This window comes from Shinella sp. Sh6 (assembly GCF_055392685.1).
The window spans coordinates 57672-114977 of sequence record NZ_AP044007.1 but is presented as its reverse complement, the minus strand read 5'-3'; the positions used below and the strand labels follow the sequence as shown (position 1 = coordinate 114977).

Annotated in this window: 49 protein-coding genes and 1 pseudogene (2 of these 50 running past the window's edge); 32 read left to right on the top strand and 18 right to left on the bottom strand. The window is 66.7% G+C overall.

Annotation, left to right across the window (positions count from 1 at the left end):
• Together ACZ5TO_RS22660 and ACZ5TO_RS22655 are read right to left on the bottom strand one after the other, a co-directional pair.
• Positions 1-578, bottom strand: the 5' portion of a protein-coding gene (locus ACZ5TO_RS22660) for an ABC transporter ATP-binding protein (protein WP_464801229.1). It extends 457 nt beyond the left edge of the window; the window shows 578 of its 1035 coding nt (coding positions 1-578); its start codon is at positions 576-578; its stop codon lies off the left edge, out of view.
• Positions 575-2071, bottom strand: coding sequence for an ABC transporter permease (locus ACZ5TO_RS22655; protein WP_464801295.1), 1497 nt, complete (start codon positions 2069-2071; stop codon positions 575-577). The genes ACZ5TO_RS22660 and ACZ5TO_RS22655 overlap by 4 nt, the downstream gene beginning before the upstream one ends.
• A 347-nt stretch (positions 2072-2418) precedes the next feature.
• On the opposite strand from ACZ5TO_RS22655, the gene ACZ5TO_RS22650 reads away from it, so the two are divergent.
• Positions 2419-3420, top strand: coding sequence for an iron ABC transporter substrate-binding protein (locus ACZ5TO_RS22650; RefSeq protein WP_464801228.1), 1002 nt, complete (start codon positions 2419-2421; stop codon positions 3418-3420).
• Positions 3421-3546: 126 nt separating this feature from the next.
• Here ACZ5TO_RS22650 and ACZ5TO_RS22645 read toward each other — a convergent pair whose 3' ends face one another.
• Positions 3547-4413 (bottom strand): LysR family transcriptional regulator, encoded by an 867-nt coding sequence (locus tag ACZ5TO_RS22645; protein ID WP_464801227.1) that lies wholly within the window; start codon positions 4411-4413, stop codon positions 3547-3549.
• Between the two features lie 88 nt (positions 4414-4501).
• On the opposite strand from ACZ5TO_RS22645, the gene ACZ5TO_RS22640 reads away from it, so the two are divergent.
• Positions 4502-5491: a bile acid:sodium symporter family protein gene (locus tag ACZ5TO_RS22640; protein ID WP_464801226.1), complete on the top strand. Its 990-nt coding sequence runs from the start codon at positions 4502-4504 to the stop codon at positions 5489-5491.
• Positions 5492-5621: 130 nt separating this feature from the next.
• Positions 5622-6860 carry a DUF2325 domain-containing protein gene (locus ACZ5TO_RS22635; RefSeq protein ID WP_464801225.1) on the top strand — a complete coding sequence of 413 codons (1239 nt, stop codon included), beginning with the start codon at positions 5622-5624 and terminating at the stop codon, positions 6858-6860.
• A 15-nt stretch (positions 6861-6875) separates the two neighbouring features.
• On the opposite strand, the gene ACZ5TO_RS22630 is transcribed toward ACZ5TO_RS22635, so the two are convergent.
• Positions 6876-7490 (bottom strand): hypothetical protein, encoded by a 615-nt coding sequence (locus ACZ5TO_RS22630; RefSeq protein WP_464801224.1) that lies wholly within the window; start codon positions 7488-7490, stop codon positions 6876-6878.
• A gap of 402 nt (positions 7491-7892) precedes the next feature.
• Between ACZ5TO_RS22630 and repA the strand changes: the two genes are divergently transcribed.
• The 3 genes from repA to repC all read left to right on the top strand — a co-directional run bounded on the left by repA (position 7893) and on the right by repC (position 11524).
• Entirely contained in the window at positions 7893-9101 is a 1209-nt protein-coding gene (gene repA / locus ACZ5TO_RS22625) for a plasmid partitioning protein RepA (protein WP_184143231.1), read from the top strand.
• A gap of 71 nt (positions 9102-9172) precedes the next feature.
• A complete protein-coding gene (gene repB / locus ACZ5TO_RS22620) occupies positions 9173-10147 on the top strand; it encodes a plasmid partitioning protein RepB (RefSeq protein WP_464801223.1) in 975 nt (324 codons plus the stop codon).
• Positions 10148-10303: 156 nt separating this feature from the next.
• Entirely contained in the window at positions 10304-11524 is a 1221-nt protein-coding gene (gene repC / locus ACZ5TO_RS22615) for a plasmid replication protein RepC (protein WP_464801222.1), read from the top strand.
• A 49-nt stretch (positions 11525-11573) separates the two neighbouring features.
• Here repC and ACZ5TO_RS22610 read toward each other — a convergent pair whose 3' ends face one another.
• Entirely contained in the window at positions 11574-12722 is a 1149-nt protein-coding gene (locus tag ACZ5TO_RS22610; protein WP_464801221.1) for a tyrosine-type recombinase/integrase, read from the bottom strand.
• Positions 12723-12847: 125 nt separating this feature from the next.
• Between ACZ5TO_RS22610 and ACZ5TO_RS22605 the strand changes: the two genes are divergently transcribed.
• From ACZ5TO_RS22605 to ACZ5TO_RS22585, 5 genes are all read left to right on the top strand, one after another.
• Positions 12848-13801, top strand: a complete 954-nt coding sequence (locus tag ACZ5TO_RS22605; protein ID WP_464801220.1) for a DUF1403 family protein — start codon at positions 12848-12850, stop codon at positions 13799-13801.
• Between the two features lie 2 nt (positions 13802-13803).
• Positions 13804-14490, top strand: coding sequence for an SMC-Scp complex subunit ScpB (gene scpB / locus ACZ5TO_RS22600; protein ID WP_464801219.1), 687 nt, complete (start codon positions 13804-13806; stop codon positions 14488-14490).
• Between the two features lie 139 nt (positions 14491-14629).
• Entirely contained in the window at positions 14630-16579 is a 1950-nt protein-coding gene (locus tag ACZ5TO_RS22595) for a PrkA family serine protein kinase (protein WP_464801218.1), read from the top strand.
• Between the two features lie 24 nt (positions 16580-16603).
• Entirely contained in the window at positions 16604-17926 is a 1323-nt protein-coding gene (locus ACZ5TO_RS22590; RefSeq protein ID WP_464801217.1) for a YeaH/YhbH family protein, read from the top strand.
• 9 nt (positions 17927-17935) lie between these two features.
• Positions 17936-19477, top strand: coding sequence for a SpoVR family protein (locus ACZ5TO_RS22585; RefSeq protein ID WP_464801216.1), 1542 nt, complete (start codon positions 17936-17938; stop codon positions 19475-19477).
• A gap of 21 nt (positions 19478-19498) precedes the next feature.
• Here the strand turns inward: ACZ5TO_RS22585 and ACZ5TO_RS22580 are convergent, their stop codons facing one another.
• Together ACZ5TO_RS22580 and ACZ5TO_RS22575 are read right to left on the bottom strand one after the other, a co-directional pair.
• Positions 19499-20044, bottom strand: a complete 546-nt coding sequence (locus ACZ5TO_RS22580) for an NADPH-dependent FMN reductase (protein WP_464801215.1) — start codon at positions 20042-20044, stop codon at positions 19499-19501.
• Positions 20045-20142: 98 nt separating this feature from the next.
• Positions 20143-21039, bottom strand: a complete 897-nt coding sequence (locus ACZ5TO_RS22575) for a bestrophin family protein (protein ID WP_464801214.1) — start codon at positions 21037-21039, stop codon at positions 20143-20145.
• A gap of 221 nt (positions 21040-21260) precedes the next feature.
• On the opposite strand from ACZ5TO_RS22575, the gene ACZ5TO_RS22570 reads away from it, so the two are divergent.
• The 20 genes from ACZ5TO_RS22570 (at position 21261) to ACZ5TO_RS22475 (ending at position 44750) form a co-directional block, all read left to right on the top strand.
• A complete protein-coding gene (locus tag ACZ5TO_RS22570; RefSeq protein WP_464801213.1) occupies positions 21261-23528 on the top strand; it encodes an FdhF/YdeP family oxidoreductase in 2268 nt (755 codons plus the stop codon).
• A 27-nt stretch (positions 23529-23555) separates the two neighbouring features.
• The gene (locus ACZ5TO_RS22565) at positions 23556-24968 is read left to right on the top strand and encodes a cytochrome ubiquinol oxidase subunit I (RefSeq protein WP_464801212.1); all 1413 of its coding nucleotides are present in this window, start codon (positions 23556-23558) and stop codon (positions 24966-24968) included.
• Positions 24969-24972: 4 nt separating this feature from the next.
• A complete protein-coding gene (gene cydB / locus ACZ5TO_RS22560; protein ID WP_464801211.1) occupies positions 24973-25977 on the top strand; it encodes a cytochrome d ubiquinol oxidase subunit II in 1005 nt (334 codons plus the stop codon).
• A complete protein-coding gene (locus ACZ5TO_RS22555) occupies positions 25977-26093 on the top strand; it encodes a DUF2474 family protein (protein ID WP_464801210.1) in 117 nt (38 codons plus the stop codon). The genes cydB and ACZ5TO_RS22555 overlap by 1 nt, the downstream gene beginning before the upstream one ends.
• Before the next feature lie 164 nt (positions 26094-26257).
• Positions 26258-28135: a molecular chaperone DnaK gene (gene dnaK / locus ACZ5TO_RS22550; RefSeq protein WP_464801209.1), complete on the top strand. Its 1878-nt coding sequence runs from the start codon at positions 26258-26260 to the stop codon at positions 28133-28135.
• Between the two features lie 109 nt (positions 28136-28244).
• Complete coding sequence (locus ACZ5TO_RS22545) at positions 28245-29150, top strand: DnaJ C-terminal domain-containing protein (RefSeq protein WP_464801208.1); 906 nt, start codon at positions 28245-28247, stop codon at positions 29148-29150.
• A 2-nt stretch (positions 29151-29152) separates the two neighbouring features.
• On the top strand, positions 29153-29434 hold the full coding sequence (locus ACZ5TO_RS22540) for a chaperone modulator CbpM (protein ID WP_464801207.1): 282 nt from the start codon (positions 29153-29155) through the stop codon (positions 29432-29434).
• Positions 29435-29463: 29 nt separating this feature from the next.
• Positions 29464-30849 carry a sigma-54-dependent transcriptional regulator gene (locus tag ACZ5TO_RS22535; protein WP_464801206.1) on the top strand — a complete coding sequence of 462 codons (1386 nt, stop codon included), beginning with the start codon at positions 29464-29466 and terminating at the stop codon, positions 30847-30849.
• Positions 30842-32863 (top strand): sensor histidine kinase, encoded by a 2022-nt coding sequence (locus ACZ5TO_RS22530; protein WP_464801205.1) that lies wholly within the window; start codon positions 30842-30844, stop codon positions 32861-32863. Before ACZ5TO_RS22535 ends, ACZ5TO_RS22530 begins: the two co-directional genes overlap by 8 nt.
• Before the next feature lie 150 nt (positions 32864-33013).
• The gene (clpB, locus tag ACZ5TO_RS22525; RefSeq protein WP_464801204.1) at positions 33014-35623 is read left to right on the top strand and encodes an ATP-dependent chaperone ClpB; all 2610 of its coding nucleotides are present in this window, start codon (positions 33014-33016) and stop codon (positions 35621-35623) included.
• A gap of 29 nt (positions 35624-35652) precedes the next feature.
• Positions 35653-35907: a DUF2171 domain-containing protein gene (locus ACZ5TO_RS22520; protein ID WP_184143115.1), complete on the top strand. Its 255-nt coding sequence runs from the start codon at positions 35653-35655 to the stop codon at positions 35905-35907.
• Positions 35908-35964: 57 nt separating this feature from the next.
• Positions 35965-36159 carry a hypothetical protein gene (locus ACZ5TO_RS22515; protein ID WP_464801203.1) on the top strand — a complete coding sequence of 65 codons (195 nt, stop codon included), beginning with the start codon at positions 35965-35967 and terminating at the stop codon, positions 36157-36159.
• Positions 36160-36210: 51 nt separating this feature from the next.
• Positions 36211-37275 carry a Dyp-type peroxidase gene (locus tag ACZ5TO_RS22510; protein ID WP_464801202.1) on the top strand — a complete coding sequence of 355 codons (1065 nt, stop codon included), beginning with the start codon at positions 36211-36213 and terminating at the stop codon, positions 37273-37275.
• The gene (locus ACZ5TO_RS22505) at positions 37268-38068 is read left to right on the top strand and encodes a family 1 encapsulin nanocompartment shell protein (protein WP_464801201.1); all 801 of its coding nucleotides are present in this window, start codon (positions 37268-37270) and stop codon (positions 38066-38068) included. Before ACZ5TO_RS22510 ends, ACZ5TO_RS22505 begins: the two co-directional genes overlap by 8 nt.
• Before the next feature lie 21 nt (positions 38069-38089).
• On the top strand, positions 38090-39373 hold the full coding sequence (locus tag ACZ5TO_RS22500; protein ID WP_464801200.1) for an NAD(P)/FAD-dependent oxidoreductase: 1284 nt from the start codon (positions 38090-38092) through the stop codon (positions 39371-39373).
• Positions 39370-39594, top strand: a complete 225-nt coding sequence (locus ACZ5TO_RS22495) for a hypervirulence associated TUDOR domain-containing protein (RefSeq protein ID WP_184143102.1) — start codon at positions 39370-39372, stop codon at positions 39592-39594. Before ACZ5TO_RS22500 ends, ACZ5TO_RS22495 begins: the two co-directional genes overlap by 4 nt.
• Positions 39591-39983 carry a hypothetical protein gene (locus ACZ5TO_RS22490; protein ID WP_464801199.1) on the top strand — a complete coding sequence of 131 codons (393 nt, stop codon included), beginning with the start codon at positions 39591-39593 and terminating at the stop codon, positions 39981-39983. The genes ACZ5TO_RS22495 and ACZ5TO_RS22490 overlap by 4 nt, the downstream gene beginning before the upstream one ends.
• On the top strand, positions 39980-41416 hold the full coding sequence (gene cls / locus ACZ5TO_RS22485) for a cardiolipin synthase (protein WP_464801198.1): 1437 nt from the start codon (positions 39980-39982) through the stop codon (positions 41414-41416). The genes ACZ5TO_RS22490 and cls overlap by 4 nt, the downstream gene beginning before the upstream one ends.
• 89 nt (positions 41417-41505) lie before the next feature.
• Positions 41506-44346, top strand: coding sequence for a molybdopterin oxidoreductase family protein (locus ACZ5TO_RS22480; protein WP_464801197.1), 2841 nt, complete (start codon positions 41506-41508; stop codon positions 44344-44346).
• Positions 44347-44456: 110 nt separating this feature from the next.
• On the top strand, positions 44457-44750 hold the full coding sequence (locus ACZ5TO_RS22475; protein WP_464801196.1) for a hypothetical protein: 294 nt from the start codon (positions 44457-44459) through the stop codon (positions 44748-44750).
• 18 nt (positions 44751-44768) lie between these two features.
• On the opposite strand, the gene ACZ5TO_RS22470 is transcribed toward ACZ5TO_RS22475, so the two are convergent.
• The 9 genes and pseudogenes from ACZ5TO_RS22470 to ACZ5TO_RS22430 form a co-directional block, all read right to left on the bottom strand.
• The gene (locus ACZ5TO_RS22470; protein ID WP_464801195.1) at positions 44769-45155 is read right to left on the bottom strand and encodes a GFA family protein; all 387 of its coding nucleotides are present in this window, start codon (positions 45153-45155) and stop codon (positions 44769-44771) included.
• A 189-nt stretch (positions 45156-45344) separates the two neighbouring features.
• The gene (locus ACZ5TO_RS22465; RefSeq protein WP_464801194.1) at positions 45345-45569 is read right to left on the bottom strand and encodes a hypothetical protein; all 225 of its coding nucleotides are present in this window, start codon (positions 45567-45569) and stop codon (positions 45345-45347) included.
• A gap of 21 nt (positions 45570-45590) precedes the next feature.
• Positions 45591-46116, bottom strand: a pseudogene (locus tag ACZ5TO_RS22460) (DUF4142 domain-containing protein).
• Between the two features lie 121 nt (positions 46117-46237).
• Positions 46238-46540, bottom strand: a complete 303-nt coding sequence (locus ACZ5TO_RS22455; RefSeq protein WP_464801193.1) for a DUF982 domain-containing protein — start codon at positions 46538-46540, stop codon at positions 46238-46240.
• A gap of 320 nt (positions 46541-46860) precedes the next feature.
• Positions 46861-47931 carry a DUF2218 domain-containing protein gene (locus ACZ5TO_RS22450; protein WP_464801192.1) on the bottom strand — a complete coding sequence of 357 codons (1071 nt, stop codon included), beginning with the start codon at positions 47929-47931 and terminating at the stop codon, positions 46861-46863.
• Positions 47928-48761, bottom strand: a complete 834-nt coding sequence (locus tag ACZ5TO_RS22445; protein WP_464801191.1) for an ABC transporter ATP-binding protein — start codon at positions 48759-48761, stop codon at positions 47928-47930. Before ACZ5TO_RS22445 ends, ACZ5TO_RS22450 begins: the two co-directional genes overlap by 4 nt.
• Entirely contained in the window at positions 48758-49792 is a 1035-nt protein-coding gene (locus ACZ5TO_RS22440; protein ID WP_464801190.1) for a FecCD family ABC transporter permease, read from the bottom strand. Before ACZ5TO_RS22440 ends, ACZ5TO_RS22445 begins: the two co-directional genes overlap by 4 nt.
• Before the next feature lie 2 nt (positions 49793-49794).
• Positions 49795-50805 carry a FecCD family ABC transporter permease gene (locus ACZ5TO_RS22435; protein WP_464801189.1) on the bottom strand — a complete coding sequence of 337 codons (1011 nt, stop codon included), beginning with the start codon at positions 50803-50805 and terminating at the stop codon, positions 49795-49797.
• Entirely contained in the window at positions 50802-51794 is a 993-nt protein-coding gene (locus tag ACZ5TO_RS22430; protein WP_464801188.1) for an iron-siderophore ABC transporter substrate-binding protein, read from the bottom strand. Before ACZ5TO_RS22430 ends, ACZ5TO_RS22435 begins: the two co-directional genes overlap by 4 nt.
• 310 nt (positions 51795-52104) lie before the next feature.
• Between ACZ5TO_RS22430 and ACZ5TO_RS22425 the strand changes: the two genes are divergently transcribed.
• Positions 52105-54258: a TonB-dependent siderophore receptor gene (locus ACZ5TO_RS22425; protein WP_464801187.1), complete on the top strand. Its 2154-nt coding sequence runs from the start codon at positions 52105-52107 to the stop codon at positions 54256-54258.
• 45 nt (positions 54259-54303) lie between these two features.
• Here ACZ5TO_RS22425 and ACZ5TO_RS22420 read toward each other — a convergent pair whose 3' ends face one another.
• Positions 54304-55197, bottom strand: a complete 894-nt coding sequence (locus ACZ5TO_RS22420) for a helix-turn-helix domain-containing protein (RefSeq protein ID WP_343059459.1) — start codon at positions 55195-55197, stop codon at positions 54304-54306.
• Positions 55198-55326: 129 nt separating this feature from the next.
• Positions 55327-57306 carry the 3' portion of a membrane-bound PQQ-dependent dehydrogenase, glucose/quinate/shikimate family gene (locus ACZ5TO_RS22415; RefSeq protein ID WP_464801186.1) on the bottom strand. 450 nt of this gene lie beyond the right edge of the window, so only the last 1980 of its 2430 coding nucleotides appear in the window; the start codon falls outside the window, past its right edge — the gene reads right to left on this strand; the stop codon is at positions 55327-55329.

The following is a 57306-nucleotide window of genomic DNA, read 5'->3' as shown; positions in this document are numbered from 1 at the left end:
GTGACGAGGATCGCCGTGATGCCGGCCGCCTGGAGCACGCGCGAGACGGCCTTGCGCATGTTTTCCCGAAGGCCCGTGTCGAGCGCCGAGAAGGGCTCGTCGAGCAGCATCAGGCGCGGCCGGCGGCCGAGCGCGCGGGCAAGCGCCACGCGCTGTTGCTGCCCGCCGGAAAGCTGGTGCGGCCGGCGCGTCGCCATGGCGTCTTCCAGCTCCACCATTTCGAGAAGCTCGGCGACGCGTCTTGCCCGGTCCAGTGCACCGCGCTCGAAGCCGAAGGCGATGTTGTCGGCAACGCTGAGGTGGGGAAAGAGCGCGCCGTCCTGCGAGACGATGCCGATGCCGCGCCGGTGCGCGGGGACGCCCGCCGGCCCGTTTGCCAGCAGCGCGCCGTCGAAGCGCACGCGGCCGCTGTCGGGAAACTCGAAGCCGGCGATGATGCGCAGCAGCGTCGTCTTGCCCGAGCCGGAAGGGCCGACCACCGCCGCGCGGCTGCCCGCGCCGACGGCGAAGCTGACGCCGTCGAGCGCCTGCACCGTGCCGTAGCGCTTGGAGATGTCTTCGAGGTCGAGCAGCGTCATTGACCGGCCGTCCGTTTCGATTGGGCATGGAGAAGAAGGGTGAGCGGCAGCGACAGCGCCACCATCATCACCGCATAGGGCGCGGCGGCGACGTAGTCGATCTCGCTGGTCAGCGACCAGAAGCGGGTGGCGAGCGTTTCCACCCCGTTCGGCGCGAGCATCAGCGTCGCCGTCAGCTCGTTGGTGATGCCGAGCGCGACGAGCGCGACGCCGGCCGCAGCGCCCGGCGCGGCGAGCCGCAGGGTGACCTGCCGCAGGGCCTGCCCGGGCGTGCGCCCGAGCGCCATCGCCGCCCGCTCCAGCTCGACGGGCGCCTGCGCGATGCTGGCGCGAAGGCCGACCAGCGCGCGCGGCAGGAACATGAGCACATAGCCGGCAAGCAGCATGGCGAAGGTCTGGTAGAGCGGCAGCAGGAAGCGCACGGTGATCGACACCAGCGCCAGCGCCACCACGACGCCCGGCAGCGAGCCGACATAGTAGTGGCAGGCTTCGAGCAGCCGTTGCAGCCGGCCCGGCGCGCGCACCGACAGCCAGGCCATCGGCACGGCGGCAATCGTCGTCAGCACTCCGCCGGCAAGGGCGAGCACGAGGGTCTGCACCACCGCGCCCGTCACCGCGCCGTCCCAGATGGCAAGGCCCCCCAGCCAGAGCCAGCGGCCGAGCGTGATCAGCGGCACGCCGAGGGTCAGCGCTGCCATCGCCGCGGGGAGCAGCAGGGCGGGCAGGCGGAAGCGGCCGAGCTTCTGCCGGTCGGCCGGCCGCGCCGTGCCGGTGCCGACGCGCGCATAGCGCTCGTTGCCGCGCAAAAGCACTTCGAGCGCCAGCAGGAAGAGGCAGCACGCGACCAGCACGCCGCCGATCATGTTGGCGGCCGGGCTGTTGTAGGAGGACTGGAACTGGTCGACGATGGCCGTCGCCAGCGTGTCGAACCGGATCATGGCGAAGAGGCCGTATTCGGAAAGAAGATGCAGGCCGATCAGCAGCGAGCCGCCGCAAAGGGGAATGCGCAATTGCGGCAGCACCACGCGGAAGAACACGGCGGCGGGCGCAAGGCCGAGCGAGGCCGCGGCATCCTCCACCGCCGGATCGAGGCGGCGCAGCGTGGCGGCGACGGGCAGGTAGAGGAACGGATAATAGGCGAGCACCGCAACGAAGACGCCGCTTGCAAGCCCGTGCATGCTGGGGATCAGGCTGACCCAGGCATAGCTGTGCACGAAGGCGGGCACCGCGAGCGGCGTGACCGCCAGCCACGCCCACAGGCGGGCGAAGGGAATGTCCGAGCGCTCCGTCAGGAAGGCCGTGGCGACCGCGACGACGATGGACAGCGGAATGGCGATCAGTTCGAGATAGACGGTGTTGAGGACCAGTTCGCCGACGCGGGGACGGAAGACGAGGGTCTTCACCGTCTCCCAGCCGACATCGTAGGTCATCCAGCCGATGAAGCCGAGGGGAACGAGGCTGAACAGCGCCACCAGCGCTGCCAGCACCACCATGGGCGCATGCGGCACGCGGGCGTCCTGCCGTCGCTGCGCCGCGGGCCACGCCGTATCGAGTGCCTCTGCCGTATTTTCCTGCAACAGGCCCATGCCCTCATGCCTGAAAGAGAAGACCATTTGCGTCTTGTGCGACGCCAGCCCCCTGCCCTAAGGATTTCTTGACTAAAACGCAATGGTTTGTAATGCGGCAGGCCGGCGGGCGACGAGGCCTTCGCAAATTTCCCGAGCCGGCGGCCTGCCGGATCTTCTTCTCGCAATAAGTTGAATGTCATTTTCAGGTTTTTATGCCAGTATCGCGGCGCCGGTGGGAAAAGGCCGGCATCCGTCTTGAAAAGGAGAGCAGTATGAACAGATCGATCCGGACCGCGCTGACGGCGCTGTCGTTGCTGATGACGGCCGCCTCCGGCGCCGCGGCCGAGGATTCCGAGGGGATCGTCGTTTACAATGCCCAGCACGAAGGGCTCGGCAACGCGTGGATCGAGGCGTTCACCAAGGAGACGGGCATCAAGGTCACGGTGCGCAAGGGCAGCGACATGCAGATCGCCAACCTTCTCCTTCAGGAGGGCGACCTGACGCCCGCCGACGTGTTCCTCACGGAAAATTCCCCGGCCATGGTCCTGCTCGACAATGCCGGGCGCTTTGCGCCGGTCGACAAGGAAACGCTCGACCAGGTCCCGGCCGAGTACCGCCCGGCCGACGGCATGTGGACGGGCATCGCCGCCCGCTCGACGGTCTTTGCCTATGACAAGACGAAGCTGACCGAGGACAAGCTGCCGAAGTCGCTGCTCGACCTTGCCGATCCCGCCTGGAAGGGCCGCTGGGGCGCTGCGCCCGCCGGCGCGGATTTCCAGGCGATCGTCGGCGCCCTGCTGCAGCTCAAGGGCGAGGAGACGACGACGTCCTGGCTTGCGGCGCTGAAGGAAGGCGCGACGCCCTACAAGGGCAACAGCGTCGCCATGAAGGCGGTCAATGCCGGCGAGATCGAAGGCGCGGTCATCTATCACTACTACTGGTTCGGCGACCAGGCGAAGACCGGCGAGAACAGCAACAACGTCGCGCTGCACTATTTCAGGAACCAGGATCCGGGCGCCTTCGTCAGCATTTCCGGCGGCGCGGTGCTCAAGAGCACCAAGCACCCGAAGGAGGCGCAGGCCTTCCTCAAGTGGGTCACCGGCAAGGGCGGGCAGTCCATCCTCAAGGACGGCGATTCCTTCGAATATGCCGTTGCCGGCGAATCCAACCCCAAGCTGGTTCCGCTGAAGGAGCTCGACGCGCCGAAGGTCGAGGCCTCGACGCTCGACAGCAAGAAGGTCGTGGAACTGATGACGGCCGCCGGTCTGCTCTGAAGCCGTCTTCCCGGGATTGAAGCGCCGCGCGGTCGCAGGATCGCGCGGCGTTTTCTTTTTCCGGCTCAGCCGGAAAGGACGGCGCGGATTCAGCGCGCATGACGCGCCCGGCACCCTTGATGCATGTCAGGACCGCGTCACGCCGGCAAAACCCTTGCCGAAACGCTCGCGCACCTTGCGGGCGAAGGCCGAGACGGTGGCCTGGTCCGCGGAAAGCGCGGTCACGAGGACGAATTCCACATCCTCCAGCGGCGGCAGGGCCGGCGGGGGGATTTCGCGCAGGCCCGCCGGGGCGAGGCTGCGCGGCTGGACGAGGACGCCCATGCCCGCGCGCGCCGCCGCGGTGAGCCCGCTGAGGCTCTGGCAGGAGCAGACGATGCGCCAGGGCGTTCCGCTGCGCTCCAGCGCTTCCATCAAAAGGAGGCGGGTAAGGCTCGGCGGCGGAAAGACGATCAGCGGAAGCGCCGGCTTGGCGAGCATGGCGTCCGGATCGCTCGCCAGCCAGACGAGCGGCTCGCGGACGATGGCCTGGCCGCGCTGCTCGCCGATGCGACGCTTGGCCATCACGAGATCGAGTTCGCCGCGATCCTGCATCTCGGCCAGCGTCTTGGAGAGCGCCACGGAGAGCTGGAGGTCGACGGAGGGATAGTCGGCGATGAAGTCCTCCAGAAGGCCCGGCAATTGCCCGCTGACGAGGTCTTCCGAAATGCCGAGCCGGAAGGTGCCGCGCGGCCCCTCCCCGTCGAAATGGGCGACGGCCTGCCGTTCCAGCGAGAGAAGCTGGCGGGCGTGGGGCAGCAGCGCCTCGCCATCGGCCGTCAGCCGGACGGCGTGGGTATCGCGATCGATGAGCCGGCGCCGGAGGGCGCGTTCCAGCCGCTGGATGTGCTGGCTGACAGTCGACTGGCCGAGGCTGAGCCGCTCGGCCGACAGGGTGAAGCTTCTCGTCTGCGCCACCATGACGAAGCTGCGCAACTGCACGAGGTCGAGCATATCGCAATTCCCGATAAGTGTTATCGTTTGCATCGTGAAACAGGATAGCTAGATTGCAGGGCCTGTCGAGACCTGCTGATCGAGCCTCATGAAACGCCTCCTGCCCGATACCTTCACCCTCCTCCTTCTCGGGACCGTGCTGCTTGCCTCCCTTCTGCCGATTTCCGGCGGGCCGGCGGAATGGTTCGGCGTTGCCACCAATCTCGCGATCGCCCTCCTCTTCTTCCTGCACGGCGCGCGGCTCTCCACCGACGTGGTGATCGCGGGCGTGCTGCACTGGCGCCTCCAGCTCTTCATCCTCGTGGCGACGTTCGGCCTCTTTCCCCTGCTCGGCCTCGGGCTCGGCGTCTTCTCGCCCTGGCTCATCGACCAGCCGGTCTATATGGGCCTTCTCTTCCTGTGCGTCCTGCCGTCGACGGTGCAGTCGTCCATCGCCTTTACCTCCATTGCGGGCGGCAACGTGCCGGCCGCGATCTGCGCCGCCTCGACCTCCAATATCCTCGGCATCTTCCTGACGCCGGCGCTGATGGCGCTCTTCTTCTCGACGGGCGGACAGGCGGGCATCTCGTTCGACATGATCTGGAAGATCATGCTGCAACTCTTCCTGCCCTTCGTGCTCGGGCAGGCGCTCCAGCCGTTCATCGGCAACTGGGTGCGCGCCCGCAAGAAGCTGCTGATGCCCTTCGACCGCGGCTCCATCCTCATGGTCGTCTATCTCGCCTTCTCCGAGGCCGTCACGGAGGGCATCTGGCACCGGCTCGCATTGCAGGACCTTGCACTCATCGTCCTCGTCGACTGCCTGCTGCTCGCCGCGGTTCTGGTCATCACGAGCATCGGCGGACGCCTTCTCGGTTTCAGCCGGGAGGATTGCATTACCGCCGTCTTCTGCGGCTCGAAGAAGAGCCTTGCGAGCGGCGTGCCGATGGCGAGCGTCATCTTCGCCGGGCAGCCGATCGGCGTGATCGTGCTGCCGCTGATGCTCTTCCACCAGATCCAGCTCATGGTCTGCGCCTGGCTCGCCCGCATCTATGCCGACCGGCAGAAGGCGCTGGATGCCGCGGCTGCGGCCGCTTCCTGAGGCTGCGGCAAATCCGGTCCCCTCCCCTTCCCCGGATTGGAAAAGCGGTGCGTCCACGGCGCGCCGATTTTTCTTGTGGAGTCGTCATCCCATTCGTTATATTCAATTAAATATAACGAATGGGATAAGCATGCCGACCCTGCCCCCCCTCGTACCGCCCCGTTCTCCAGCCCTCGCCGTGCCCCTGCCCTTCCCGGCCCTGCCGGAAGACGGTGCGGCGAAATCCGGTGCGCAGCGGTTGCGCACCTGGGGAATCCCATCGACGTTCCATTGCTCGATCATCGGCACCTGCCTGACCACCGGCGAGTTGCGCCAATTGCTGATCCGGGCCGGGCAGGAGGACGCGCGCACGGCGACGGATCACGCCTTGCACGGCCGGGGCGTGCGCCTCGCCGGTCAGCGCGACCAGGCCGCCCGGCTTCTCAACAAGGCACTCGACAGGCGCCATGAGAACAGCATCCGGCGCCTTCCGCGGCAGGCGGGCGAGGAGGCGCTTCGCGCGATCTGGCGGGAGAGTTTCGACCGCGGCGATATCGCCGGCCCCTACTGGGCGCTGATGAGCCATCCGGCGAGCCCGCCGGCTCTCGTCCGCGAGATATTCGGCGAAGTCCACATGCTCTCGCACCTCGTCGGCAGCGCCAGCCGCCTCGACATCGCACGGCTGACCCGGCTGGAAAGGGAGTTGGAGGCGGAGAAGGACAGGAGCCGCCGGCAGCAGGCACGCCTCAAGGCCGCAGCCGCGGAGCGCACCGGGCTGCAGCAGCGCGTTGGCGAGCTCGAGGAATGGATCACGCGTGCGCGGGCAAGCGCCATCGCCGCCGGCCGCTCGACGCGGGCAGGGGAGCGCAGGCGTTACGCTGAAGAGGATGCCGGAGCCGCCCGTGCCGACGCCCTCGCCCATCGCATTGCCGAGGCGGAGGAACGCGGCCACGCCTTGCAGCGCGAACTCGAGCAGTTGCAGGATCTGTCCCATTCGATCCTGCGGGAGAACGAGGCGCTGGAGGCGGCGGTCGCCGCGCAGCTCCAGGCGGGCAGGGGCGTGGCGCCGCCCTCCCCGGCCGGCCCGGTTCTCTATGTCGGCGGGCGGCGCAATCTCTTCGATCACCTGCGCGCCTATGCCGAAAGCCGCAATGTCGAGCTCCTGCTGCATGACGGCGGCATGGAGGACAGCACGACGATGCTGCCCGCGCTCGTGGGGCAGGCGGCGACGGTCCTTTTCCCCGTCGACCATATCAGCCATACGGCGGTGGGCTTGGTGAAGCGGCTTTGCCGCCAGCAGGCAAAGCCCTATCTGCCGCTCCGCTCGGCGGGCCTTGCGAGCTTCCTCGCCGCGATCAGCGGCGCCGGCGGCGCCTACAGCCAGCCATAGGCGCTTTCCAGGCGATCACGCGGTGGACGGATGCAGGACGGGTCGATACCCCGCCTGGAGCGCGCGCAGCGTCGACGGCGGTGTGACCAGCCGCTCGGCTTTCTGAAGGCGCTGTGCCGGCGTGTATCCTTCTCGTGTCCAGCGATGGGCGAGGCCGGCCCGGAGCGTGAAGGCTTCCGCGCCGACACTGACCACCGTGCCATCCGGAAGCGCCGCAAGCGGGGCTGGAATGGGGTGCAGGCGCTTGCGGCCGCCCTCAAGGCGCTCCCGGTGGAGGACTGTATCCATCTCGCTCGCTCGCGGCGGAGCCCTGCCGCTTTCCGCCGCCCAGCAGGCACGGAACCGTTCTGCCTCCTGCCTCCGGCAGAAGAAGCAGGGGCGGTGGCCCGCGGCAAGCGCGACGGCTTCGTCGAGGAAGAACAGCTCCGTCCAGCTCCGCCCGCCCATCACGGTGCGCCGCTGCCCCTTATATTCGCAGGCGCAGACGATCCAGGCCTTGCTCGTCCACCGGCGGGCCAGAAGGGTCTTCGTCGCCGGATCGTGGATGATGCCGCGATTGCCGGTGAAGAGGCCCCGCTGCTCTATGGCAAGGATATCTCCGAAGGGTGTCACGCGGTTTTGAAGCGGCATGGCATGCGGCCCGTCGATGTGCTGTTTCTTCGCCCATCGCACACGAGCTTGCCATGTAGTGCAAGCCCCTCCCCCGATTTCCGGCGCCCGGCCTTGCTTTCGTCTCCGGCAGGAAGATCATCCGGTGGCGGGCCGCATCGATTCGCACGAAAGTCCTTGCTTTCTATCCGTTCGGGCCGTCGGAAAGACTGAAGGTGCCCCTTTTGCACCCTCCCGCTGCATCCCTCTCTTGCTGCGGAAAGGAGAGTATCGGCAAGGCATTAGCGTCCGCCGGGAGCAAGGCACGGCAAAGAGCGGTGGATGCCTCCACCTAAACCACTTGCCCCCCCTAGAGAATCGCTCATAATCACGCTTATTGGGCTCTTTACGGCCGAAAATCGTTATCTGAGAGAATGACCGTTCATGAACGCTAATCCGAGCGCTTCGCTGCATGCTCCGATGAACTTCGAAGACCAGATCCTCGAACAGGGCGATCTGATCTCGAAGAAGCTGCATCTGCTCAGCGTGCAGCGGTTCCCGCCCAATGCGAGGAAGACCCTGCGGTCGTTCTCGCTGGCGGAGGTCGCCGCCTATGTCGGGGTGTCGCAGAGCACGCTGAAGAAGCTGCATCTCGACGGCAAGGGCCCCTCCCCGCAGACCTCCTCCTCCGGCCGCCGGTCCTACACCGCCGAGCAGATGCTGGAGCTGCGCCAGTACCTCGATGCGCATGGCCGTTCGGAAAGCCGCATGTATGTGCCCCATCGGCGCAGCGGCGAGAAGCTGCAGGTCGTCGCCGTCGTCAATTTCAAGGGCGGCTCCGGCAAGACGACGACCGCGGCGCATCTGGCGCAGTACCTCGCCCTCACGGGGCATCGCGTGCTTGCGGTCGACCTCGACCCACAGGCGTCCCTCTCCTCCCTCCACGGCTTCCAGCCGGAACTGGATCAGGTCGCCTCGATCTACGATGCCATCCGCTACGACGGCGAGCGCAAGCCGCTGGCCGATATCATCCGGCCGACGAACTTCCCGGGGCTGGATATCGTTCCGGCCAATCTCGACCTACAGGAATATGAATACGACACCCCGCTCGCCATGGCCGACAAGTCGTCCAACGAGGGACGCACCTTCTTTACCCGCATCTCGCGGGCGCTGGCCGATGTGGACGACCGCTACGACGTGGTGGTGATCGACTGCCCGCCGCAGCTCGGCTACCTGACGCTGACCGCGCTGACGGCCGCGACGAGCGTTCTCATCACGATCCATCCGCAGATGCTGGACGTCATGTCGATGGGTCAGTTTCTGCTCATGCTCGGCGGCATCCTCAAGCCGATCCGCTCGGCGGGCGCAGAAGTCAATCTTTCCTGGTACCGCTACCTCATCACGCGCTACGAGCCCACGGACGTGCCGCAGGCGCAGATGGTCGGCTTCATGTCGACGATGTTCCACGAATTCATGCTGAAGAACCAGATGGTGAAGTCGACGGCCGTTTCAGATGCCGGCATCACCAAGCAGACCTTGTACGAGGTCGAGCGCGCGTCGATGAACCGCGCGACCTACGACCGGGCGCTGGAATCGCTGGACGCGGTGAACGGCGAGATCGCCGATCTCATCCACCGGGCATGGGGACGTTGATTTGTCGGCTGACAAAAATGACGTTTAATGAAGGAAAAACAATAGGCTGAAGCCTATCGGAGAATGAAGGAATGGCGCGGAAGAATCTTCTCGAGGGCTTAGCCACTCTGACGGACGACACGGCGAGCCCCTCGTCCTATCCGATGCGCGGGGCGGGCAAGTCGCTCGTCCGCTCGCTGGACGAGCTCGCCAGGCAGGCCGACCGCTTCCTAGAGGGGGAGGCGGTCGTCGAGTTCGATCCCGATCTCATCGACGATTCCTTCGTGCAGGACCGCCTGGCGCAGGACAATGACGATTTCCGCGAACTCGTCGAGGCGATCCGCAGCCGCGGCCAGGATACCCCCATTCTCGTGCGTCCCCATGCAAGCCTTGCCGGGCGCTACCAGGTAGTCTTCGGCCATCGCCGCCTTCGGGCCGCGCGCGAGCTCGGCCGCAAGGTGAAGGCCGTCGTCAAGACGATCGACGACCGTACCCACGTCATCGCCCAGGGGCAGGAGAATTCCGCCCGCGCCAACCTGACGTTTATCGAACGGGCGCTCTTTGCGCGCCGGCTCGACGATCTCGGCTACGACCGCGAGGTGATCTCGGCGGCGCTTGCCGCCAATGCGGCCGCCGTCTCGAAGATGATGTCGGTGACCGAGCGCATCCCCGCCGACGTCATCCACGCCATCGGCGAGACGCCCGGCATCGGGCGCGAGCGCTGGGTGGAGCTGTCGCTGCTGGTCGGCAAGGCTTCCGGCCTCGGCAAGGCGCGCGAGCTCGCCGGTGCGCCCGGCTTCCGCGACCTGCCTTCGGACGAGCGCTTCCTGTCGCTGTACGGCGCGCTCAATACCTCCGCGCGCACCGTGAAGAAGACGGAGCCGGCGGCGGGCAAGGCGAAATGGGAGCCGCAGGACCGCGCGGTCGTCGCGGAGATCAAGAACAGCGGGAAGGTTTTCTCGCTTTCGATGAAGGCGAAGAACGCCGTGCGTTTCGGCGATTTTCTATCACGCAATCTGGATGCGCTCTATGCGCAGTTCCTGGACGAAGAAAACAGGGGAGACTGAACAGCAAAAGAAAAAGGCCCCCAAGCGGTTGCCCACGTGGAAGCCTCTCTCAGATCTAAGCACTCCGAGAATCGCATTTCCACGAATCACAGTCAAGAGTCTTTGGCACCGAATTTGGTGAGCGGATTTCTTTTGCCTTCTGGAAGGTGAAGAAAGATGCAGAGTGGACATGTGACGACGCCCTTCGGGCGGCGGCCGATGACGCTTGCGCTGGTGAAAGGCCAGTTCGAGACGGCCAATATCAGGAGCGGGAAATCCGCGGACAAGTGGAAGATCTATCGGGACGCCTGCGACGCGCGCACGCTGCTTGGCGTGCGGGACCGTGCGCTTGCCGTTCTCAACGCGCTTCTCTCCTTCCACCCCGAGGTGGAATTGAAGGAGGGCGACAACCTCGTCGTCTTTCCATCCAACGCGCAGCTCTCGGCCCGGGCGAACGGCATTGCCGGCACGACGCTCCGTGAGAATCTGGCGCTCCTCGTCCAGGCGGGCCTCATCCATCGCCAGGACAGCCCGAACGGCAAGCGCTACGCCCGCAAGGGCAGGGACGGGGCGATCGAGACGGCCTACGGCTTCAATCTCGCGCCATTGCTTGCCCGCGCCGAGGAGCTGGCACAGATGGCACAGGAGGTCGCCGAGGAGCGACGCCGGCTGAAGATCGTCCGGGAGCGGATCACCATTACCCGCCGCAACATCCGCAAGCTCATCTCCGCCGCCATGGAAGAGGGCGCCGGGGGCGACTGGGCGTTCGTGGAGGACCAGTATCTTGCGGCCGTCGCCCGCCTTCGTACGGCAAAGACGCCGTCCGATCTCGCAGGCTGCCTCGACGAGCTTTCCCTGTTGCAGGAGGAAATCTCCAACATGCTGGAAGATTTGCTTCTTTCTCAAAAAAGCGACGCCAATGATGCCGAATGGCGTCAGCACAAACAGAATTCAAACCCCGAATCCAGCAATGAACTTGAACCTCGCTCAGAAAACGAGCAGGGCGCGAAGCCGGCGATCCAGAACGAACGTCGGCATGAGCCGCTGAAGGCGTTCCCCTTGGGCATGGTGCTGCGGGCATGCCCGGATATCGCGATGTATGGCCCGGACGGTGCCATTTCGCACTGGCGGGACCTGATGACGGCCGCGGTGGTGGTCCGCTCGATGCTGGGGGTCAGTCCCTCGGCTTATCAGGAAGCCTGCGAGGTCATGGGGCCTGAAAATGCCGCGGTCGCCATCGCCTGCATCCTCGAAAGGGCAGGGCACATCAGCTCGCCGGGCGGCTATCTGCGCGATCTGACGCGAAAAGCCGCGCGCGGCGAATTTTCCCTAGGCCCGATGCTCATGGCCCTGCTGCGGGCGAACGGCAATAGGGACAGCGTCGGGAATGCCGGATAGCGTCATGCAGGTTTTACCCCCCGTTCTCCGGCCGGCCGTTTGCGAGCCTCTACAGCCCGGCAGCCTTGGTGAGGTTGACGCGGAACCTGTCGCGGCGGCGCTGGTAGCGGCGGGTCATTTCGGCGGAGGCGTGGCCGAGCTGCTTCTGGACGTGGCGTTCGTCGACTTCGGCCGAGGAGGCAAGGCCGGCGCGCAGCGAATGGCCGGCGAATTTCTGCCCGCGCTCGGCCTCGGGAAGATCGCCGCGCACGCCAGCGGCCAGCGCCGTCTTCCTGACGAGGCGGGCCACCTCCTGGTCGTTGAGCCGGTCGGGGCCAACGTCCTTGCCTTTGCCGGTCACGCGGCGGAAGAGCGGTCCTCTGGCGATCCTGGCAAAGCGGATCCAGGTTTCGAGCGCGACGACGGGGCAGGTGGCCTCGCGGGAGCCGCGGCCGATCTCTACCTCGCGCCAGCCGGTCTTGCCGCGCAGCGTCAGGAGCAGGCCCCGATCGAAGATTTCGACCCAGCCGCGTCCATCCTCGCTCTGGTCACGCCCGAGGTCGAGGCCGGTGATTTCCGAGCGGCGCAGGCCTCCGGCAAAGCCGATCAGCAGCATGGCCCGGTCGCGCAGGCCACGCAGGCTTGCCCGGTCGAGCGTCTCCAGCATGGCGACCAAATCTTCCGGCAGGATCGCTTCCTTCTGGCGCGGCGGGGCGGCATGCCTGTTGCGGATGCCGGCAAGGACGGTGGCGATGGCGCGGTCCCTGCGGTCGAGCTTTTCTTCGCCGCGCTGGGCATAATTCCAGCAAAGCGACGACAGCCGCCGTTCGATGGTGGAAACACTCATCGGCCTGCCGGCGCCTGCAGACGTGCTTGCGGCGCTGCCGGCGGCGCAGGCGGTGATGTAGAGGCCGATTACCTGCGGGTCGGCAGGAAGAAGCGGAAGGTTCTGCCGCCGGCACCAGGCGGCAAAGTGCTTCCAGTCGGAGGCATAGGCGCGCCGGGTATTGGCGGAGGCGGAGGCCTCGACATAGGCGCGGGCGCGATCGGTGAGATCCTGCAGATGCGCGGTCGCGCCGGAACGGCCTTCCGGGGAAGGGGAGGGGAGGGCGGCCGACACCGGCGCAAGCGAAACATTAACCGCAGGCGCTGTATTATCCGCCGGCGTAGCGTGTTCCGGAGCGGGCTTTTCGCTGTTCTGCTCGACGGGAGAGGTCATTTCCGCATAAGAAGGCATAATGAACGATAATGCAAGATTATCGTTCATTATCGAGGTTCGACAGGCCGTGCGGTTTTATGGGCACTTTGTGGCATTAACCGCACGATTGCTGTAGTCTTCCCGGCATGGATTCGCGCGCCATCTCCGTTCCGGTCCCCGCATCGCCCTTGCCGCACATTCCCGGCTGGGCGCTGCCGCGCGGCCGCGAGCCGGGAGACCTCGACGCCGCCTTTGCCGCCGGCATCGCCTTGAAATCGCTGGACGATCTTGTCCGCGCCGCACCCATTTGGGCCGGTTGCTGGCGCGCGCGACAGGCGCTGAAATGCGCCGCCGCCGCGATCCGGCTGATGGGCCGCAGCGAGGATGAGGCGGCGTTGCGGGATGCGCTTTTGCTCACCGCCGCCGATGACGATCCCGGTCCGGCCGGCCGGGTGTTCCTGGCCACCAAAAGGTTTTCTGCGCGAAAACCCGGCTTTTCGACGAAAAGCGTGATGGAACTAGCCGATCTGCTGGACCTCGCCTGGGATGAGCGGCTTGCCGAAGCCGTCGACCATGGCGACAGGATGCTACAGGCCGGGCGGCCGGCCCCCTTCGCCGCGGCGGACCTGGTGTCGGCGATCTGCGCTGCGCGCCCGGATGCCGAGCCGCTGGCGTGGGCGTTGGCCGATGGGCTGATCGCCGTAATGCTGAAATGGGATTTTGCTGTGCCGCTGCTGATGGCCGAGCGCTATGGCCCGGCCTTCAAGACGCTCGGGGGCAGGGGACGCGTGCGCCCGGGCGATCCGACCTTTGCCCGGGCCGTCTGCCTTGCCCTGACCGAAGGAGCCGGCGCGGCGTTGCGTTCGGCATCGGAAATCGCCCGCCGGGCGGATGTGCTTGTCGCCGCCGCGCCGAAGGTCCGCACCAAGGGCGCCGGCGCGGTCATCGCGAAACTGCTCGATGACGATGCCGTGCCGGCTTCGGCCCCGGGCAGCGGCCTCTCGCGCTGGGCGGCGACCCGGCTGTTCGACCGGCTGGAGGGCTTTGGCGCCGTGCGGGAACTGTCCGGTCGCACCTCGTTCCGGATCTATGGGTTGTGACGATGGTTGAACCGGACGCAAGCGGCACGCGGCGAAACCGCAGATCGACATCGGAGGACGAAGTCCTCTTGGATCGGGAACTGGCCGAACTGCCGCCGGCGCTGCGCTGGCGCGAATGGATGCTGCGGGTGGAGGCGGTGATTTTTGCCGCGGCAGAGCCGGTCAGCCGGGAGGCGTTGGCGCGGGTCGTCGGCAGGGACTGCAGCATCGACCTCTTGATCGACGATCTGCGTGAGGAGCTTCGGTCCCGGCCCTACGAGATCGTCGCCGTTGCGGGCGGCTGGCAGCACCGAAGCCGTTCGGCTTACGCATCCGCGATCCGGGCGTCGCAGGCATCGACGCGGAATGCGGCGCCTGTAATGTCCGACTTCGAGGCCATGGTGCTGATGGCCATCGCCTATTTCCAGCCGATCACCCGCGGCGACCTGTCAAAAATCTTCGGCAAGGAGGTCAGCCGCGACACGATCGCCAGCCTGCGCAACGCCAATTTCCTCGCCTCCGGCCCGCGCAGCCCGACGCCGGGCGCGCCCTACACCTATGTCACGACGAAGCAGTTCCTCTCAGCCTTCGGCATGCAGACGCTGCGCGATCTGCCCGACATCGAGGCGCTGGAGGACGCTGGGCTTATCGATCGTCAAGCCGTTCGGACGGAGGCGGCTTCGGGCGGGTTGGCGGGCGAGGAGGAATAGCGCCGCCCACACGGGCATGTGCGCACATGAATTTGATTTCTTTCACGATGATGGGAACAAAATCCCTGCCTCTTTCGTAGTATACTTCATAGAGGCCGCCGACCGGCGCGGCTTGGTCCGGCGACTGTGGGAGGGTTCCATGCGAACCGACGGCAGTGACGTTTTCGACCTTTTTTCCAAAGCCTATGCCAGTGAAGCCCGCGAAACGCTGAGCCTCCAGGAGTATCTGCTCGCGTGCCGCGACAATGAGAGCCTCTATGCCAGCGCGCCCGAGCGGATGATCGCTGCCATCGGCGAGCCGAAGCTCGTCGACACGAGCATGGACGAGCGGCTGGGGCGGATCTTCGCCAACCGCACGATCAAGCTCTATCCCTCCTTCTCCGACTTCTTCGGCATGGAAGACACGATCGAGCGGATCGTCGGCTACTTCCGCTATGCCGCGCAGGGCCTCGAGGAGCGCAAGCAGATCCTCTATCTCCTCGGGCCGGTCGGCGGCGGCAAATCCTCGCTGGCCGAACGGCTGAAGAAGCTGATGGAGGAGCAGCCGATCTACACGCTCGCCATCGACGGCAAGATCAGCCCGGTCTTCGAATCCCCCCTCGGCCTTTTCAGCCGCGAACGCATGGGCGATCTGCTGGAGGAGAAATACGGTATCGCCAAACGGCGCCTCACCGGCCTCATCTCGCCATGGGCGACGAAGCGGCTCGACGAGATCGGCGGCGACATCTCGAAGTTCAGCGTCGTCAGGATGATGCCCTCGCGCCTGCGCCAGATCGCCATCGCCAAGACGGAGCCGGGCGACGAGAACAACCAGGACGTCTCGGCGCTGGTCGGCAAGGTGGATATCCGCCAGCTCGAAAACTTCAGCCAGGCCGATCCCGACGCCTATTCCTACAGCGGCGGCCTCAACCGCACGACACAGGGCCTTCTCGAATTCGTCGAGATGTTCAAGGCGCCGATCAAGGTGCTGCATCCGCTTTTGACCGCCACGCAGGAGGGCAGCTACAACGGCACGGAGAATTTCGGCGCCTTCCCCTATCAGGGCATCGTGCTGGCGCATTCCAACGAGTCGGAATGGCTGCAGTTCAAGCACAACAAGAACAACGAGGCCTTCCTCGACCGCATTCTCGTCGTCAAGGTGCCCTATTGCCTGCGCGTCACCGAGGAGCGGCTGATCTACGAGAAGCTGCTGCGCGAGAGCGAGCTGTCCGACAGTCCCTGCGCGCCCGAGGTGCTGGAGAATCTCAGCCGCTTCACCGTCGCAACGCGCCTGACGCCGCACGAGAATTCGCCGACCTATACGAAAATGCGCGTCTATGACGGCGAGAACCTGAAGGATACCGATCCCAAGGCGAAATCGCTGCAGGAATACCGCGATGCCGGCGGCGTCGACGAGGGCATGAGCGGCATCAGCACGCGCTTTGCCTTCAAGGTCCTGTCGGAGACCTTCAACTACGACACGAAGGAAGTGGCGGCCGATCCGGTCCACCTCATGTACATCCTCGAACAGGCGATCCGCCGCGAGCAGTTTGCGAAGGAGGTCGAGGCCGGCTATCTCGATTTCATCCGCTCGGAAATCGCCGCCCGCTATGCCGAATTCATCGGCCACGAGATCCAGAAGGCGTATCTGGAATCCTACAGCGAATACGGCCAGAACCTGTTCGACCGCTACATCGCCTATGCCGATGCCTGGCTGGAAGACCAGGACTTCAAGGACCCGGACACGGGCCAGATTCTCAACCGCGATATCCTCGACAGCGAGCTGTCGCAGATCGAAAAGCCGGCCGGCATCGCCAATCCGAAGGATTTCCGCAACGAGGTGGTCAAGTTCACCCTGCGCGCCCGCGCCCGCAACGGCGGGCGCAACCCCGCCTGGACGAGCTATGAGAAGCTGCGCGAGGTCATCGAGAAGCGCATGTTCGGCCAGGTCGAGGATCTTCTTCCGGTCATCAGCTTCGGCTCGAAGAAGGACAGCGCCACCGAGAAGCAGCATGCCGACTTCGTCGCGCGCATGACCGAGCGGGGCTATACCGTGCGGCAGGTGCGCCGACTGGTCGACTGGTACATGCGCGTCAACAAGGCCGGCTGACAATGCCGTCGCGGGGGCTGGCCCATGCCGAATTTCATCGATCGACGGCTCAACCCCAAGGACCGCAGCCTCGGTAACCGGCGGCGCTTCGTCAAGCGCGTGCATGACGAATTGAAACGCGCGATCAACGATCAGGTGAGATCCGACAGGATCGCCGATGTCGACGCGGCCCATGGCGTTCCCGTGCCCAGGCGCGGCGCCGACGAGCCGAGCTTCCGCAATTCCGCCTCCTCCGGCGAACGGCAATATGTCCTGCCGGGCAACGAGAGCTTTTCGGCCGGAGACCGTATCGGCAAGTCCGAAAGCGGCGGGGGCGGGGGCGCCGGCCACGGCCCGGGGCGCGGCGAAGGGGAGGACGACTTCCTCTTCGTGCTCTCGCGCGAGGAGGTGCTCGATCTCTTCTTCGAGGATCTGGAACTTCCCGACATGGTCAAGCTCAACCTCAAGGAAACGGTGGTCTACAAGCCGCATCGCGTCGGCTTCACCACCCTCGGCACGCCGAGCAACATCAATGTCGGGCGCACGATGCGCAACAGCTTCGGACGGCGCATCGCGCTACGCCGCCCGGGCGAGAAGGAATATAGGGCCCTTGCCGACGAGATCGCCGCGCTGGAGGCGAAGGGGGGCCTTTCCCAGCCGGAGCGCAGGCGGCTCGCCGCGCTGCGCGAGGAACTGGAGGCCCTCGAACGGCGACGCAAGCGCATCGCCTATGTCGACCCGGTCGACGTGCGCTTCAACCGTTTCGAGCGGCAGCCGCTTCCCAACGCCAACGCCGTGATGTTCTGCCTGATGGACGTCTCGGCCTCGATGGGCGAGCGGGAGAAGGATCTTGCCAAACGCTTCTTCGTGCTCCTCCACCTCTTCCTGAAGCGCCGCTACGAGCGCATCGACATCGTCTTCATCCGCCATACGGACGAGGCGCGGGAGGTGGACGAGGAGACCTTCTTCTTCAGCCGGCAAAGCGGCGGCACCATCGTTTCGACGGCGCTCGAGGAGATGCAGCGCATCGTCCTCGACCGCTATCCCGCCAACCTGTGGAACATCTATGCCGCGCAGGCCTCCGACGGCGACAATGCGAGCGGGGATTCGGAGAGCTGCGCGCAGCTCCTGCGCGACGAGCTGATGAAGCTCTGCCAGTACTATGCCTATGTCGAGATCATCGACGAGCGGGAAAGCGAGATTTTCGGCTCGACGGACAACGGGACCGCGCTCTGGCGCGCCTATCGCGCCATGGAGAGCGCGATACCGAATTTCCAGATGACCCGCATTGCCAGGCCCGCCGACATCTACCCGGTGTTCCGCAAGCTCTTTGCCCGGCACAAGGCTGCCGGGCGGCCCGGCCGATGAGGAGCGATCATGGCACGCGACGCCACCTTGCTGTTTGAAAGCTCCGAATGGAATTTCGCCACGCTGTCGCGCGCCTATGACGCCATCGAGGAGATCGCCGTCGGCGAAATGGGCCTCGATGTCTATCCCAACCAGATCGAGGTCATCTCCTCCGAGCAGATGCTGGATGCCTATTCCTCCATCGGCATGCCGCTGATGTACCAGCACTGGTCCTTCGGCAAGCGCTTCGCCTTCGAGAGCCATCTCTACCGCAAGGGCCGCCGGGGCCTCGCCTACGAACTCGTCATCAATTCCAATCCGTGCATCACCTATCTCATGGAAGAGAACACCATGCCGATGCAGGCGCTGGTGACGGCGCATGCCGCCTTCGGGCACAACCATTTCTTCAGGAACAACTACCTCTTCCGCCAGTGGACGGATGCCGGGGCGATCCTCGGCTATATGGACTTCGCCAAGAAATACATCGCCAGATGCGAGGAGCGGCACGGGGTTGCGGCGGTGGAGGAAATCCTCGATTCGGCCCATGCGCTGATGAACCAGGGCGTCTTCCATTATCGCCGGCCGCCGCGGCTTTCCCCCGCCAAGGTGACGGAGCGGGCACGCGAACGGCTGGAATACGAGGAGCAGGTCTATAGCGATCTCTGGCGTACCCTGCCGGCGACGGCCGGAACCGCCGATATCGAGGAAGCGGAGCAGGAGGCGCTGGAGCGCAAGAACGTCCTGCACCTTCCCGAGGAGAACCTGCTTTATTTCCTCGAAAAGCACAGCCTGATCCTGGAGCCGTGGCAGCGCGAGATCCTGAGGATCGTCCGCGTGATCGCGCAATATTTCTACCCGCAGGGCCAGACCAAGGTGATGAACGAGGGCTGCGCGACCTTCGTGCATTACACGATCATCAACCGCCTGTTCGACCTGGGCCGGATGGGGGAGGGGGCCATGCTGGAGCTGCTGGCGAGCCATGCCAACGTGGTCTTCCAGCCGGGTTTCGACGATCCGCGCTTTTCCGGCATCAATCCCTATGCGCTCGGCTTTGCGATGATGCAGGATATCGAGCGCATCGCGACGCGGCCGACGGCGGAGGATCGCGACTGGTTCCCCGATATCGCCGGCAACGGCGACGGCATGGGTACGCTGATCGACGCGTGGGAGAACCACCGCGACGAATCCTTCATCCTGCAATATCTGAGCCCGGCGCTGATCCGCAAATTCCGCCTGTTCCATCTTACGGACCGGGCCACCGACCGCTTCTGCGAGGTCGCCTCCATCCACGACGAACGGGGCTATTCCGCCGTCCGCTCGGCCCTTGCCCGCAGCTACGATCCGGGCGCCCACCAGCCGGATATCCAGGTGGTCGATGTCGACCTTCTCGGCGATCGCCGGCTCCGGCTGCAGCACAGGGTAAGGAACGGCATTCTCCTGGAGGAGGGCGAGCGCGATGCGACGCTCGGCCATATCCGCCGTCTCTGGGGGTATGGCCTGAGCCTCACGGGGGTCGATGCCGCCAGCGGCGCGGTGCTCTACGAGTGCTCGTCTACGGGAGGCGATGCATAGAAGCGCGCGCCGGAGCGAAGATCAGCGCGCGTTCCGTGCGATGTGCTTTTCGAACGCCTTGCCGAAATTGACGAGGAAATCCCGCGTCCCGTCGTTGGTGAGCTGTCCTGCATCGTCGAACAGGTTGCCGGTGCCGCCGATATAGGCTTCCGGCTGCTCCAGCACGGGCATGTTGAGGAAGCAGAGCGACTGGCGCAGGTGATGGTTGGCGCCGAAACCGCCGATCGCGCCGATCGAGGTCGAGATGATCGCCGCGGGCTTGCCCATGAGCGCGCCCTGCCCATAGGGGCGCGAGGCGACGTCGATCGCATTCTTCAGCACGCCGGGGACCGAGCGATTGTACTCGGCGGTCACGAAGAGGATCGCGTCGGCGGCGGCGATGCGCTCGCGCAGCGCGGTCCAGTCGGCCGGCGGCGCCGCTTCCAGGTCCTGGTTGAAATAGGAGACCGAGCCGATGTCGAGGAACTCGAATGTCAGGTTCGGTGTCAACGCGGCAAGGGCCTTGGCGACTTTGCGGCTGAACGATTCCTTGCGGAGGCTGCCGACGAGAACTGCGACGTTGGTCATGTTTGGCTCCAGTCTTTGTGGGAGGTTGATCCTCGCCCTTCATGCTCGAAAACTCAATATCGGCGAGGAGGCTTTGCGATGAATCTGGCTGGCGTATTTCACCTCAGCACATTGTCTTGCGGCTCGATCGGGGCGGGCAGGTCCGCCTCGCCGAGGAGGGAGAGCATGTCGCGCTCCACGGTGCGCAGCATGGCGCTGAGGGGAAGTGCGTTCGGCTCGAAGCCGAAGGGCTCCTCCAACTGGTGACCGAGCGCTTCGAGGCCGAAGAACGTATAGGCGACGAGCAGCACCGGCAGCAGCGTCCACCAGTCGAGCGAGCCGGCGAGCGCAAAGGGCAGCGTCACGCAGAAGACGAGCGCCGTGCGGTGGAGCAGCAGGGAATAGGCGAAGGGCACCGGCGTCAGCGCGATGCGCTCGCAGCCGCCCTGCACCCTGGCGAGGGCCGAAAGCTGGATCTCCAGCACCGAATAGTGGATCTCGCTGATCCGGTGCGCCCGCATCAGCGCAAGACAGTGCCCGCCGATCCTGTCCAGCACCGCATTGGTCGGGTTGGGATTGTGCGGGCCGATTCCGTCCGCGGACCAGCGGCGGATCGCCTCCAGCTCGTCCTCGCCGCGCAGCCGTGCGACAAGGCCCGCCGAGAAGGCGCAGAGATTGTGGAGGAGGAACCGGCGATCGTCCTCGTTCAGCGCCGCGGTCTGGCGGGCGAAGGAGCGGCAGGCGATGATCAGTTCGCCCCACAACACCCGTCCCTCCCACCAGCGCGTGTAGCAGGCATTGTTGCGGAAGCTCATGAAGACCGAGAGCGCGATACCCGTCAGCGTGAAGGGGATGGCGCTGATCTTGGCGAAAATCCCCGGATGCTCCCGCGCGGCGAAGATCGCGACGACGCTGAGCACCGTCATCGCCAGCAGATGCCAGGCGATCCGCGGCAGGATCGAGCCGTTGAAGGTGGAGACGATATCTTTGAAGCTCGGCTTGGAACGCAGGATCATCGGTGTGTCGGCAAATGTCGGGACGGGACGGGGTTTTTACGCACGAGGCATTGCCTTGCAGGATGCGTGCCAGCCGGGCAGGGCAGGCTTTTCAAGGCCTTGCGGGTTGCCGCATGGGGACGATGGACAATTTGTCCATCGGGACTGAGACAAATCGTCCATGGATTTCAATAGGATAAAGTGATGTAATTGAGGCCTGTCACCTTTCGGAGCGTTCGATCATGGCCGATGGCAAGCCGCAATACAAGACCTACAATCATCCCGCCGGCGGCTGGGGCGCCGCGGCCGCGACGGCGAAGGTGCTGATGGAGCAGAGCGTCATCACCAAGGGCTCGCGCGCGCTTCTGGCGATGAACCAGCCGGGCGGCTTCAAGTGCCCGAGCTGCGCCTTTCCCGATGCCGATTGCAAGAAGACGCTGGAATTCTGCGAGAACGGCGCCAAGGCGCTCGCCCATGAGGCGACGAAGTTCCGCGTCACGCCGGAGTTCTTCGCGAAATACACCGTCGCCGAGCTGATGGAGCAGTCGGACTACTGGCTGGAGATGCAGGGCCGGCTGACCGAGCCGATGCGCTACGACGCGGCGAGCGACAAGTACGTGCCATGCGGCTGGGACGAGGCCTTCGCGACGATCGGCCGGCATCTGCGGGGGCTTTCCAGCCCGCACGAGGCCGAGTTCTACACTTCCGGCCGCACGCCCAACGAGGCCGCCTTCCTCTATTCGATCTTCGTGCGCGAGTTCGGCACCAACAATTTCCCCGACTGCTCGAACATGTGCCACGAGCCGACGAGCCGCGGCCTGCCGCCGGTGATCGGCATCGGCAAGGGCACGGTGGTGCTGGAGGATTTCGAGCATGCCGAGGCGATCTTCGTCATCGGCCAGAATACCGGCACCAACTCGCCGCGCATGATGACCAATCTCGTCGAGGCGCGCAAACGCGGCGCGCCGATCGTCGCGGTCAATCCCATGCCGGAGCGGGCGCTGATCCGCTTCACCGAGCCGCAGGACGTCGTCCAGATGGCGACCTTCGGCTCCACCCGGATCGCCAGCGAGTTCGTGCATATCAAGATCGGCGGCGACCTTGCCCTCATCAAGGGCATGATGAAGGTCATGTTCGAGCGCGAGGCGGCCGGCGAAAAGGTGCTCGATGCGGATTTCATCGCCGAGCACACCGTCGGGGTGGAGGCGATCCGCGCCGACGCCCTCTCGCAGGACTGGGCCGAGATCGTGCGGGTCTCGGGGCTCGACGAGGCTCAGATCCGCCGCTGTGCGGAAATCTACATCCGCTCGCGCGCTACCATCATCTGCTACGGCATGGGACTCACCCAGCACCAGCAGGGCTCGCGCCTGTTGCAGCAGGTGGCGAACCTCCTGCTCCTGCGCGGCAATTTCGGCAAGCCGGGCGCCGGCATCGCGCCCATCCGCGGCCATTCCAACGTGCAGGGCGACCGTACCGTCGGCATCGACGAGCGGCCGGCGCAGGACTATCTCGACCGGGTGCGCGACGTCTTCGGCTTCGAGCCGCCGCGCGAATACGGCCACCACACGGTGGAATCCGTCGAGGCGATGGAGAACGGCACGGCGAAGGTCTTCATCGGCCTCGGCGGCAATTTCGTGCGCGCCATTCCCGATACCGACCGCTCCTACGAGGCGATGCGCCGGCTGGATCTGACGGTCGGCATCGCCACCAAGCTCAACCGCGGCCATCTCGTGCACGGGCGCGAGGCGCTGATCCTGCCCGTCGTCGCCCGCTCGGAATGGATTCGCACCGCGGCGGGCGAGCAGTTCGTCACCATCGAGGACGCGATGTCGAACGTCACGCCCTCGCGCGGCGTGCTGACGCCGGCAAGCCCCGATGTGAAGCCGGAGGTGGAGATCGTCTGCCGCATGGCGATGGCCGCGCTGCCCGACAGCAAGGTGGAATGGGCGCGCTACATCGAGGACTACGACCTCATCCGCGACAAGATCGCCGAGGTCTATCCGGATATCTATGCCGGCTTTTCCGAACGGGTCAAAAACCCGAAGGGCTTCCATCTCGACATCCCGCCGCGCCGGCGCGTCTGGCCGACGGCGAACGGCAAGGCGAATTTCCTTTCCATGCCGGGACTGGAGGTCAACGACGTGGTCGACGACCCGGCCATGCTGCGCCTTGCCACCGTGCGCTCGCACGACCAGTTCAACACGACGATCTACAGCAACAACGACCGCTACCGTGGCGTCTACAACGACCGTATGGTACTGTTCATGAACGCGGAGGACATCGCAGCGCGGGGGCTCGCCTCCGGCACGCGCGTCGCGCTCGAGACGATCAGCACGGACGGGCTGGCGCGGCGTGTCGACGGCCTGACGGTGCTCGATTATCCGATGCCGCGCGGGGCGGTCGCGGGATATTATCCGGAACTCAATCCCCTCCTGCCGCTTGATTACTACGACAGGCTCAGCGGCACGCCGGCAGCCAAATCCATCCCGGTGCGCGTCGTCGCCGGGTGATCCGGCCGTGAGCAAGGAGTAAGGACAGTGTTTGCAGGCCTCGATCCCGTGGTGCTGGCGCGCGCGCAGTTCGCGTTCACCATCTCCTTCCACTTCATCTTCCCGGCCTTTTCCATCGGCCTTGCCAGCTACCTGTTCGTGCTGGAGGGCCTCTGGCTGAAGACCGGGCAGGGCGTCTACGCCAATCTCTACCGCTACTGGCTGAAGATCTTCGCCGTGGTGTTCGGCATGGGTGTCGTCTCCGGTGTCGTCATGTCCTACCAGTTCGGCACCAACTGGTCGGTCTTCTCCGAGAAGGCCGGGCCGGTGGTCGGGCCGCTGATGGCCTACGAGGTGCTGACGGCCTTCTTCCTCGAGGCGGGCTTCCTCGGCGTCATGCTGTTCGGCATGAACAAGGTCGGCAAGGGGCTGCACTTCTTCGCGACCTCGATGGTAGCGCTCGGCACGCTGATCTCGGCGACCTGGATCATCGCGGTCAACAGCTGGATGCAGACGCCGGCGGGCTATGCGATCAACGCGGCCGGCCAGTTCGTGCCGGGCGGGTCCTGGGCCGACATCATCTTCACCGCGAGCTTTCCCTATCGCCTCGTCCATACGGTCATCGCCGCCTACCTGACGACCGCCTTCGCGGTCGGCGCGGTCGGCGCCTGGCATCTCCTGAAGGACCGCGCCAATCCCGGTGCGCGCAAGATGTTCTCCATGGCGATGTGGATGGCGGCGCTCGTCGCGCCGGTCCAGATCCTCGCCGGCGATGCGCACGGCCTCAACACGCTGGAGCACCAGCCGGTCAAGGTGCTCGCCATGGAGGGCGACTATCATCCGAGCCCCGACGGTGCGCCCCTCATCCTCTTCGGCCTGCCGGACAGCGAGGCCGCCGAGGTGCGCTACGAGCTGTCGCTGCCGCATCTCGGCTCGCTCATCCTCAAGCACGATCCCTTCGCGCCGCTGCCGGGCCTCACCGATTTTCCGCGGGAGGAGTGGCCGCCCGTCCATATCGTCTTCTGGTCGTTCCGCATCATGGTGGCGCTCGGCTTCGCCATGCTCGGCATCGGCCTGTGGAGCCTTTTCGCCCGCTACCGGCGGCGGCTTTACGAATGGCCGTGGCTGCACCGGGCCGCCGTCCTCATGGGCCCGTCCGGCTTCGTCGCCGTCATCGCCGGCTGGGTGACGACGGAAGTGGGGCGGCAGCCCTATACGGTCTACGGCCTGTTGCGGACGGCCGATTCCGTCTCGCCGCTCGCCGCGCCCGCCGTCGCCGCCTCGCTCCTCGCCTTCGTCGTCGTCTACTTCGTCGCATTCGGCGCCGGCACCTACTACCTCGCGCGGCTGATGGCCCGGCCGCCGGAGCGCGGCGAGAGCGAGCCGCCGAACCTGCCGCAGCGCGCGGCGGGCATCACGCCGGCCTCCGGGGTTACCGCCCCCTTTGCCACGAAGGAGTAGCGTCATGATGGGCTTCGACCTGACCCTCGTCTGGGCGGCGATCATCGGTTTCGCCGTCATGGCCTATGTGGTCATGGACGGCTTCGACCTCGGTATCGGCATCCTCTTCCCGACCTTCAAGGTCGGCGAGGAGCGCGACCAGGCGATGAACTCCATCGCCCCGGTCTGGGACGGCAACGAGACCTGGCTGGTCATGGGCGGCGGCGGGCTGCTTGCCGCCTTCCCGCTCGCCTACGCCATCATCCTGCCGGCGACCTATCCGCTGATGATCGCCATGCTGCTCGGGCTCATCTTCCGCGGCGTCGCCTTCGAGTTCCGCTGGCGCGATCCGGGCCACCGCGCCTTCTGGGATATCGCCTTCACCGTCGGCTCGGTCGTTGCGGCGCTCGCGCAGGGCATGACGCTGGGCGCGATCCTGCAGGGCATCACCGTCGAGAACAACGCCTATGCCGGCGGCTGGCTCGACTGGCTGAGCCCGTTCAGCCTGCTGACGGGCATCGCCGTCGTCGTGGGCTATGCGCTGCTCGGTGCGACCTGGCTGATCTGGAAGACGGAGGGCTCGAGCCTGCGCCATGCGCAGGCGATGGCCTTCCGCCTCGCCCTCGCCACGCTCGTGGCGCTCGCCGCCGTCAGCGCCGCGACGCCCTACCTTGCCTATGAATACTGGCGCCGCTGGTTCGAGATGCCCGGCGTGCTCCTGACCGCGCAGGTGCCGCTGCTCGTCGTCGTCTGTGCGGCGACGCTCTTCTGGAGCCTCAGGCGCGGCCACGAGCGGCTGCCCTTCCTGATGGCGCTCGGGCTCTTCCTGCTCGGCTTCGTCGGCCTCGGCGTCAGCCTCTATCCCTATATCGTGCCGCCCGCGGTGACGATCCGCGACGCCGCCGCGCCGGAAGAAAGCCTCAGCTTCCTGCTTGCCGGCGCGATCGTCATCATCCCGCTGATCCTCGCCTATACCGCCTGGGCCTACTGGGTGTTCCGCGGCAAGGTCGGCACGCACGGATATCACTGATGTCGGCCGCCATGCGCCGACTGAGGCAGTTCGGCTGGATGGTCGCCATCTGGGCGATGAGCGTGGCCGCGCTCGGCGTCGTCGCCGCGATCCTGCGGTTCTGGCTGAGGGCCTGACAGATTGTCCGGCCCGCCCGGACAACTTGTCCGTCCTTTAAGCCGCCGCGGCCGCCAAATGGCTGGAAACCCGGAACCTGCCACCTGGCATGCGGGTTGCTCGCCTGAAACGGAAGGGTCGGCCCATGCCGATCGATGATCAACAGCAGCAAGGAGGACTCGCGATGGGAAAAGTCATCGGCATCGATCTGGGAACAACCAACTCCTGCGTCGCCGTCATGGACGGCAAGACGGCGCGCATCATCGAGAATTCCGAAGGCGCGCGCACGACGCCTTCGATCGTCGCCTTCACCAGCGACGGCGAGCGGCTGGTCGGCCAGCCGGCGCGCCGGCAGGCGGTGACGAACCCGACCAACACGATCTTCGCGGTCAAGCGGCTGATCGGCCGGCGCTATGACGACCCGACCGTGGCGAAGGACCAGGGCCTCGTGCCCTACAAGATCGTCAAGGCGGGCAATGGCGACGCCTGGGTCGAGGCGGAGGGCAAGGCCTATTCGCCCTCGCAGATCTCCGCCTTCATCCTGCAGAAGATGAAGGAGACGGCGGAAGCCAACCTCGGCGAGGCGGTGACGCAGGCCGTCATCACGGTTCCCGCCTACTTCAACGACGCCCAGCGGCAGGCCACCAAGGACGCCGGCAAGATCGCCGGCCTCGACGTGCTGCGCATCATCAACGAGCCGACGGCGGCAGCGCTTGCCTACGGGCTGGAGAAGCAGAAGCAGGCGAAGATCGCCGTCTACGACCTCGGCGGCGGCACGTTCGACATTTCCATCCTCGATATCGGCGACGGCGTCTTCGAGGTGAAGTCGACGAACGGCGACACGTTCCTCGGCGGCGAGGACTTCGACATGCGCCTCGTCAACTATCTCGCCGACGAGTTCCAGAAGGAGCAGGGCATCGACCTGCGCAAGGACAAGCTTGCGCTCCAGCGCCTCAAGGAGGCGGCCGAGAAGGCGAAGATCGAGCTCTCCTCCTCCACGCAGACCGAGGTGAACCTGCCCTTCATCACCGCGGATGCGACGGGGCCGAAGCACCTTCAGGTCAAGATCACCCGCTCGCGCTTCGAGGCGCTGGTGGACGACCTCGTGCAGCGGACCATCGATCCCTGCCTCAATGCGCTCAAGGATGCCGGCCTTGCCGCCAAGGACATCGCCGAGGTGGTGCTGGTGGGCGGCATGACGCGCATGCCGAAGGTCCAGGAAACGGTCGCCAAGATCTTCGGCAAGGAGCCGCACAAGGGCGTCAATCCGGACGAGGTCGTGGCAGTCGGCGCGGCCATCCAGGCCGGTGTCCTGCAGGGCGACGTGAAGGACGTGCTGCTGCTCGACGTCACCCCGCTCTCGCTCGGCCTCGAAACGCTCGGCGGCGTCTTCACCCGCCTCATCGAGCGCAACACGACGGTGCCGGCCAAGAAGAGCCAGACCTTCTCCACCGCCGAGGACAACCAGAGCGCCGTGACGATCCGCGTCTTCCAGGGCGAGCGCGAGATGGCGGCGGACAACAAGATGCTCGGCCAGTTCGACCTGATGGGCATCGCGCCTGCGCCGCGCGGCGTGCCGCAGATCGAGGTGACGTTCGACATCGACGCCAACGGCATCGTCAACGTGTCGGCGAAGGACAAGGGAACCGGCAAGGAGCAGCGCATCCAGATCCAGGCCTCGGGCGGCCTTTCCGAGGCGGATATCGAGCGCATGGTCAAGGATGCCGAGACGCATGCCGCCGAGGACCGCAAGCGCAAGGAACTGGTGGAGGCGCGCAACATCGCCGAAGCCGTCCTGCACACGGCCGAAAAGGCGCTGGCAGAGCAGGAGACGGCCGGTCCCGCCGACAGGCAGGCGGTGGAGACCGCCGCATCCGCCGTGCGCGACGCGCTGAACGGCGAGGATGCCGCCGCGATCCGCGACAGGGCGGAAGCCCTGCAGCAGGCGGTGATGGCGCTTGCGCAATCGGCCGCCGCGGCCGGCGCGGCCGCCCCGGAGCCCGCGGAGGAGGGCGTCGTCGATGCCGAGTTCACCGAGGTTCCGGACGACGAGCGCAAGTAGCGCGTAAGGCCCTGAAGAAAAATCCGGCGGCGGGGCGCGCCTGCCTCGTTGCCGGAAACGCCTGCGGCCTCCTATAGTCATTCAGCTTCACCCCAACCGGAGCGTACCCGTGAGCAATCCGTATGAGGTTCTTGGCGTTTCGGCGAGCGCCTCGCCGGCCGAGATCCAGAGTGCCTACCGCAAGCTTGCCAAGAAGCTGCACCCCGACCTCAATCCGGGCGACAAGTCGGCCGAGGAGAAGTTCAAGGAGGTGGCGGCCGCCTACGACCTTCTTGGCGATGCCGACAAGCGCAGGCGCTTCGACGCCGGCGAGATCGACGCGTCGGGCGCCGAGCGGCCGCCGCCGCGCCAGAACTACTACCGCGACTATGCCGGCGCCGATACCGGCCATCCCTATGCCAATACGTCGGGCTTCTCCGACTTCATGGACAGCGACGACATCTTCGCCGACCTCCTGCGGCGCGGCCAGCGGGCGCAGGCCAGCCGGCGCGGTCAGGACCTGCACTACCGGCTGGCGATCGACTTTTCCGAATCGATCGCCGGTGCGAGCAAGCGCATCACGCTGCCGGACGGCGGGACGCTGGACGTGAAGATCCCGCCGGGCCTCGTCAGCGGCCAGACGCTTCGGCTGAAGGGCAAGGGCGCGCCGGGCGCGGGAACCGGGGGACCGGGCGATGCGCTGATCGAGGTGGAGGTGCTGCCCGACCCGCGCTTCGAACGGGAGGGCGACGACATCACGATCGAGCTTGCCGTCTCGCTGAGCGAGGCGGTGCTTGGCGGTCGCATCCGCGTTCCGACGGCGACGGGGGCGGTGACGATGGCGGTGCCGAAGGGCTCGAACACGGGCACGGTGCTGCGGCTGAAGGGCAAGGGTGCGCCGAAGCGCGGCGGCGGGTCCGGCGACCAGTTCGTGAAGCTGAAGGTGGTGCTGCCGAGCCCGCCGGATGCGGAGCTCGAGGCGTTCGTTTCGGGCTGGGCGAAGGGCAAGGCGTTCGACCCGCGCAAGGAGGGCTGACGATGAGGATGGACAAGCAGACGTTCCTGAAGACGTCGGGCCTGCAGGTGAAGGTCCTGGAGCTGTGGATCGAGCAGGAATGGCTGGTTCCCGAAGAGACGCCGACGGGCCTCCACTTCCAGGAGATCGACGTTGCGCGGGTCCGGCTGATCCGGGAGCTGCAGTCGCGGATCGGCGCGAACGACGCGGGGATCGACGTGATCCTGCACCTGATGGACCAGCTCCACGGCATGCGCCGCGCCATGGCGGAGATCAGGCGCGATATGGGCGGCCCGCAGGCCTGAGCGGCAGGCGGCAAACGGAGGAGGACGGCATGGTCGAGGGTCGGAGCGCGGCGGAATTGCCCGGGCAGGCGGAGTTCGGGCCGTGGCTCGCGCAGGCGGCGATCCTCGTCGTCGACGACGAGCCCGGCATCTGCAACTTCCTGATCAAGACGCTACGGCCGCGGTGCCGGCTGATCGACGTGGCGAGCAACGCCGCCGAGGCCTCGCGCAAGGTGGACGGGCAGAATTTCGACGTCGTCATCATGGACAATATCATGCCCGGCAAGACCGGGCTCGAATGGCTGGCGGAGCAGCGGGCGCTCGGCTTCTTCGCCGACGTCATCCTGATGACCGCCTATGCCGATCTCGATACCGCGATCGACGCGCTGCGGGTCGGCGTGGTCGATTTCATCCTGAAGCCGTTCCGCTCCAACCAGCTCCTGAACGCCATCGCCCGCTGCCTCGACCGCAAGCGGCTGCAGCGGGAAAACGACGTCCTGCGCCACGAATTGACCTCGCCCTCGCACCAGATATTCCTGCGCGACAGGCTGATCGGCTCGTCGAAGGCCATCCAGCAGGTCCGCGATGCCCTCGCCCGCGTCGCGCCGCTGCCGACATCGGTGCTCCTCACCGGCCCGTCGGGCACCGGCAAGGAGGTGGCGGCGCGCTCCCTGCATCTTCTTTCCGGCCGGGCGGACAAGCTGTTCGTGCCGATCAATTGCGGCGCCATTCCCGCCGACATGATCGAGAGCGAGCTTTTCGGGCATGTGAAGGGCGCGTTCACGGGCGCCATGCGCAGTCGCGAAGGCCTGCTCATGCATGCCGAGGGCGGGACCGTGTTCCTCGACGAGGTGGGCGAACTGCCGCCGCTTCTGCAGACGAGGCTGCTGCGCGTCCTCGAAGACCGCCGGGTGCGCCCTGTCGGCTCGGAACGGGAAGTGCCGTTCGACGCGCGCTTCGTCTTCGCCACCAATGCCGATCTTGCCCGGCGGGTGGACGCGGGCACCTTCCGGGCCGACCTCTATTTCCGCATCAACGTGATGCAGATCCGCCTGCCGCCGCTTCGCGAAAGGGGCGAGGACGTGCTGGAACTCGCCCGGCTCTTCATGGAGGAGATTTCCCGCCAGCTCGGCATGCCGCCGGTCGCCATCGATCCGAAGGTGGAGGCGCTTCTCCTGCGCTACGACTGGCCGGGCAATATCCGCGAATTGCGCAACCTCGTCGAGCGGACCGTCATCCTCGGCGCCTTCCCGGAGAGGATGGAGGGGACGGCGCCGGAGGAGGAAGCGCCGCGCAGCGAAAGCCTTGCGGAAATGGAGCGGCGCCACATCCTCGCGGTGCTGCGCGAGACGCGCGGCGACCGGGAGGAGGCCGCGCGCCGCCTCGGCATCTCGCGCAAGACGATCGACCGCAAATATGCGAACTGGCATGGCTGAGGGGGGCGAACAGGCGGGCACCCTGCGAGGGTCGGTGCGCTACCGGCTGCTGGTGATCGCGCTCGTGCCCATGCTCGTCGTCCTGCCGCTTCTTCTCGCCATCGGCATCCATCGCTGGAACGCCCGTTTCGATGCGGTGACGATCGCCAAGGTCAACGACGACCTGACGATTGCCCGGCAATATTTCTCCCGCATCCTGGAAAACACCGGAAGCAGGCTCGTCGCCGTCAGCGAATCCGAGCGCTTCCGGCAATTGCTGCGGCAGGGGGCGGATGCCCGCAAGACCTTCCCCCTCTACCTCGATGCGACGGGGCGGCAGGGCGGGTTCGATTTCCTCTATGTCGTCGACGACGACGGGACGGTGGTGACGTCCGGCCGCGCCGACCTTGCCAGGCCGCCGCGCTGGGACTGGCCGGTGATCGTCTCGGCGCTCGCCGGGCAGGCGCGGACGGGCATCGACGTGTTCGCCGGCTCGGAGCTCGCCGCCATCTCGCCGCAGCTTGCCGAGCGCGCCCGCATCGACATCGTGCCGACCGCCGGCAACGCCGCCCCGGACGGCATGGTCGAGACGCGGGGCCTCGTCCTCCAGTCGGCCGCTCCGCTGCTCCTGCCTGGCGGGCGCCGCGGCGCGCTTGTCGGCGGCATCCTGCTCAATCGCAATCTTGCTTTCGTCGATGCGATCAACGACCTCATCTTTCACGGTGCCGCCTCGGCGGAGGGCCGGCAGGGCACGACGACGCTCTTCCTCGACGATATCCGCATCAGCACGAATGTGCGCCTCTTCGGCGAGCGCCGCGCCATCGGCACGCGCGTCTCGCAGGAGGTGCGCAACGCCGTGCTGGACGAGGGCCGGACCTGGCTCGACAGCGCCTTCGTCGTCAACGACTGGTACGTCTCGGCCTATGAACCGATCCTCGACAGCGGCGGGCGCCGGGTCGGCATGCTCTATGCGGGTTTCCTCGAAGCGCCGTTCCTCGAAGCCAAGGAGGAGACGTGGCTGACCATCGCCGCGGCCTTCCTCATCGCCGTCGCGGCCACGGTGCCGCTCTTCCTGCGCTGGGCCCGCGGCATCTTCAAGCCGCTCGAACGCATGACGCGCACCATCGCGCGGGTCGATGGAGGCGACCTTGCCGCGCGGACGGGGCAGGTGGAGAACCGCGACGAGATCGGCCTCGTCGCCTCGGAGCTCGACCGGCTGCTCGACGGCATCCAGGCGCGCGATGCCGAGCTGCGGCTGTGGAACGCGCAACTGAGCGAAAAAGCCGAGCAGCGCACGCTCGAGCTGCGCGACACCGCCGAGCGCCTTGAGACGACGACGCGCCAGCTCGTCATGTCGGAGAAGCTCGCCGCCATCGGCGAGATCACCGCGGGCGTCGCCCACGAGATCAACAATCCCATCGCCGTCATGCAGGGCAATCTGGAGATCATCCGCGACCTCATGGGGCCGGCGGCCGAGGAGGCGCGCACGGAGTTCCGCCTGATCGACCAGCAGATGCACCGCATCACCGAGATCGTCACGAAGCTGCTCCAGTTTGCCAAGCCGCAGGAATATGCGCGCCTTGCCGAGGAATACGACCCGGCCGGCGTGATCGCCGACACGCTGCCGCTCGTCCAGCACCTTCTCCGCAAGACGATGATCGCCGTCGAGCGGGAGGACCGCGCCACCCGCTTCGTCCAGATGAACCGGACGGAGCTGCAGCAGGTCCTCGTCAACCTCGTCGTCAACGCCATCCACGCCATGCCGGAAGGCGGGCGCCTCGGCCTGCGCACCTTCGATTCAGGCAGCGGCGTCGCCATCGAGGTCAGCGACACGGGCGAGGGCATGACGGCCGAGGTGGCGGCGCGCATCTTCGATCCCTTCTTCACCACGAAGGCCCGCGAGGGCACCGGCCTCGGCCTGTCGATCAGCCGGATGCTGATGGCGCAGCACGGCGGCAGCATCGCGGTGCGCAGCCAGCGGGGCGAGGGCACGACGTTCACGCTCTGGCTGCCGGCCTCCGACGACGCCTTCTGACGGGCGGCGGACAGAATGTCCGCGGCCTTTCCGACAATCTGTCCCGGGCCGGGCGGAGGGAGCCGGCAAAGCTGCCGGATTCCCGATGGGGTGCGATTGGCACGGCGGTTGCAGGTTCTCTTCCGATTGGCCATGGGAAGAGGTAGGTCGATGGACGTCGAGAAATTCACCGATCGCGCACGCGGCTTCATCCAGTCGGCGCAGGGGCTGGCGGCGCGCGAAGGAAACCAGCAATTCACCAGCCTGCACCTGCTCAAGGTGCTGCTGGACGACGAGGAGGGGCTTGTCTCGGGCCTCGTCGAGCGGGCCGGCGGCAGTGCGCGCACCCTTCTTTCGGTGACGGAGGCGGAGCTTGCCAAGCTGCCCAGGGTCACCGGCGGCTCAGGCGAGGTCTATCTTGCCGCCGAGGCCGCCCGGCTTCTCTCGGCTGCCGAGAAACTGGCGCAGAAATCCGGCGACAGCTTCGTCACCGTCGAGCGCCTGTTCCAGGCCATGCTGGAGGACAGGCAGAGCGATGCCGGCAAGCTGCTTTCGCGCAGCGGGCTCGACGCGGCGCTGCTGGCCGCGGCCATCGACAAGCTGCGCAAGGGCCGCACCGCCGACAGCGCATCGGCCGAGAACGCCTATGACGCGCTGAAGAAATATGCCCGTGACCTCACGCGCGCCGCCCGCGAAGGCAAGCTGGACCCGGTGATCGGCCGCGACGAGGAGATCCGCCGCACGATCCAGGTCCTCTCGCGCCGCACCAAGAACAACCCCGTGCTGATCGGCGAGCCGGGCGTCGGCAAGACGGCCATCGTCGAGGGCCTTGCGCTGCGCATCGTCAACGGCGACGTGCCGGAGAGCCTGAAGGACAAGGCGCTGATGGCGCTCGACATGGGCGGGCTGATCGCCGGGGCGAAGTACCGCGGCGAGTTCGAGGAGCGGCTGAAGGCCGTGTTGCAGGAGGTCACCTCGGCGGCCGGCGGCATCATCCTCTTCATCGACGAGATGCACACGCTGATCGGCGCGGGCAAGACGGACGGGGCGATGGACGCCTCGAACCTCCTGAAGCCAGCCCTTGCCCGCGGCGAGCTGCATTGCGTCGGCGCCACCACGCTCGACGAATACCGCAAGCATGTCGAGAAGGATCCGGCGCTCGCCCGGCGCTTCCAGCCCGTCTTCGTGCCGGAGCCGACGGTGGAGGACACGATCTCGATCCTGCGCGGCCTCAAGGAGAAGTACGAGCTGCACCATGGCGTGCGCATCGCCGATTCCGCCCTCGTCGCGGCGGCAACGCTCTCCAACCGCTACATCACCGACCGCTTCCTGCCGGACAAGGCCATCGACCTGATGGACGAGGCGGCCGCCCGGCTGAAGATGCAGGTCGATTCCAAGCCGGAGGAACTGGACACGCTCGACCGCGAGATCATCCGCCTGAGGATCGAGCAGGAGGCGCTGAAGAAGGAGCACGACGCCGGCTCGAAGAGCCGGTTGAAGACGCTCGAAAAGGAAGTGGCCGAGATGGAACGCCGCTCGGCCGACCTCACCTCGAAATGGCGGGCGGAGAAGGGCAAGCTGTCCGACGCCCAGAAGATGAGGGGCGAGCTGGAGCAGCGTCGCACGGAGCTTGCGAACGCCCAGCGCAAGGGCGAGTTCCAGCGCGCCGGCGAGCTTGCCTACAGCACCATTCCGGAACTGGAGAAGAAACTTGCCGCCGTCGAGGAGAGCGACCACACCGCGACGGGCGAGACGGTGACCGCCGACAATATCGCGCAGGTCGTCTCGCGCTGGACGGGCGTTCCGGTCGACCGGATGCTGGAGGGCGAGAAGGAGAAGCTGCTCACCATGGAGGAGGCGCTGCGCAAGCGCGTCGTCGGCCAGGCGCAGGCGGTGCGCGCCGTCTCCACCGCCGTCCGCCGCGCGCGGGCCGGCCTTCAGGACCCCAACCGGCCGATCGGCTCCTTCATGTTCCTCGGGCCGACCGGCGTCGGCAAGACCGAGCTTGCCAAGGCGCTCGCCGAATTCCTCTTCGACGACGACACCGCGATGCTGCGCATCGACATGTCGGAATTCATGGAGAAGCATTCCGTGGCAAGGCTCATCGGCGCGCCGCCCGGCTATGTCGGCTATGACGAGGGGGGCGTCCTCACCGAGGCCGTGCGCCGCCGGCCCTATCAGGTCATCCTCTTCGACGAGATCGAGAAGGCCCATCCCGACACGTTCAACATCCTGCTGCAGGTGCTCGACGACGGCCGCCTGACGGACGGGCAGGGGCGCACCGTCGATTTCCGCAACACGCTCATCATCATGACCTCGAACATCGGCGCCGAATATCTCGTGGGCCAGGCCGAGGGCGAGAAGACCGGCGCCGTGCGCGAGGAGGTGATGGCCATGGTGCGGGCGCATTTCCGCCCGGAATTCCTCAACCGCATCGATGCCGTCATCCTCTTCCACCGCCTGCAGAAGAGCGACATGGGCAAGATCGTCGACATCCAGTTCGCGCGGCTCGCCCGCATGCTGGAGGAGCGCAAGATCGCGCTCAGGCTGGAGCCGGCGGGGCGCGAATGGCTCGCCGGGAAGGGCTGGGACCCGGCCTATGGCGCCCGCCCTTTGAAACGCGTGATCCAACGCTATGTACAAGATCCGCTGGCGGAGATGATCCTTGCCGGCGCGGTGCGGGACGGGACCAGCGTGGAGATTTCCGCCGACGGTGCCGACCTCACCTTCAATGGCCAGAAGCCGGCTTTCGGCGATGAAGACGACTTCGATATGATCTGACCGATTTCATTTCAACAAGGAGAATGCGCATGAGCCACAAGATCACCGGGAACATGGAAGTCATCGGCGCCGACGGCGTGCATGTGGGAACCGTCGACCGCGTCGAGGACGGCCGCATCAAGCTGAAGAAGAGCGACAGCTTCGGCCACCACGAGGGCCATCACCACTATATCGAGATGGGCTTCGTGGCGGGCGTCGAGGGCGACAAGGTGCGCCTTTCGGCGAATGCCGACATCGCCGTGACGCTGGAAGAGGAAAAATCGGGTCGTCCGGTCGACCTCTGACCAGCTGCGGGCCGGCCCCTCCAGCCGGCCCGTTCCCCTTCGATGCAAGGTGCTCCCATGGAAAATTACGACCTCTACCTGAACCCCGCAAAACCTTCGATCGGCCTTTATGTGCGTGCCGGCGCCGGCCTGCCCGACATTGCCGATGGAAAGGACTGGATTTTCGATGGCACGGTGGAAAAAGACTCGCTACCTTCCGACGTGGTGAAGGCGATCGAGGCGAACGGACACGCCTTCCGCGACATGGATTGAGCCGGCCTTCCGCCGGTTTCGTCTCTTCTGCTATTGCCGAATGGATCACGCATGGATGCAGTCCTCCCCTCCGTAGTCCCGCAGCCGGTCGCGGCGCGGTTGACCCGCGCCGCCATCTTCCTGGTCGTGACGCTCGAGCCCGGCGACGATGCCGAAAGGGCCGTGCGCAAGCTCTGTGCCGATCTTTCCGGCCTGCTGCGCGCCGTCGGTTTCCGCGACCTTGAAGGCGGGCTTTCCTGCGTGCTCGGCATCGGTTCGGATGCCTGGGACCGCCTCTTCGGCGCGCCGCGCCCCAAGGGCCTGCACCCCTTCCGCGAGATCCGTGGGCGCCACCATGCGGTCGCGACGCCCGGCGACCTCCTGTTCCACATCCGCGCCACGCGCATGGACCTCTGCTTCGAGCTGGCAAGCCAGGTCATGAGCCGGCTTTCGGGCTTCGTTACGACCCAGGACGAGGTGCACGGCTTCAGCTATTTCGACGACCGGGACCTGATCGGCTTCGTCGACGGCACGGAAAACCCCGTCGACGCGGCCGCCGTTGCCGCCACGATCATCGGCGCGGAAGACCCGGATTTTGCCGGCGGCAGCTATGTGATCGTGCAGAAGTACCTGCACGACCTCGTCGCCTGGAACCGCGTGCCGGTCGCCGACCAGGAGCGGATCATCGGCCGCGAAAAGCTCTCCGACATCGAGCTCGACGACGCCGCCAAGCCGAGCTACGCCCACAACGTCCTCACCTCCATCGAGGAGAACGGCGAGCCGCTGGAGATCCTGCGCGACAACATGCCGTTCGGCGATATCGGCAAGGGCGAGTTCGGCACCTATTTCATCGGCTATGCGCGCTCGCCGGATCGCATCGAGCGCATGCTGGAGAACATGTTCATCGGCCTGCCGCCCGGCAATTACGACCGGCTGCTCGATTTCAGCCGCGCCGTCACGGGGTCGCTGTTCTTCGTTCCCTCCGCTTCGTTCCTCGACGCGGTCGCGCCGGATGCCGCTCCGGCACCTGCGCCGGCGCCCCCGCTGGCGGCGGAGGAACCTTCGCAACCGTCCGCGCCGCGCGGCGATGGATCGCTCGGCATAGGCTCGCTCAGGAAAGGGGCTTCCCATGAATAACCTGCACCGTGAACTCGCGCCCGTTTCCGAGGCCGCCTGGGCGGAGATCGAGGAAGAGGCGAAGCGCACGCTCAAGTGCCACCTCGCCGCCCGCCGGGTCGTCGACATGGTCGGCCCGTCCGGTCCCGGCCTTTCGGCGGTCGGCACGGGCCATGTCGCTTCCATCGCGCCGCCCGAGGAGGGCGTGCAGGCGCTGGCGCGCGAGGTCAAGGCGCTCGTCGAGCTGCGCGTGCCCTTCCAGCTTTCGCGCCGCGCCATCGACGACGTGGAGCGCGGCGCGCTCGACAGCGACTGGTCGCCGGTCAAGGAGGCCATGCGCAAGATCGCCTTCGCCGAGGACCGGGCCGTGTTCGACGGCTATGCGGCCGCCGGCATCGAGGGCATCCGCGCCGCCGCGAGCAACCCGGCCATGCCGCTGCCGCCGGGAGCGAAGCGCTATTCGGACGCCGTGGCGCGGGCGGTCGGCCAGCTTCGTCTTGCCGGTGTCGAAGGGCCCTATGCGCTGGTCCTCGGCGCCGAGGCCTATACGGCGGCGAGCGGCGGCAGCGACGACGGCTATCCCGTCCTCCACCATATCGAGCGGATCGTCGACGGCGGCGTCATCTGGGCGCCGGCCATCGAAGGCGGGCTCGTCCTGTCGCTGCGCGGCGGCGATTTCGAGCTGACCGTCGGCGAGGACTTCTCCATCGGCTATCTCGGCCACACCGCCACCACCGTCGATCTCTACGTCGAGGAGAGCTTCACCTTCCGCACGCTGACGACGGAAGCGGCGGTCGCGCTTACGGCGGAGTAACACCAGCGGCTGGAGGCCGTCATGACGGAAAAGGACGATCATCACGTCGTCATCGTCGGCGGCGGTTTCGGCGGGCTGGAGGCGGCCCGCCATCTTGCCTCGGGACCTTTCCGCATCACGGTGCTCGACCGGCGCAACCATCACCTGTTCCAGCCCTTACTCTACCAGGCGGCGACGGCCTCGCTCGCTCCTTCCGAGATCGCCTGGCCGATCCGCTCGCTGCTGCGGCGCCACGAGAACGCGACGACGCTGCTGGGCGCGGCAAGCGGCGTGGATACGGCGGGAAAGGCCGTGCTGCTGGAGGACGGGCGGCGGGTTTCCTACGACACGCTGATCCTCGCCACCGGCGCGCGCCATGCCTATTTCGGCCATGACGAATGGGAGCCTTACGCGCCGGGCTTGAAGACGCTGGAGGATGCGACGACGATCCGCCGCCATATCCTCTCCGCCTTCGAGCGGGCGGAATGGCAGCCGGACGCCGACGAGCGCCGCCGGCTCCTGACCTTCGCCATCATCGGTGCCGGGCCGACCGGCGTGGAGCTTGCCGGCACCATCGCCGAGCTCGCCCACGAGACGCTGCGCCGCGATTTCCGCAACATCGACACGCGCGAGGCGAAGGTGGTGCTGGTCGAAGCCGGCCCGCGCATCCTCTCGGCCTTCACCGAGGACCTTTCGGCCTATGCCGAGCGGGCGCTTTCGCGCCTCGGTGTCGAGGTACGCACCGGCCAGGCGGTCTCCGAATGCAGAGCGGCAGGCATCGCGCTTGGCGGCGAATTCCTGCCGGCCGCGACGATCCTCTGGGCGGCGGGCGTCGCCGCCTCGCCGGCCGCCGAGTGGCTGAAGGCGCCAGCCGACCGCGCCGGGCGGATCGTCGTCGAACCCGATCTCTCCGTTCCCGGTTTTCCGGACATCTTCGCGATCGGCGACACGGCCCATGTCGCGATGGGCGAGGGCAGGACCGTGCCCGGCATTGCCCCGGCGGCAAAGCAGGAGGGGCGCTATGTCGCCGGCGTGATCCGCGCGCGTTGCGAAAGGAAGCCGGCGCCGGGGCCTTTCGCCTATCGCAACGACGGCAATCTCGCGACCATCGGCAAACGGGCCGCCATCGTCGATCTCGGCTGGATCAGGCTCAAGGGGAGGCTTGCCTGGTGGACCTGGGGCATCGCCCATGTCTACTTCCTGATCGGCCTGCGCAACCGCCTCGCCGTCGCCTTGAGCTGGCTGTGGATCTACTCGACCGGCCAGCGCAGCGCCCGCCTCATCACCGGGGCGGATGCCGAACATCGGGAAAGGAGACCGCAATGAGCAAGCGTTTCGCCATCGGCGACCATGTCGCCTGGAATTCGGAAGCCGGCCGGGTGTCGGGCACGATCATCGCCATTCATACCAGCGATTTCGACTACAAGGGCCATACCCACCGCGCATCGCCCGACGTGCCGCAATACGAGATCAGGAGCGACAGGACCGACCATGTCGCCGCCCACAAGGGCGCCGCCCTCACGCTTCTGGATGGAGATGCGTCATGACCCTCGTGACGACGAAGCGGCTGACGCAGGACATGCAGGCGAAAGCCGGCCTGCTGGTCGATAGCGCCGGCCTCGTGCCGCAATCCGTGGATCAGCCGATGGAGGCAGGCGACCTCCTGTTCTATCTGTCGCAGACTTCCATGCCGATGGCGGACTTCCTGAAGGGCGAAGGCCTCTTCGTCGACGGCGAGGGGCTGCATTTCGACCGTTCCCGGTTCGCCGCGATCCGCGATAACGCCGAGGCGGTGATCCGCGAATACGAGGCCGGCGACCGGCGGGATACGTGGAAGCGCTTCGACCTTTCCGAGGACGAGGATGCCTCCGGCAACGGGACCTATCTCCTCATCGTGCTCGCCGCGCTCGATCTTCTCTACGGGCCGGCCGCATGACGGGCGGCGGCGGCACATTCGTGGTCCTGCACATCGCCGTCGTCGTGGTCACCGCCGCGCATATCCTGCTTCGGGCGCACCGGCAGCCGGAATCGCGCGCCGCCTGGCTCGTCCTCGTCCTGACGCTGCCCTATGTCGGGGCGCTCGCCTACCTTCTCGTCGGGCAGACCAATGTCGGGCGCAAGCGGGTGGAACGGCTGAAGGCGGCCTTTCACGACCTTCCGCGTCCGCAGGACGCGCCTGGCTGGCCGGCGGCGCCGGAGACGGCCGGCAGGCACGAGGCGCTTTTCGCGGTCGGCCGGTCGATCAGCGGCTACGAGCCGGTCGGCGGCAACAGCGCCGTCCTGATGGAGAATTCCGACGCGGCCATCGACGCGATGGTCGCCGATATGGACGCGGCGGGCGATCACGTCCATCTCCTGTTCTACATCTGGCTTGCCGACCGCAACGGCACGAAGGTCGCCGAGGCGATGCAGCGGGCCGCGCGGCGCGGGGTCGCCTGCCGGGCCCTCGTCGACGACCTCGGCTCGCGCGATCTCGTGCGCGGCCCGCTCTGGCAGGACATGGCGGCGGCGGGCGTGAAGGTGCGCCGGGCACTGACGATCGGCAATCCGCTCCTGCGGGCGCTTACCGGCCGCGTCGATCTGCGCAACCATCGCAAGATCGCCGTCATCGACAACCGGATCACCTATTGCGGCAGCCAGAACTGTGCCGATCCGCAGTTCCTGCCCAAGGCGAAATACGCGCCCTGGGTCGATGTGCTGATGCGCTTCGAGGGGCCGGTCGTGCGGCAGAACCAGCATCTTTTCGCCAGCGACTGGATGGGCAACGGCGGCGAGGACATCGGCGACCTGCTGCGCCGCCCGATGCCGGCGGCAAGGCCGGGCTTTACCGCCCAGGTGGTCGCGACCGGCCCGACGTTCCGCAATTCGGCCATGCCGGAGATGTTCGAGACGCTGGTCTATGCCGCGCGGCGCTCGCTGTTCGTCACGACGCCCTACTACGTGCCGGACGCTGCCATGCAGGCTGCGCTCTGCGCCTGCGCCAACCGGGGCGTCGACACCACCATCGTCTTTCCCGCGCGCAACGACGATTTCGCGGTCGCCGCGGCAAGCCGCAGCTACTATCCCGACCTTCTTCGCGCCGGCGTGACGATCTACGAATACGGAGCCGGGCTGCTCCATGCCAAGACGTTGACCATGGACGGGGAGGTGACGCTGATCGGCTCGGCGAACATGGACCGGCGCAGCTTCGACCTCAACTACGAGAACAACATCCTCCTCGAGGATGCCGAAGCGACCGCCGCCATGCGCGGGCGGCAGGAAAGCTACCTTGCGCAATGCCGGCGGATCCTGCCGCAGGAGGTCGAGCGATGGCCGGTCGGCCGGCGCCTCTGGAACAACGCGCTCGCGATCGTCGGGCCCGTTCTGTAGGCCCGCCTTCCCGCGCGCGGCGCCTGCCGGCGAAAAAGAAAACGGGTCTGCCCCTTCGGGCATGACCGGGCCATGAAAGGGAGGTCAAGATGGTCAGCACGCGCGACAGCATCACCGATATCTGGGGTCCGCGAACGCCGTCCCTCGGGTCGCACTGGCCGATCCGCGTCGACCAGAATGTCGAGGAGGAGCCGGACCGCTGGGTGCAGGCCTCCTGCTTCCTGTGCTCGAACGGCTGCGGCATCGACATCGCCGTCAAGGACGACCGGCCGGGCGGGCGCATCGTCGGCGTGCGCGGGCGCGAGGCGGATGTCGTCAATCGCGGCCGGCTCGGCCCCAAGGGCCTGTACGGCTGGGTCGCCAATGCCAGCGCCGACCGGCTGACCCAGCCCCTCGTCCGCCGCGGCGGCCGGCTGGAGCCGGCAAGCTGGGACGAGGCGATGGACCTGATCGTCGCCCGCATGAAGGCGGCGAAGGCGAAGTACACCGCCGGCTCCATCGGCTTCTACACGTCGGGCCAGCTCTTCGCGGAGGCGAACTACACGCTGAGCGTCATCCGCACAGCCGGGATCGGCACCCTCCACATCGACGGCAACACGCGGCTCTGTACGGCAACCGCCGGCGCGGCGCTGAAGGAGACCTTCGGCGCGGACGGGCAGCCCGGCACCTATTCGGACGTGGAGGCTACGGATTGCTTCCTCCTCGTCGGCCATGACATGGCGGCGACGGCCACCGTGCTCTGGTCGCGGGCGCTCGACCGCCGTCGCGCCGACCGGCCCTCGAAGATGATCGTCGTCGATCCCCGCCGCACGGTGACGGCCGCCGAGGCCGACCTCCACATCAAGCCGCGCCTCGGCACCAATGTCGCGGTGCTGAACGGGCTGATCCGGGAACTGATCGAACAGGGCCATGCCGACCGCGCCTTCATCGAGGCGCATACGCTGGGCTACGACGAACTTTCCCGCACCGTCGCAAGCTACACGCCCGGGAAGGTCGCTGAGATCGCGCGCATCCCCGCCGACCAGATCCGCGAGGCCGCCGCGATGATCGGCGGCTCGACCATGCTGCTGTCGACCTGCCTGCAGGGCGTCTACCAGTCCAACCAGGGCACGGCGGCGGCCGTGCAGGTCAACAACGTCAACCTGGTGCTGGGCCGGATCGGCCGGCCCGGCTGCGGCATCCTGCAGATGAACGGCCAGCCGACCGCCGAGAACAGCCGCGAGACCGGATCGGGCGGCGACTTGTCGGCCTTCCGCAATTTCAGCAATCCGCGCCATGTCGAGGAGATGGCGCGGCTCTGGAACGTCGATCCGGCCACCCTGCCGGACTGGGGGCCGCCGACCCATGCCCTGCAGATCTTCGACTATGTCCGGGACGGTTCGATCCGGGTGCTGTGGATCGTCGGCACCAATCCGGCCGTCTCCATGCCGGACCTCGCCCGGCTGCGCGGGGACCTTCGCCGGCAGGGCGTGTTCGTCATCGCGCAGGACGCCTTCATGACCGAGACGACGGAGATGGCGGACGTCGTCCTGCCTGCCGCCATCTGGGGCGAGAAGACGGGCTGTTCCACCAATGTCGACCGCGTCGTCCATCTCAACCGCAAGGCCGTCGAGCCGCCGGGGCAGGCCCGGTCCGACCTCGACATCTTCCTCGATTTCGCCCGTCGCATGGATTTCCGCGACAAGGACGGCGCGCCCCTCATCAAATGGACCGATGCCGAGGGCGCGTTCGACGCATGGCGGGAATGTTCGCGCGGCCGGCCCTGCGACTATTCGGGGCTTTCCTATGCGAAGCTGACCGGCGGCTCGGGCATCCCCTGGCCGTGCAACGACCGGTACCCCGACGGCTCGGAGCGCTACTATGCCGACCTCCATTTCCCGACGGATCCCGATTATTGCGAGAGCTACGGCCACGACCTTCTGACCGGGGCGGAGGTCACGGAGGAGGACTACCGTGCGAAACGGCCGGACGGCCGCGCCTTCCTGCGCGCTGCCGAATACGTGCCGCCGACGGAGGAGCCGGATGCGGACTATCCCTTCTATCTCTCCACCGGGCGGGTCGTGTTCCATTTCCACACCCGCACCAAGACCGGGCGGTCGAAGGCGCTTCGCGATGCCGCGCCCGATGCCTTCATCCAGGTCAGCGAGGAGGATGCGAGCCGCCTCGGCATCGCCGAAGGCGAGATGCTGCGCGTCACCTCGCGGCGCGGCATGGCGGAGGCTCCGGCGCGGATCGGCGGCATCGAGCCCGGCACGCTGTTCATGCCGTTCCACTACGGCTACTGGGACGACCCCGGACGGCAACGTGCGGCCAACGAACTGACGCTCTACGAATGGGACCCGGTGAGCAAGCAGCCGCATTTCAAATATGCGGCCGTCAGGCTGGAGAAGGCGGCGGGCCTCTCGCCGCTGCCGCAGCCGGCCGAAACGAAGCGGGAGGCCGCGGCGCTGGACGGCGGGGCGGCGAGCCGGCCCTGTCTCGCCGATTATATCGGGCTGCTGCTGGCGAGTGAGGAATGCCTGGTTCGCGGCTGGGAGACGTTGCGCAAGGCTCACCCGATGACGCCGGATATCGGCCAGCAGAGCGCGCTGTTCATGGGCTGGTCCGAGGAGAGCGCCGCCGCCCTGCGCCCGCATGCGGCGGCCTATGGCGCACGGCGCGAGGGCGAACCGGCCGCGCTCGACAAGGCATTGGCGATCGGCCGGCCCCAGACCGGCTTCGGCCTGATGCGCGACCTGCAGGGGCTGTGGCTGATGGTCAACGAGAGCTTTGTGTCCACGGCGGTGCTCATCCAAGGTGCCCGCGCGCTCGGCGACCGCGCGCTGGAGAAGGACCTGCAAGGTATCGAAAGCCGGAACGAACGCCAGCGCACCTGGCTGCTGACCCGTCTCCGGCAGGCCGCGCCGCAGACATTGGCGGTGCCTTCATGAGCCTTTCCGGAACCTGACGCGCCCTCCATCGGTTGACGCAATGGCAACCGATGGAGGTCTCCCCTGACCTTGACCGGAGAGCCGCGGCCATTGACGAAAGGAACGGACACATGTCGGACGACAGCGTGAAGACCATGTGGGCAGCCTTTGCGACGCGGGAAGCCGCCGACCGGGCGGTCGAACACCTCGTCCAGCAATGCGGCATCGCCCGTGCAAACATCTTCGTCGAGGCGAGCGGCGGCGACAATACGGTCGGGACGGAGCCCTCCGGCGGCGACGGGATACGCGCCGATGCGCCGCTTCAAGGCGAGATCACGGTCTCGGCCGACATTGCCGACGCGGATGTCCTTAGGGCCGAACGCGCCTTCCGCGAGGCCGGCGCGCGCAATGTGCTGGCGCGATAGACCGGGGGAAGCCGGCCGTCACGTCGGGCTGGCGGGCCTGTCTTCCTCGTATTGTTCGGCTCCCTCGATGGGCCGAAGCCAGGGTTCGCGGCGCTTGATCCAAAGCTCGTAGGTCGGGGTGAACGGTGTGGGCGCTTCGGAGAGCGCGCCGAGCTTGATCTCGGCCTCGTCCGTATCGAGCGAGAAGAGCCGGGAGCCGCAATGCGGGCAGAAGCAGCGCCCCGAAAAGGCGGCGGTCTCGCCCGCGGCTTCGAACTGCCCTTTCGGCCAAATGCCGTAGAAGGTGAAGGCGGAACCGCTTTCCTGGCGGCAATCCGTACAGTGGCAGATGCCGATCCTCTTCGGCAGGCCCCGGACGGTGAAGCTCACGCGCCCGCAAAGGCAGGATCCGGCAAAGGATGTCATGACGGACGCCTCCTAGCTTGGCCGGGGTCGCCATCGGGCCGTTTGACCTCGAAGGCCTCGGGATGCGTGCCGTCCGAGACGCTTCCGGGATGCGGATCCGAAACGTCCTCTCCCGGCGTTTGCGGCGCCGGGCGTTCCTTGCGGTCTTCCCCGGCGTTTGCGGTTCTTTCCTGCATGATCGGTTCCTCCTCAGGATCGGTCGGGCTGGCGCTCGTCGAAGCCGGCTTCCCAGTCCTTCCCGCGCTTCCTGCCGGGCGGGGTCCGGTGGGCGGTCGCGTCTTGCGACCCGGTGATGACGGTCGGCTTGGCGCTCACCACGCCGTCGGCGTGCCGGTCCGCCTGGGACGGCGCGAACTGGCCGCGCGCATCCTGCTTGGCCGCTGACGGCCGTTTGTCTGTTTTACGCGATATCATATCCGTCTCCTTGGGATGCCGTCATTTGCCTTCGATTTCTTCGGCCATTTTCAGGTGATGTTCGAGCGCGGGAACCGTCTTTGCGGCCCAGGCCTTGAGGTCCGGATTGTCGCCTTCCGAAGCATAGCGCTTGAAAAGATCGACGGCATCTTCATGTGCGTCTTCCTGATCGTCCTGATAGACCTCGTCGAAGTCCTTGCCCGAGAGGTCCTTGAGCTTGTCGAAGGATGCCTTCTGCGCGTCGGACATGCCCGTGGCCGCCTTGGCCTGCACCTTGCCGCTGTCGAGGAGCGCCTTCGCTCGTCGTCTTCTGGTGGTCGTCGATCATCTGCCGGGCGAAGGCCTTGGTCGCGGCATTGCCGTTCTGAAGTGCGAGCTTGCTGGATTCGATCTCGAATATGTCGCTCATCGAGGCCTCCTTCACGAAGTCCCCGGTCTTCGGCGGAATGCCGAGCGTGGAATTGATGCCGGTGGTTTCCGCCGCCGACTGGGCGAAAGCGGCGGCCGGGATCATGAACATGGCGAGGGTTGCGGAAAGTTTCTTCATGAGGGTTCTCCTTTGGAGGACCCAACTTCCCCGATCGCCGCTTGTTCCATCCCGCAGATCGATGCGGCCTCGCGACCGGCGGCCGGGGCCGCCCGGGTTTCCGGCCGGGCGGCCTCTGCGTTCAGGCGCTCATGCGAGGCGGCGTCGAGGGGCCGGAGCGCTGCCAGGCCGGGGGCAGGGCCTGAACGGGCAAGCCCGCTTCGAGGCATGCGGCGACGAAGGCTTCGCGGGCGACGGCGACCGGCGTCTGCCTGCGAAGCGCGGCATGGCATTTCTCGCAGGCGCGCTTGTAGCGCTCGCCGTGCCGGAGCGGCCATTCGTTTTCCAGGAAGTCGAGGGTGTCGTTGACACTGTCGAAGGTGCGGCTGAGGCCGTTGGACAGGTGCACATGCAGGGGCGTTGCGAAGAATATGTCAGCCAGCATCGGGTTCCTCCTTTCAATTGGGCATCTGGCCCATTCGATATGGGCAATGCATTTGCGACTTCAAGAACGCTCGCGGGCGGTGCCGTTGCCGTCGCGGGACGATCGCCGCAAGCCGGCAAGGGATGGGGACGGGTGCGATGGGATGTCGCCGTCGCGGGTATCGGTCTGCCTTCATTTCCGGTCGTTCCGATATCCCTTCGACGTCGGCGCCCCTTTAACCGGCACACCGGGCTTTTGTTCCTGAACATCCTGCTGGAGCACTATGCCGGCCGGAAAGCGGGCGGGTCGAGGACGGGACGAAAGCGCCTCACCGGCCCGGCTTAGTGGTCCGCCTTGTCCCGCTCCCAGTACCAGGCGACATACATGCGCTTCCTGTCATGGTGGCGGTTCTTCAGGGCGCTGCGGATGAGGCGGATGTCCTCCCGCTCGCAGGCCGCCCATACGAAGGTCTCGCCGTCGACGGTCTTGATGGCGTCGATGGCCGCCTGCGCGAGCCCGTTCCGGGCGCCGGGCGGATAGGTCTTGCGGTGCAGCCAGCGCACCTCCAGCGATCCGGCCGTCGGCAGCGGCTGTTCCTCGGCCGCATCCGCGACCTCGATGATCGCGGTGAGGCGCGTTTGCGCCGGCACTTCGGCGGCGATGCGGGCAATGGCGGGCAGGGCGCTTTCATCTCCGGCAAGCAGGATCCTTTCCGCCTGCGGCAGGTCCCCGCCGCCGGGGCCGATGAGCGCGATCCGGTCGCCGGGCCGCGCATCCCGCGCGAAATCGGCGCCGGGGGTCGCAACGCCCGGGGCGGGATGCTGCAGGAAGTCGATCCACAGTTCCTTGCGGTCGGCGTCGACGGCGCGGATCGTGTAGACCCGCACCACAAGCGCATCGTCGCCCTCCGGCCAGGCGATGCGCCCGTCGTCGCGCAAGCCCGGCCAGACCGGCAGCCGGCCCCTCGGCGGCACGAGCAGGCGCACATGCATGTCGCCGCCGATGAACGGCGTGACGTCGGCGCAGGCGACGATCACCCGCCGCATGTTCGCCGTCACGTCCCCGGCGGAAACGACGGTCGCCTCATGGAGATTGGCGGGCCGCGCCTGCGGGGCGGGCTTCGACCATGTGAGCTCGAAGGGATCGTCCCCGGCGAAATAGAACAGGTGCTCGGCGAGCATCGTGCGGCTCATCTGAAGCGCATCCTCGCTCGGGCAGGCAAGGTCGATCAGGAGGCGGCCTTCATCGATGCGCATATGGGCGGTTCCCGCCTCGCTCTTCAGCACCGCGGCATCGCCGTCACGCCGCACTTCGGCATGCTCGACGAAATGCTCGCAGACCTCGTCGAGCATGGTCGCGGCGTTTGCCGGCAGCGCGATGCCGGAGAGCGTGAAGGTGAGGGCGGCAGTCATGCGGGATCCTCGTTCGTGGCGGGCTGGCCTTCTGCGATCATGCGGTGCCGGCCGATGGGCAGCATGGCCGGCCGGCCGGAAGTGGGGTCGGTGACGATGCGGCTTTGAAGGCCGAAGACCTGCCGCACGTTCTCCTCCGTCAGCACGGCTTCCGGTGGCCCTGCGACGTGCAGCCGCCCGTTCGCCATGGCGACGAGGTGGTCGGCGTAGCGGGCGGCAAGGTTGAGGTCGTGCAGCACCATGACGACGGTGGTGCCGCGCGTCTGGTTGAGGTCGGTCAGAAGGTCGAGGACCTCGATCTGGTGGCTGATGTCGAGGAAGGTCGTCGGCTCGTCGAGCAGCAGGAGGTCCGTCTCCTGGGCGAGCGCCATGGCGATCCAGACCCGCTGGCGCTGGCCGCCGGAAAGCTCGTCGACCGGCCGCTCGGCAAGGTCCTCCGTCTTCGTCGCGGCAAGCGCGGCTGCGACCGCCTCGTCGTCCTCGCGCCGCCAGCGGGAGAATACGCCCTGGTGCGGATGCCGCCCGCGGCTGACGAGGTCGGCGACGGCGATGCCCTCCGGCGCGATGGGCGACTGGGGCAGCAGGCCCAGCGTGCGCGCAAGCTCGCGCGAGGGCAGGTGGTGGATCGACTTGCCGTCGAGCAGCACCTTGCCGCGCCGCGCCGGCAGGAGCCGCGAAAGCGTGCGCAGCAGCGTGGACTTGCCGCAGGCATTGGCGCCGACGATGACGGTGATCTTTTCGGGCGGGATGGCGAGGTCGAGCCCGTCGAGGACGGTCGCCTCGCCATAGCCGGCCGAAAGACCGTCCGCAATCAGGGTATGGGGTTTCATAGCGAACCTCCGGATCGGTTGACCCGCACGATCAGGAATATCAGGTAGGGCGCGCCGAGCGCCCCGGTGACGACGCCGACGGGATAGCGGCTCGGTAACAGGAACTGGCCGCAGTAATCGCCGGCGAGCACGAGCGCCGTGCCGACGAGGGCCGCCGGGACAAGGAGCGAGCCGTTGTTGCCGACGATCCGGGCGGCGATGGGCCCGGAGAGGAAGGCGACGAAGGCGATGGGCCCGGAAATGGCGGTGGCGCTGGCGATGAGGCCGACGGCGGCGACGATGACGAGCACGCGCGTGCGACCGACCGATACGCCGAGCGCGGCGGCCGTGTCGTCGCCGAGCCTCAGCGCCTCGAGATCGCGGCCGCGCGAGAGAAGCAGCCCGCCGAAGACGCCAAGGGCGGCCAGAAGCGGCAGCGTCTCGGCAAGCTGCGCACCGTTGACGCTACCGGTGAGCCAGCGTAGCGCCTCCTGCAGGGTCCAGGTCGGGGCGGTGGAGAGGATATAGGCGATGACGCTTTCCAGCATGGCCGAAACGCCGATGCCGACAAGGATGAGCCGCGTGCCCGCGACGCCGTTGCGGAAGGAAAGGCCGTAGACGAGGAGCGCCACCCCGAGGCCGGCGGCAACGGCGAGGATCGAGACCGAAGAGCCCTTGAGGCCGAGCACGACGATGGCGAAGACGGCCGCCGCGCTCGCCCCCCAGCTTATGCCGATGATGTCCGGGCTTGCCAGCGGATTGCGCAGCATGATCTGGAAGGCGACGCCGCCGAGGCCGAAGCTGACGCCCGCGAGAACGGCAAGGACGGCGCGCGGCAGGCGGAGCTGGCCGACCGTGAAGGCGACGCCCGGCACGTCCTCGCCCATCAGCGTGCGCAGGATATCGCGCGGCGGCGTGAATGACTGGCCGAGAAGGAGGGTCAGCACGAAGGCCGCGGCGATAAGGGCAAGCAAAAGGCCGATGAGACGGCGGTGCCGGCGGGCGCGTCGATGGCGGTTTTCGGCAACGCGCGCGGTGAGGGACAGGGACATGGTCACAGGTCCCGCACCCGCTGGCGCCGGACGATCCAGATGAAGACCGGCGCGCCGACGAGCGCCGTCACGATGCCGACGTCGAGCTCGGCGGGCCGTGCGAGGATGCGCCCGGCGATATCGGCGACGACCAGCAGGCCTGCGCCGGCGAGGGCGGAAAAGGGCAGCAGCCAGCGGTGATCGCTGCCGGTGAGCAGCCGGCAAAGATGCGGCACGACGAGGCCGAGGAAGCCGATAGGCCCGCACACCGCCGTCGTCGCGCCGCATAGAAGGATTGCGGCGAAGGCGGCGAGCGCCCGGGCGACGGCGACGTTCTCGCCGAGGCCGGCGGCAAGCTCGTCGCCGAGCGCCAGCGCGTTCAGCTTGCGGGCGGAGAAAAGCGCGAGGACGAAGCCGGCGGCGAGGAACGGCAGCACCGGGCCGATCCGCTCGAAGGTCGCCCCGCCGACCCCGCCGATCTGCCAGGCACGGATGCCCCCGGCAATGTCGGCGCGGGGCAGCACGACGGCGATGACCAGCGAGGAGAAGGCGATGGAGGTGGCCGCCCCCGCAAGGGCGAGCTTCAGCGGCGTCGCTCCGCCGCGTCCCATCGAGCCGATGGCATAGACGAAGACTGCCGCCGCTCCGGCGCCGAGGATGGCCGTGAAGATATAGGCATAGGCCGAGGCCATGTCGAACCAGGCGATGCCGATCACGACGGCGAGCGAGGCGCCCATGTTGACGCCGAGAATGCCGGGATCGGCGAGCGGGTTGCGCGTCACACCCTGCATGATCGCCCCGGAAAGGCCGAGGGCGGCGCCGGCCAGCAGCGCCAGGAGGGTGCGCGGGATGCGCATGGCGATGGCGGCCTCGCCGATCGTCCCGACCCGGCCGGAAAGGGCTGAAACGATATCGTTGAGGCCGACATCCCGCGTGCCGATGGCCACCGACAGCGCGGCCACCACGACGAGCGCCGCCGCCGCCAGCAGCAGCCAGAGGCCGCGCAGGTTCGATGCCGTGGCGGTGGCCGTCATTTCGCCTTCCCGGCGGCTTCGGCAAGCAGCGCGACATAGTCCTTCAGCACCCACGAGATGGAAAGCGGCGTCGGGTTGGCGGCGGTGCCTGTCGGGTCGCGGCCCAGCATGACGAGGGCATCCTTGCCGACGGCGGGCATGTGCGAGAGAAGGAGGTCGGCCTTCACTGCATCGAGCAGCGGCGTGCCGCCATAGGCGACGACGATGTCGACGTCGTCGAAGGCATCGACCTTCTCGGCGCTGACGCTGGCGGCGAACTGGCCCGGCTTCGTCGCCTCCAGCACGCTTTTCGGCGAGGTGAGGCCGAGGTCGGCGAAGAATTTCACGCGGGTATCGTTGGCCGTGTAGAAGTTGACGGTGCTGAGGTTCGTCACGTCGAGATGGGTGACGAAGATCGCCGACTTGCCCTTGAGGATCGGATAGCCCGCGACCGTATCGGCGATCTCTTTCTCGATGCGGGAAATCAGCGCCTCGCCCTCGGCGGCCATGCCGAGCCCTGCGCTGTCGAGGCGGATCGTCTCGCGCCAGTCGGTCGACCAGGGCGATTGCGGATAGGCGACGACGGGGGCGATCTGGCTCAGCGTCTCGTAGTCCGACCGGCTGAGGCCGGAATAGGCGGCGAGGATGACGTCCGGCTTCGTGGCGGCGACCGCCTCGAAATCGATGCCGTCGCCCTCGTCGAAGAGGACCGGCTTTTCCCTGCCCAGCTCCTTCAGCTTTTCCGCGACCCACGGCAGCAGCCCGTCCCCGTCGTCGTCGCCGAAATTGGCGGCGGCAAAGCCGACCGGCACCACGCCGAGCGCCAGCGGAACCTCGTGGTTCGCCCAGGCGACAGTCGCCACGCGCACGGGCTTCTTCGGGATGACCGTCGTGCCGAAGGCATGCTCGATGACGATGGGATAGGCGGTGCCATCGGCGGCAAGGGCGCCCGCCGCGATCCAGAGGCAAGCGGCGAAAAGGGCCAGGGGAAAGCGGAAAAGCCGCGGCATTGGCGAAACCTTCCAGGCTGTTTAAAGTGGAGTTTTCGTTTCAGGTTCAGCCGGCGCCGTCAAGGCGGATGCCGGCCCCTCCTTGCGGTAGCTGCGAAGTTTCCGCGGGTTTCTACAAAACCGCAGGATTCTACAATACCGGAGTAAATGTCTCAAGTTATTGGCGTCTCAGGGGACATCGCGTATCGCTGCCGACGACCGGGCCGAAAGGATCCGGTTCGGAAGGGGTCGTCTGTCCGGGCTGGACTTCGGCATGGGGGCTTTGCCTGCCGGGACGGCAATGGAAACACCGGCTTTCGGAACGGAACCAATGCACATCGAAAAGACAGGCAGCGCCGGCAGGCAATCCTTCATCCGCTACAGGAACGCGCTTCTTCTGGGATGCACGGCGCTCGTTGCCTTCGCGCCGGCTTCGCTGCGCGCGCAGGAGGCGAACGGGGCTTCCGCCACGGTTCTGGAGACGATCACCGTCGACGGCGAGGGCACGGGTGCCGACAACGATTCCAAGACGATCGTCGCCAGGAAGACCACCGCTGTCGGCAAGATGCCGTCGGATATCCTGGAAACGCCCGCCACGGTCTCCGTCATCACCTCCAGGGAAATCCAGGAGCGCGCCGCGAGCAGCGTCGAGCAGGTCGTGCAATATACCGCGGGCGTCGTCACGGACTATTACGGTTCGGACGACCGCTACGACTACTTCAAGATCCGCGGCTTCACGCCCTTCACCTACCGCGACGGGCTGGTCGTCGGCCGGACCTGGAGCGGCATTCTCGAGGAACCCTATGCCTTCGAGCGCATCGAGGTCCTGAAGGGCGCCAATTCCACCGGCTTCGGCGTCTCCGACCCGGGCGGTTCGGTAAACTACGTCACCAAGACCCCGAAGAGCGAGCGCTTCGGCGAGGTCTACGGCACGGGCGGCTCGTTCGCGCACAAGGAAACGGGCTTCGACTTCGGCGACAACATCACCGAGGACGATACGCTTTCCTACCGCCTGACCGGCAAGTTCCAGCGGTCCGACGCCGAATACGATTATTCCCAGGATGATGAGAACTTCATCCTGGGCGGCCTGACCTGGCGCCCGACCGATACGACCAGCCTGACCTTCACCTTCGACCATCTGGACAGGGACGGCACGCCGAGCGGCGGCGGCCACCCGCGCGGCACGGATTTCGACAGGGACCGCTTCTTCGGCGAACCGGACTTCAACTACGACACGACGAACCGGAACACCTACAGCGTCATGCTCGACCACGATTTCGGCAACGGCCTGACCTTCAATTCCAGCGCCCGCTACAGCAAGTCGAACACCGGCTTCGGCTATGCCTACATCTTCGATGAAAAGGGCGCGTTCGATCCGGCGGACACCGAGGCGGATCGTATTTTCTTCAAGAGCGAAGGGTCCAACCAGCAACTCGTCCTCGATGCGCATATGCTCTACGAGGCGAGCCTGGACCAGGTGGACAGCCGCACGCTTGCCGGCGTCGAATACAGCAAACTCGAATCGGAAGGCGACACGCGCTATGAATATCCCCCGGTCTGGGGCGGTTCGGCGACGGGCATCAACTGGCAGAACCCGGTCTTTTCCGGCCCATCCGGTTCGTTTGCAAACCGCGCATGGCAGGAGAACGACCAGAAGACCAAGGCCATCTACTTCCAGCAGGATCTGACCTTCTTCGACAGGCTGACCGCGAGCATCGGTCTGCGCAACGACTGGCTCGATCTCAGCGAAACGGATCTGGCGAGCGGTGCCACGACGAGGGACGACTACAGCGAGTTCACCAAGCGGCTTGGCCTGAACTACAAGATCACGGACGAAGTCGCCGCCTATGTCAGCTACGCCGAATCCGTTGCGCCGCCGAGCGTGGGAATCGAGCCCACCACCGGCAAGCAGTATGAAGTCGGGGTCAAATATCGCCCGGACGCATTCTCGGCCTTGCTCAGCGCCTCCATCTACGATCTGACGCTGGAGAACATCACGACCCGCGACGCGCCCATATACCTGCCTGCCACGGTGAACAAGATCCGCCATCGCGGTCTCGATCTCGAAGCCAAGGTCGAGATGCCGAACAATATCAACCTGATCGCCGCCTATTCCTACATCGATTCCCGGATCGTCGAGGAAGGCGGCAAGCTGGACGGCAACAGCTTCGCGCAGGTCCCCGAGCATCTGGCCTCGATCTGGGGCACCTATACGCTGGAGGGTGACGGGCGGCGCGGCGACATGACCTTCGGGCTGGGCGCGCGCTATACGGGATCGTACTATTTCGACAACGCCAACACCCGCAAGTCGGACCCGGCGATCGTCTTCGATGCGGCCTTCACCTACAAGATCCAGGAGAACACGACGTTCCAGCTCAACGTCAGCAACCTGTTCGACGAGAAGCACATCGCCAACGACGACGGCGGCGCCTACTACTACAATCCGGGCCGCGCGATCTACGCGACCCTGCGCCAGACCTGGTGAGTATCCGTCCCGCCCGGGGTTTTTCTCCGGGTGGGGCTCCGGCCTTCAGCGCGCCTGCTGCATCCGCCGCCAGGCGGCGGGTGTTCCGCCGACGACCTGGCGGAAGGCCTTGGTGAGGTGCGCCTGGTCGGAAAAGCCGAGCTGGGCGGCGATGTCGGCGATGGTCAGTTCGTTTTCCACGAGCAGCGCCTGCGCAAGGTCGATGCGCTTGCCGAGCTGCCATTGCAGCGGCGTCTTGCCGGTGGTCTGCTTGAAGACGTTGGCGAACCAGCTTTCGGAAAGGCCGACGGTCTCGGCCATGTCGGCGACGCTGAGGGGCCGGCCGCCGCAGGCCCTGATGCGGGCGGTCAGCCTGTTCATCTGCGCCTGGGTGAGCCGGCCGTTGGACTGTTCGCTGCCCTGCTCGGGAATATCGAGCAGGCCCGTGACGATGCCCGCGACGAGGCTTTCCGCATAGACCGCGTGCCGCGTCGGCGTCGCGACCTCGTCGACCAGCAGGCCGGCCAAAGTCTCGATCGCCCCGGCATCCTGCAGCTCGACCGGCCGGCGCTGTGCGGCCAGCGCGGCCGATGCGCCGACCGAGGGGGTGAGGAACCGCGAGAGCCGGTCCTTGTGCATGTGCAGGTCGAGATGGGAAAAGCGGTGCGCGGCGGTAAAGCCCGTCCACAGCGGCACGCCGGCCGGCACGTAGATCGCCCGCGTCATGGGGCGCGCATGGTCTCCCATCCCGCCTTCGCGGTTGGTCATCCGGATGAAGGGCGACACGTCGTTGAAGAAGATCACGATGCGGGGATCGGGCGAAAGATAGTAGCCCTTCGCGCCCGGCTGGCCCTCCGCATCCCAGAAGACGCCGACGAGGCCGTCGAGGCTGCGCCATTTCACCGGCGCAAGGACCTTGATGCCTTCGGTATAGCAGGTCATCGAGTGCAGATAGCTCACCGCCCGGGACGCTCCTCGTTGGATGGGGCCTGGCTGAACGGCCCCAGGTCTGGCAGGGCCGTAAGATGACTAGAACTATCATATTTTTGTTCGGGGGCAAGGCTGCCGGTTTCCACCGGGAGAGGCGCGCTACGGCCGCGGCAGGGCGTAGGCCACGATCCGGTCGCCGTTCCTCGACCTCAGGCCCCCGTGTCCCCCGGCCGCGATGACGACGTATTGGCGGCCGTCGCGGCCGAGATAGGTCAGGGGCGTGGCGTTGCCGCCGGCGGGAAGATGGTCGCTCCAAAGGGTCTTGCCGCTCTTCGCATCGAGGGCGCGGATATATTGGTCCGTCGTCGCGCCGATGAACAGGAGGCCGCTTTTCGTCGCGATGCTGCCGCCCATGCTGAAGACGCCGGTCGGCAGACCGACGGGCAGGCGCAGGCCGAACGGCCCCATGTCGCGGGTCGTGCCGAAGGGGCGCTGCCAGAGGACCTTGCGGCTCGCAAGGTCGATTGCCTGCATCTGGCCCCATGGCGGCTGGACGCAAGGGATTTCCAGAGGGCTGAGCCAGGGTTCGACGACGATCGAAAACGGCGTTCCGTGCTGCGGATTGTTCTTGAAAGGCGGCTGCGGATAGGGCTCGTTCCAGCCCGACCACGCCTGGAACAGGCCTTTTTCGAGGGCCTTTCCATAGGGAAGCATGCGCAGCTTGAAGGGCATGAAGGTGGTGTTGATATACATCATGCGCCGGGCCGGATCGACGGTCGCGCCATACCAGTCGGACGTGCCGTCGAAGGCCGGCCAGCCGATGGTGGGCCTGAGGCCCGGCGGCGTGAACAGGCCTTCGTCATGCATCCGGCGGAATTCAATACGGCAGAGCAACTGGTCGACCGGGGTTGCGCCCCACATGTCCTTTTCCGTGAGCTTCGGCGCCCGCAGGGAGGGCATGCCGGTCGAGAAGGGCTGGGTCGGCGAATAGCGCTCGCCCGGAATGTCGCCGCTTGGGACCGGCTTTTCCTCGACCGGGAAGACCGGCTGGCCGGTGCGGCGGTCGAGAACGAAGATCTCGCCCTGTTTCGTCGTCTGGATCAGGGCGGGAACGACGCTGCCGTTCCGGTCCGGCAGGTCGACGAGCGCCGGGCCGGCCGGCAGGTCGAAATCCCACAGATCGTGATGAACGGTCTGGAAATGCCAGCGCTCCGCGCCGGTCGCGATATCGAGGGCGACGAGCGAACTGGAATAGGCATCGTCGAACGGTCGACGCTTGCCGCCGAAATAATCCGGCGTCGGCGAGCCGAGCGGGACATAGACGAGGTTCAGCCCGGGATCGGCCGTATAGACGCCCCAGCCGTTCGGCGTGCCGCGCGTATAGGTCTCATCGGGCGCGGGCTTCCTGTTGGCAGGCGTCTTGCCGATATCCCAGGACCAGGCGGGCGCGCCGGAGACCGCATCGAAGGCGCGCACGACGCCGGACGGCTCGCCCACTGTCTGGTTGTCGTAGACCCAGCCGCCGAGGATGATCTTGCCGTTGACGATCATCGGCGGCGAGGAGATGAAGTGAAAGCCCGGCGGAACCGGGCCCATATGCTCGCGCAGGTCGACCTGGCCATTGCTTCCGAAGGTTTCGCACGGCTTGCCCGTCTCCGCATCGAGCGCGATAAGCCGCGGCAGGTCCGATGCGGTGGAAATGATCCGGTGCGGGCAGGACGTCTGCGGCGCCTCGAAATAGGAAACGCCGCGGCAGGCCTGATAGACGTTCTTCGACATGTCGCCGCCGGGGCTGTAGCGCCATTTCTGCTGGCCGGTCGTCGCATCGAGCGCCACGACGTCCCGGTGCGGCGTGCAGAAATAAAGGCTGTCGCCGACCTTGATCGGCGTCACCTCGAAGCTGAATTCGCGGCCGTTGCTGTTCTCGCCCTCCTTCGGCAGGTCGCCGGTCGAGAAGGACCAGGCCTGCGTGAGATGCGAGACGTTTTCCGGCGTGATGCGGTCGAGGGGCGAATAGCGGTCGCCGGCCGGGGTGCGGCCGTAGAAATTCCAGTTTTCCGGAGCGACGCCGTCGTCATCCCCGGCCGCGATTCCAGCCACGGTGTTTGCCGGCGCCGCGGCGGCCTCGATCGTGCGCCG

Coding starts and splice junctions, on each gene's coding strand:
- ACZ5TO_RS22655 (WP_464801295.1), bottom strand. CDS start 2,071: ATGGTGGTGCTGGCAGCGCTGGTGGCGCTGTTCAGCCTCGTTCCCCTC.
- ACZ5TO_RS22650 (WP_464801228.1), top strand. CDS start 2,419: ATGAACAGATCGATCCGGACCGCGCTGACGGCGCTGTCGTTGCTGATG.
- ACZ5TO_RS22645 (WP_464801227.1), bottom strand. CDS start 4,413: ATGCTCGACCTCGTGCAGTTGCGCAGCTTCGTCATGGTGGCGCAGACG.
- ACZ5TO_RS22640 (WP_464801226.1), top strand. CDS start 4,502: ATGAAACGCCTCCTGCCCGATACCTTCACCCTCCTCCTTCTCGGGACC.
- ACZ5TO_RS22635 (WP_464801225.1), top strand. CDS start 5,622: ATGCCGACCCTGCCCCCCCTCGTACCGCCCCGTTCTCCAGCCCTCGCC.
- ACZ5TO_RS22630 (WP_464801224.1), bottom strand. CDS start 7,490: ATGCCGCTTCAAAACCGCGTGACACCCTTCGGAGATATCCTTGCCATA.
- repA (WP_184143231.1), top strand. CDS start 7,893: ATGAACGCTAATCCGAGCGCTTCGCTGCATGCTCCGATGAACTTCGAA.
- repB (WP_464801223.1), top strand. CDS start 9,173: ATGGCGCGGAAGAATCTTCTCGAGGGCTTAGCCACTCTGACGGACGAC.
- repC (WP_464801222.1), top strand. CDS start 10,304: ATGCAGAGTGGACATGTGACGACGCCCTTCGGGCGGCGGCCGATGACG.
- ACZ5TO_RS22610 (WP_464801221.1), bottom strand. CDS start 12,722: ATGACCTCTCCCGTCGAGCAGAACAGCGAAAAGCCCGCTCCGGAACAC.
- ACZ5TO_RS22605 (WP_464801220.1), top strand. CDS start 12,848: ATGGATTCGCGCGCCATCTCCGTTCCGGTCCCCGCATCGCCCTTGCCG.
- scpB (WP_464801219.1), top strand. CDS start 13,804: ATGGTTGAACCGGACGCAAGCGGCACGCGGCGAAACCGCAGATCGACA.
- ACZ5TO_RS22595 (WP_464801218.1), top strand. CDS start 14,630: ATGCGAACCGACGGCAGTGACGTTTTCGACCTTTTTTCCAAAGCCTAT.
- ACZ5TO_RS22590 (WP_464801217.1), top strand. CDS start 16,604: ATGCCGAATTTCATCGATCGACGGCTCAACCCCAAGGACCGCAGCCTC.
- ACZ5TO_RS22585 (WP_464801216.1), top strand. CDS start 17,936: ATGGCACGCGACGCCACCTTGCTGTTTGAAAGCTCCGAATGGAATTTC.
- ACZ5TO_RS22580 (WP_464801215.1), bottom strand. CDS start 20,044: ATGACCAACGTCGCAGTTCTCGTCGGCAGCCTCCGCAAGGAATCGTTC.
- ACZ5TO_RS22575 (WP_464801214.1), bottom strand. CDS start 21,039: ATGATCCTGCGTTCCAAGCCGAGCTTCAAAGATATCGTCTCCACCTTC.
- ACZ5TO_RS22570 (WP_464801213.1), top strand. CDS start 21,261: ATGGCCGATGGCAAGCCGCAATACAAGACCTACAATCATCCCGCCGGC.
- cydB (WP_464801211.1), top strand. CDS start 24,973: ATGATGGGCTTCGACCTGACCCTCGTCTGGGCGGCGATCATCGGTTTC.
- ACZ5TO_RS22555 (WP_464801210.1), top strand. CDS start 25,977: ATGTCGGCCGCCATGCGCCGACTGAGGCAGTTCGGCTGGATGGTCGCC.
- dnaK (WP_464801209.1), top strand. CDS start 26,258: ATGGGAAAAGTCATCGGCATCGATCTGGGAACAACCAACTCCTGCGTC.
- ACZ5TO_RS22540 (WP_464801207.1), top strand. CDS start 29,153: ATGAGGATGGACAAGCAGACGTTCCTGAAGACGTCGGGCCTGCAGGTG.
- ACZ5TO_RS22535 (WP_464801206.1), top strand. CDS start 29,464: ATGGTCGAGGGTCGGAGCGCGGCGGAATTGCCCGGGCAGGCGGAGTTC.
- ACZ5TO_RS22530 (WP_464801205.1), top strand. CDS start 30,842: ATGGCTGAGGGGGGCGAACAGGCGGGCACCCTGCGAGGGTCGGTGCGC.
- clpB (WP_464801204.1), top strand. CDS start 33,014: ATGGACGTCGAGAAATTCACCGATCGCGCACGCGGCTTCATCCAGTCG.
- ACZ5TO_RS22520 (WP_184143115.1), top strand. CDS start 35,653: ATGAGCCACAAGATCACCGGGAACATGGAAGTCATCGGCGCCGACGGC.
- ACZ5TO_RS22515 (WP_464801203.1), top strand. CDS start 35,965: ATGGAAAATTACGACCTCTACCTGAACCCCGCAAAACCTTCGATCGGC.
- ACZ5TO_RS22510 (WP_464801202.1), top strand. CDS start 36,211: ATGGATGCAGTCCTCCCCTCCGTAGTCCCGCAGCCGGTCGCGGCGCGG.
- ACZ5TO_RS22505 (WP_464801201.1), top strand. CDS start 37,268: ATGAATAACCTGCACCGTGAACTCGCGCCCGTTTCCGAGGCCGCCTGG.
- ACZ5TO_RS22500 (WP_464801200.1), top strand. CDS start 38,090: ATGACGGAAAAGGACGATCATCACGTCGTCATCGTCGGCGGCGGTTTC.
- ACZ5TO_RS22495 (WP_184143102.1), top strand. CDS start 39,370: ATGAGCAAGCGTTTCGCCATCGGCGACCATGTCGCCTGGAATTCGGAA.
- ACZ5TO_RS22490 (WP_464801199.1), top strand. CDS start 39,591: ATGACCCTCGTGACGACGAAGCGGCTGACGCAGGACATGCAGGCGAAA.
- cls (WP_464801198.1), top strand. CDS start 39,980: ATGACGGGCGGCGGCGGCACATTCGTGGTCCTGCACATCGCCGTCGTC.
- ACZ5TO_RS22480 (WP_464801197.1), top strand. CDS start 41,506: ATGGTCAGCACGCGCGACAGCATCACCGATATCTGGGGTCCGCGAACG.
- ACZ5TO_RS22475 (WP_464801196.1), top strand. CDS start 44,457: ATGTCGGACGACAGCGTGAAGACCATGTGGGCAGCCTTTGCGACGCGG.
- ACZ5TO_RS22470 (WP_464801195.1), bottom strand. CDS start 45,155: ATGACATCCTTTGCCGGATCCTGCCTTTGCGGGCGCGTGAGCTTCACC.
- ACZ5TO_RS22465 (WP_464801194.1), bottom strand. CDS start 45,569: ATGATATCGCGTAAAACAGACAAACGGCCGTCAGCGGCCAAGCAGGAT.
- ACZ5TO_RS22455 (WP_464801193.1), bottom strand. CDS start 46,540: ATGCTGGCTGACATATTCTTCGCAACGCCCCTGCATGTGCACCTGTCC.
- ACZ5TO_RS22450 (WP_464801192.1), bottom strand. CDS start 47,931: ATGACTGCCGCCCTCACCTTCACGCTCTCCGGCATCGCGCTGCCGGCA.
- ACZ5TO_RS22445 (WP_464801191.1), bottom strand. CDS start 48,761: ATGAAACCCCATACCCTGATTGCGGACGGTCTTTCGGCCGGCTATGGC.
- ACZ5TO_RS22440 (WP_464801190.1), bottom strand. CDS start 49,792: ATGTCCCTGTCCCTCACCGCGCGCGTTGCCGAAAACCGCCATCGACGC.
- ACZ5TO_RS22435 (WP_464801189.1), bottom strand. CDS start 50,805: ATGACGGCCACCGCCACGGCATCGAACCTGCGCGGCCTCTGGCTGCTG.
- ACZ5TO_RS22430 (WP_464801188.1), bottom strand. CDS start 51,794: ATGCCGCGGCTTTTCCGCTTTCCCCTGGCCCTTTTCGCCGCTTGCCTC.
- ACZ5TO_RS22425 (WP_464801187.1), top strand. CDS start 52,105: ATGCACATCGAAAAGACAGGCAGCGCCGGCAGGCAATCCTTCATCCGC.